The following is a 57,412-nucleotide window of genomic DNA, read 5'->3' as shown; positions in this document are numbered from 1 at the left end:
AGAACGCGAAACGCACGAAGTGGCTCGGGGCCGGGCCGCCCGCCGGGTCGTAGAAAGCAGAAACCGGGATCAGTGTGACGCCTGCTTCGACCGTCGCCCGTTTGCACCACGCGACGTCATCCTCTCCGGGACGAGTCGCGGCGCCCAAAGGGCGGATATCGGCGGTCAGGAAGTAAGTCCCGTCGGAGGGCAGCACGCCGAATCCCAGATCGGACAGGCCAGCGGCGAGGATGTCGCGTCGGAGCCGCATGCCTTGCGACAGTTCCGTGAAATATCCCGTGTCCTGATCCAGGCCGATAGCGACTGCGCGCTGAAGGTTCGGCGCCGTGGCGAAGGTCAGGTTCTGGTGCGTTTTGGCGATCACGGACGCCAGCGCCCGCGGCGCAGTGATGTAGCCGACCTTCCAGCCGGTGAAGGAGAAACTCTTGCCCGCACTGCCGATCCGCACGCAGCGTTCGCGCATGCCGGGAAGCGTCATCAGCGGCGTGTGGCGGGCGTCGAAGACGAGATGCTCGTAGACCTCGTCGCAAATGGCGTAGGTGTCGTGCTCCTGCACCAGTCCGGCGATGAACGACAGCTCTTCCTGCGTGAAGACCTTGCCCGTCGGGTTCATGGGCGAATTCAGCAGGATCGCCTTCGTCTTCGGTCCGAACGCGGCGGCGAGTTCGTCGCGCGGGAGAGACCAGTCGTGCAGGTTCAGACGAACGAGGCGCGGCGTTGCGCCGAGCAGGCGGATGACCGGCAGATACGTGTCGAACGCCGGTTCTATGACGATGACCTCGTCTCCGGGATTCAGCAGGGCGGCGAAGGACGCGGCAAGGGCTTCCGTCGCGCCGGACGTCACCACCACTTCGCTCGCCGGATCGATGTCGAGCCCGTAAAAACGTGCGTTCGAGCGCGCCACCGCTTCGCGAAGCTCGGGAAGGCCGGTCAGCGGGGCGTACTGGTTGCGCCCGTCGCGCAATGCCGCGGCTGCGGCCTCGACAAGATGCGCGGGCCCTTCGGTGTCCGGAAAACCCTGACCAAGGTTGATGGCGCCGTGCTGCTGCGCCAGCGCCGACATCACGGTGAAGATGGTTGTCGGAAGCGCGGCGGTCTGGCCGTTAAGCGGTTTCACGATCTCTCCCTCGGGTTCTGAGATAATAAACGATATCGTAGGTTGGATTTTCTGTCGCCCGATTTTTGCAAGTAGATCTTGCTTGGGCAAGCCGTTTACTGCGCGTGTCGCTTGCAACTGAGGCGCACGGCTGACGTCGCTGTGGCCGGGATTGCATGGATGCGGCGTCGAATATTATTTCGCAGTCAACCCGATTGCTCCGCCCGGCGTCCCGTGCGAACTTTACGCCTGACGGGCGCGGCGCCCGGGCGCACGGACGCGCCGTCGCCGCCAACCAATAGCGGAGCGTGCGGGCCAGTTCGCCCCTATACAGATGAAGTGTGACGACGCGGCATGAAGAAGATCGAAGCCATCATCAAGCCATTCAAGCTCGACGAGGTGAAGGACGCCCTTCACGAACTCGGTCTGCAAGGCATCACGGTGATCGAGGCGAAGGGATTCGGTCGGCAGAAAGGACACACCGAGCTGTATCGCGGCGCGGAATATATCGTCGATTTCCTTCCCAAGATGAAGATCGAGATCGTGTGCCCCGACGACCTTGCGGAGCGGGCTGTCGAGGCGATCACGGCGGCTGCTCGCACCGGCCGAATCGGCGATGGGAAGATTTTCGTGCTCCCGGTCGATGACGCCATCCGAATCCGCACCGGCGAGCGGGGTGGCGACGCGATCTGATCGGTCCGGCCCGCGCGCTTTGGCTTTCTCTGCGTGTGGCGGAGAGGCTTGCGGCTCCGGACGACATGGGACAAACAGTTTCGGTATGACACCGGAGTGGGCGCCGATCTCGGCCAGCCCCTGGCGGCGTCGACAACAGCACGCCGCCAAACGGCGTTCAACAGGCAGGTAAGGGCTATTATGGCGAAGAAAGAGTCCGGTTCGACCAGCGCGGCTGCAGCTGCGGTTGCCAAGGTCTTCGACCTCATCAAGGAACACTCGGTCGATCTGGTGGACCTGCGCTTCACCGATCCCCGCGGAACCTGGCACCACACGACGCAGCACGTGTCGACGATCGAGGAAGACACCTTCACCGAAGGTTTCATGTTCGACGGTTCGTCGATCGCTGGCTGGAAGGCGATCAACGAGAGCGACATGGTTCTGCTCCCGGACGCCACCACCGCCGTCATGGACCCGTTTTCGGCCAAGCCGCAGCTGATCCTGATCTGCGACATCATCGACCCCGCCACCGGGCAGTTCTACAACCGCGACCCGCGCTCCACCGCGAAGCTGGCTGAGAAGTATCTGCAGTCCACCGGTCTGGGCGACACGGCGTTCTTTGGCCCTGAAGCTGAATTCTTCATCTTCGATAACGTGCTGTTCGGCACAGGCCCGAACTACGGCAAGTTCCAGCTCGACAGCATCGAAGGACCGGGTGCGTCCCTGAAGGAATACCCCGAGGGCAACCTGGGCCATCGTCCGGGCGTCAAGGGCGGCTACTTCCCGGTCGCTCCGGTGGACAGCGAGTCCGACCTGCGCGCTGAAATGCTGACGACGATGGGCGAAATGGGCCTGCCGATCGAGAAGCATCACCATGAAGTCGCGCAGTCGCAGCATGAGCTCGGCACGAAGTTCGACACGCTGGTTCGCTCCGCCGACTTCATGCAGATCTACAAATACTGTGTGCACAACGTGGCCGTGTCCTACGGCAAGTCCGCGACGTTCATGCCGAAGCCGATCTACGGCGACAACGGCTCGGGCATGCATGTCCACCAGTCGATCTGGAAAGCGGGCAAGCCGACTTTCGCTGGCAACGGCTACGCAGACCTGTCCGACACGGCGCTTTATTACATCGGCGGCATCATCAAGCACGCGAAGGCTCTGAACGCCTTCACGAACCCGTCGACCAACTCCTACAAGCGCCTGATCCCCGGCTTCGAGGCCCCCGTGCTGCTGGCTTATTCGGCCCGCAACCGCTCGGCGTCATGCCGTATCCCCTACGCGACCAACCCGAAGGCGAAGCGCGTCGAGGTTCGTTTCCCGGACCCGACCGCCAACCCGTACCTGGCGTTCGCCGCCATGCTGATGGCTGGTCTGGATGGCATCAAGAACAAGATCCACCCGGGCGACGCCATGGACAAGGATCTCTACGACCTGCCGCCGGAAGAGCTGAAGCAAATTCCGACCGTCGCGGGCTCGCTCCGCGAGGCGCTTGAGTCTCTGGCCGCCGATCACGAGTTCCTGCTCGCAGGCAACGTGTTCACGAAGGATCAGATCGAGAGCTACATCGAGATCAAGTGGCAGGACGTGTACCGCTTCGAGCACACGCCGCACCCGGTCGAATTCGAGATGTACTACTCGGTCTGATCGTCTTTCGACGCCGGATTACTGGAAACGCGGCCTTTGGGCCGCGTTTTTGCGTTTTCACCCTGGCGTTATATGCGAAGCCGTCAGTCAGATTCGCAGCCGACCAGTTTCCAGTAAATAACGGTCGCTGTCAGGCCGCCATGGGGTTTCAGGGCGTAATCTGGGATAGAACCCGCTCGGAAATATCCGAGCCGCTCATAGAGTTCACCGGCGCCGCCCTGCTCGGCGGTGTCGAGAGTCAGATGTGTGCGTCCATGTTCCACCGCCACTTTTTCCGCCGCGACCATGAGTGCAGTCGCCACGCCCCGACGCGCATGGGATTTTCTGGTCATCAGCTTCATGATTTCAGCTCGGTGTGGCTGATTCTCGGGAGTTGAAATGGAAATGGAAACCGTACCTACCAGATTCGCCCCTTCCATCGCGCCGAGGATGGTGCGTCGTCCTTTATCGGACTCATCCAGGGCTGCAGACCAGAATTCGCGTGCGGTTTCCATGGAGAGGGGATGCAGGAATCCGACAGAACCGTTGTCTGCGACGATCTCGATGAGCAACTGCGCCAATGAAGTGATTTCGTGTTCACGCTGATCGGGGCTTCCTCCTAGCCTATGCAAGGCCCAATCAGGTGATTTTGAGGGCATTGTGGCGATCTCCATAAATTTTTAGTCGTTGTTTCAGATTGGCGCGTACCGCCGCCGGGAGCGGAGGCAACCGCATTGACGCTGCGATTGATTAGACGTGCCGCGGCACAACGAACAAGGAGATCCGTTCATTTATGTGCATCGTGTTTGGGGCGCCTCAACCAAATCGTGTATGACCGCTATCGTGATCGTGAACAGATCATGGCGGCGCGTGGCATAGGGATGATAGCGGCGCCGTGTTAGTTCCAAACACCTTTGCCGCGACGCTTTCGGGCGTTCGCATTGCATTTATCGAAAGGGGTCGCTTAGTCTCATGGCGAAAATCAAAGTCAAAAATCCTGTGGTCGAACTCGACGGCGACGAGATGACGCGGATTATCTGGCATTTCATCAAAGACCGGCTGATCGTCCCTTACCTCGACATCGATCTGAAATACTACGATCTCGGTATCGAGCACCGTGACGCGACCGACGACAAGGTGACGGTCGAGGCCGCCGAGGCGATCAAGAAGTATCGCGTCGGCGTCAAATGCGCGACGATCACGCCGGACGAGGCGCGCGTCGAGGAATTCGGCCTGAAGAAGATGTGGCGTTCGCCCAACGGCACGATTCGCAACATCCTGGACGGCACGATCTTCCGCGAGCCGATCATCTGCTCCAACGTGCCGCGCCTCGTGCCGCACTGGGGCAAGCCGATCGTCATCGGTCGCCATGCGTATGGCGACATCTATCGCGCCGCCGAGACCAAGATCCCCGGTCCGGGCAAGGTCACGCTGAACTTCGTGCCGGAAGGCGGAGGCGAGCCGATCACGCTCGACGTGCACGACTTCAAGGGCCCGGGCGTGGCGCTGGGCATGCACAACACCCGCGCCTCCATCGAAGGCTTCGCCCGCGCGTCGCTCAGCTATGGCCGTGATCGCAAGCTGCCGGTCTATCTTTCGACCAAGAACACGATCCTCAAGGCCTATGACGGCATGTTCAAGGATGTGTTCCAGGAGATCTACGAGAAGGAGTTCAAGGCAGACTTCGACAAGCTCGGCCTGACCTACGAACACCGTCTGATCGACGACATGGTCGCAAGCGCCCTGAAGTGGGAAGGCGGCTATGTCTGGGCCTGTAAGAACTACGACGGCGACGTCGAGAGCGATATCGTGGCGCAGGGCTTCGGCAGCCTTGGTCTGATGACGTCCGTTCTGCTCGACCCGACCGGCACGATCGTCGAGTCCGAGGCGGCGCACGGCACGGTGACGCGCCATTACCGTGAGCATCAGAAGGGCCGTCCGACCTCCACGAACCCGATCGCATCGATCTATGCGTGGACGCGGGGCCTGATCTATCGCGGTCGTTTCGACGACACCCCTGATGTGGTGAACTTCGCCGAGACGCTTGAGCGCGTCTGCGTCGAGGCCGTCGAGGCAGGCGAGATGACCAAGGATCTCGCCCTGCTGGTTGGCAAGGACGTGAAGTGGCTGGACACGCAGCCCTTCCTCGATGCCATTGACGTGCGCCTGCAGAAGGCCCTCAAAGTCTGAGGCTTTGGCGGACTGCGCGCTGGCTGGCGTCTTCGGACGGCTCGTCGTGCGTTAGCCCCGTTTGGCGACGAAAGTGTCGAGCGGGTTTTAGGACGAAGATCCGTCTGTAGACAAAGAAGTGCAGGGCTCTGGAGATTAGGTCTCCAGAGCCTTTTCTTTTGATGACTATATCGCTTGCGAAGACGGCGGTTTTGAACGAGGCGGGCGGTTCGACGCCAAGCCGAGGGCGCCGACGTATATATGCCGCTTCGATTGCCGGTCCGCCTGATTGCAGACCTTCATGTGTGCAGCTGACAGTCCTCGTCTGGAGACGTTTTAGCGCCAGGAAAGCCGCCCAAATTATCTTGTCCTCTCAATTGGGCGGTATCAGGCCAAGTTGCTGCAATGCCGTCAGCGCGCCCTCTTGTCCCAGTTCATTGACGATCTTTCCATTCCTGACCTCGAGCACAGCTAGTGCCGGTAAAACGCATGGTTTTCCCGGTATTTGCACGCGGTAAAGCGCCTACGGGCAAGTCGTCGAAAGCTGAACCGGTGTGCGTCCCGCCACCGTCCCAGCGCGCGGCGACGATATCGCCTTCGGCAACCATCTCTCCCACGCCCCCAGAAATTGAGGTCTGGAAAGGTCTCCCGGAACTCGGCCATAAACTTCTTCACTTCCGCTTTGCCCTTGCGCGGACCGTGCATAGGGTAGAAGACAGTCAAATCGTCGGCGCCCAGTTCGTCGATAACGGCCTCATCGTACGGATTGCCCCAGAACCGTTTGAACCATTCTGCGACAATCGCTTTGTTTTTGTGTTTCTTTCGACATGCGTCACTCCTGTTGTTCAGCGCGATGCGCGTTTGCATCAACACCCAACGCTAGCGGAGAACGCTTCGCAAAAACGCTCCGGTTCATGACTTGAAATTGTTTGCGCGCCATCAAGACTACGCATTGGTGAGGCGTAGGCGTCGCCGCGTATGGGCCGGGCGGCCCCTCTCATCTCGACGCGTTTGCCTTTGCGATGGACGCATCAGCGTCGTATTTCGAATTTGAAAGCAAGAAACAGAGCGTGCCCTAAAGCGTCGGCGGACAGAATGGCCACATGATGAAAACTGATAAATATCCTCAGGATACTGCAAGAGATTCTCGTTGGACGAGGATACTTGCCCGTGACAGGAACTCGGATGGGACGTTGTGGTATTCCGTCTCCACGACCGGCGTATATTGCCGTCCGTCCTGTCCTTCCCGCACGCCGAACCCCAAAAACGTCACCTTGCATGACACGCTGGAAAGCGCGAGGGCGACGGGCTGCCGCCCTTGCAAGCGATGCAATCCTGAGGGGTGTTCAACCGATGCGGCAAATGCCGCATTGGTCGAGCGGGCCTGCCGCTTGATAGAAACCGCAGAAGAGGCTCCTTCGTTAGAGACTCTGGCGACCGCTGTCGAACTGAGTCCGGGTTATTTTCACCGCATTTTCAAAGCGCAGACAGGTCTTACACCCAAGGCGTACGCCAGCGCCAGCCGCGCTCGAAAAGTGCGTGAGGGGCTGGAGCAAGGTGCGAAGGTCACAGACGCACTTTATGATGCGGGTTTCAACTCCAACGGTCGTTTCTATGCGCAGTCGTCCGCCATGCTGGGCATGACGCCAAAACATTATAAGAATGGCGGCACGCACGAAGTTCTTCATTTCGCGGTGGCTCAATGCTCCCTGGGCGCTATCCTCGTCGCATCAAGTGAAAAAGGCGTTGCGTCGATCTTGATCGGTGATGATCCGGAGGCGTTGGTGCTGGATCTGCAGGATCGGTTTCCCAAGGCGAAGCTCATTGGAGCAGACCCCGACTATGAAAAGAATATCGCCAAGGTTATCGGTTTTGTTGAAACTCCGAATCAGGGGCTTGATTTGCCGCTTGACGTGCGCGGGACGGTATTTCAGCAACGTGTATGGCAGGCGTTGCGTCAGATCCCGGCAGGCGAAACCGTCACTTATGCGGAAGTCGCCCGAAGGATTGGCCAGCCAACAGCGACACGTGCGGTTGCCGGGGCTTGTGCGTCCAACCACATCGCCGTTGCGATCCCCTGTCATCGCGTTATTCGCAATGACGGGTCTCTTTCAGGATATCGATGGGGCGTCGAGCGCAAACGCCACCTGCTTCGACGTGAGGCTGAAGCAAAGTGACCGACGATTCTTTATCGGAGCGATCTGTTTTTTGACAGGGTGAGTATTGCTATTTTGCACGTTCTTTTGTCACGAAAGCGAACGTCTCGTTGATCTCTGTATCCGCGCTTGATTTGTCGTTGCGAACTGTTTGAGGAAAAATATCTGGTTTAGAATACAGTTTTTCGATCGAATACTCTCTATTTCATACGGCATGTCATGTGGGTCGCTGCCTCCAGCACCGCTGACGCACGGTTGTGGATAGGGGAGCTGGTCTCTTTTTACCTGGTTTCCCTTCGCGAATAAATTCGTTGTATCGGACCATCGTGGCGCTATTCGGCATGCTTGTCGGCAGTGAAATTGTTCTGGCCCCGCGGAAAAAATGAAGGTGGGCATAAGATTCCGTCAGCGGGGGATTACGCCACAAACTGGTGTCCTGTGCGTAAATAACGTGGACACTCTCGTGTAAAGATGCGCCGTGAGGCCCGAAAATGCGAGTGGGTTACTGTCGGGCGCGTGGCGTCACTGTTTCTGATGCGCGATAGTATTCATATATTGCCGAAAACGAGAACAATACTCTCAAGAAAATCTTGAGATTCTTCAACCGCAGGAGGAAGCGACCCTATGGTCGATACAACAAACTTTCAGGCCGATGCTTTGCGGGCACGTATTGACGCTTATGACTGGGGAACAATTTCTCAACAGATTGATCGGGAAGGGTGGTGCATATTGCCAGATCTGTTTGAAATTCTTGAATGCGATTTGATATCACGCCTGTACGGACCGACAGACGCGTTTCGCAGCCATGTCCGCATGGCTCGTCACGGCTTTGGGCGCGGTGAATACCGTTATTTTTCCTATCCATTACCGTCCCTGATAGGAAGCGTACGAACGGCGCTGTATCCACGCCTCGTCCCGATTGCCAATGACTGGTATGAACGCATAGGCAATGCCGTACGCTTTCCCAAAAGCCATGCAGATTTTCTTGAGCGGTGCCATGCCGCCGGTCAGACGAAACCTACCCCCCTTCTTTTGGAATATCGGCAGGGAGATTACAATTGCCTGCATCAGGATCTCTATGGCGATCATGTTTTTCCGCTTCAGGTTGCGGTCCTTCTTTCTGAACCTGGTGCGGATTTCACCGGTGGCGAGTTCGTCTTGACCGAACAGAGGCCCCGTATGCAATCCCGGGCGGCGGTCGTTCCGCTTGGAAAAGGCGATGGTGTTCTGTTCGCGGTTAACGCCCGTCCTCAACAGGGCGCCAAAGGGGATTATCGCGTTACGATGCGTCATGGCGTCAGCGCCATTCGGTCCGGGTTGCGGCACACACTGGGGTTGATTTTTCATGATGCAGCCTGAGCCGTTTTTTGGTGGATTGCGTCGCATATCCGCCATCTCCTATGCGCCGCTTACGCCCTGCTACCAGATGAACCGGCTCGATTTGCCTTCTACAACTGTAACAGCGTTCTCGACAGGTTTATTGGAATTGCGTTTTCCTGCTGGCAAATGGATCGAAGTTGAGCGGTGTCCCAGAGATTTCTAACTCGCTGTTAACCGGTTTCTGATCATCATGCCCGCGTTATGCATCGTTCTTTGTTGTTGCTGCTACTGATCGTGGAAAGTTTACCGCTTGATTCGGCGGTTGCGGCGATTCCCCGTGCGCTGGACGGGCCAGAGTTGAAGTCCAGCGCGAACGAATATTTGCCACGCCAGAGCACGGGCGATGACAATGCGGGAGAGATTCCGGCAGATGATGGTTCGGCGATCGGGACTGTGAACGCACGACGAGGCGCCGCCGAAATACCGGCGATCAGCCCCGACAACCCGGAATTTGAATCCCAGGCGCCTATTTCCATAGATTACGCTGCATTGGATGCTGGGTTGTGCGCACGTGCGGCCCTTTCTGCCGAGCGCATCTACCGGATTCCCGACCAGTTCCTTGTCGCGATGGGGCGTGTGGAAAGCGGACGACGCATTTCGAGCGGCCGCGTGGTCGCGTGGCCATGGACTGTCAACGCGCAAGGACGCGGGTATATCTATCAATCGGAGCAGCAGGCGATCGAAGCCGTGCGGGCGTTTCGGGCTCAGGGCGTGACGTCGATCGACGTTGGATGCATGCAGGTCAACCTTCAGCAGCACCCGAATGCGTTTCCCTCGCTGGAGGCCGCTTTCGATCCGGCGGCAAACGCCAATTACGCCGCCCGCTTCCTGACGGACCTGTTCGGCCGCACAGGAAGCTGGCCCGGCGCCGCAGCCGCCTATCACTCTTTCACGCCGGATATCGGCAACGCGTATCAATGGAAAGTCCTCGAATCATGGGCGGCGCCCTTGGGCGGTGCGGGGCGCATTGCAACGCCCGGCTCGCCACGCGTCACCATTGCCGACAGGAGATGCGGCCTTCCCTTCGTCCCTTACGGCGTCGGCCGCCCGCTCAACGAGGCCATTCAGCCCAGCGATTCACGGTTTTACGCCGCCCCCCTCGCGGCCTTCGATGGCCTCTGGGAGTGGTCGAACGCTTGCGTTCTATCGTGCAAACGCGATCCACGTCGCCCGGCAGCCATCATTGCTTCCCGCACGTTTCTGACTGGGCGTCAGAGCACGGGCGACAGGCAAGCTGAATCGTTCGTTTTGTACGAATGATTCCATGAATATAATCTACTGGATCGCGTAATTGGCTCGGATCATTCTGCGCGCATTAGCGTTGCAGGAGTATGAGCGATATGACCGAAACAGACATACGCGATATCGTCGTCATCGGCGGGGGGGCGAGCGGAGCGTTGACGGCGTGGAATCTGGCCGTACGTCATGGCGTAACCTGCACCGTGATCGATCCGTCTGAACGTCCGGGCCTCGGGCTGGCCTATTCTACGCCGTCGCTCAAGAATCTGTTGAACGTGGCGGCAAAAGGCATGAGCGCCGACCCGGACGATCCCGATCACTTCCTGAAGTGGCTGCAAGACAACGTGCCGGGCTGCGCGGAGCCTGGGGAGTTTGTCCCGCGTGCCATCTACGGCCTCTATTTGCACAACCTTTATTCCATAGCTGGGCCGGAGCATGAGCGACAGGCGGCTGTCGCATGCCGCAGACTGGAGCATGGCTTCGAGATAACGCTTGCCGATGGGCGGAAGATTCGAGCGAGTAAGGTCGTGCTTGGTTGCGGGCACTTTGATCCTGCGCGCTTGCCGGGAATTCCGCCTGAACTCGACGCGACTGGGCGTTACCATCATAACGCCTGGGCCGAGCGGGTTTTCGCCGGGATTGCCGTGTATGATGAGGTGACGGTTATCGGGACAGGGCTAACGACGGTCGACGTGTTGCTGCGCCTTCGGGAAAACGGCCATCGTGGCCGGGTGACGGCGTTGTCACGACACGGTCTGTTTCCCGAACGCCATGCCGACTACACGCCTCTGCCTGCTCCGGTCGTTACGCCTGGCGGCGTAACGCCTACGGCGCGCGCCTATCTACGGGCGTTCCATGCGGCGCTAAAGCGCGGCACGAACTGGCGCGCGGCGGTGGACAGCATGCGCTCCGTGACAAACGTGCTTTGGCTCGCGTTGCCGGATGCGGAAAAAATTCGTTTTCAGCGGCACCTGTTACGGCGTTGGGAGGTGGTGCGGCACCGTATGGCGCCGCATATCGCGGAAATTCTCGATCAGGAGCGTCGCGCCGGATCGCTGCGGGTGCTGGACGGCCGGGTCACCGCGGTTGCGGCCGATAACGAGCACCTGAACATCACGGCCGTGGCTGACGAGACGGTGTTCAGCCTTCGCGCGGCGCATGTGATCAATTGCACCGGCCCCAGCTTGAAATACAAACGTGTCGCTGCGCCTCTCCTGCACGATTTGTTCGAAAAAGGCGAGATCGTGCCGGGTTTCGGGGGGGCGGGCCTGTCCTGCACTCCAGATGGCGCACTGATCGACCGCGCAGGAAAAATTGCCGATGATCTGTTCGTCGTGGGGCCAGCACGACAGGGCGTTCTGCTGGAATCTATCGCTATTCCTGAAATTCGTTGTCAGGCAAAAAAAGTAGCGGACATTATTGCCAAGGTGAGTGCGCCATGATTCCTCGCTATACCGATCACGCAGCCAACGAACGCACATTCCTGGCGTGGGTGCGCACTGCGCTCGCCATCCTTGCTTTTGGTGGTGTGCTGACGAAGTTCGATCTGTTTCTCAGGCTCGTGGCGGCCCAGCATGACGTGGGGGCTCCTCGACCCTATGGCGCGACCGCCGAGCTTGGGGTCACGTTTGTCGCGTTGGGAATCGGCCTGTTTGTGGCGGCCTATCGCCGGTTTCGCGTTACGCGCGACGCGATCTCGGCGGAGACTGAATTGCGGAGCGCTGGTCCCGCGATGGAGCGCGCTCTGACAATAGTGCTTACCGTGCTTGGCTGCGGCGTGCTGGCTGCGCTGGTGCGGGCGATCGTGTCATGACGCTCGAACAGCTCAGGATTTTTGTCGCCGTCGCTGAGCGAGAGCATGTTACGCGTGCGGCGGAATTCCTGAACCTGACCCAGTCTGCGGTCAGTCACGCCGTAACTCAGCTCGAGGGGGAGTTTCAGCTTTCGTTCTTCAGTCGCGTCGGTCGCCGGATCGAACTGACGGAGGCCGGGAGGCGCTTTCTCGACGAGGCGCGTACGGTGCTCAGCCGCGCCGAGGTCGCGCGTGAACGGATGCTTGACCTCAGCGGGTTGCGGGACGGCGTTCTGCGCATTCACGCCAGCCATACGATCGCGAGCTACTGGCTTCCGGCGCGGTTGAACGCGTTTCGGGCGGCGCACCCCGGCATCCGTCTGCATGTCGTCATCGCCAACACGCGCGACATCGGTCGTCTGGTGCAGTCGGGCGAAGCGTCCATCGGTCTTGTTGAAGGTGATCTGCCGGCGCTCGATCTTTGTTCCGATATCGTAGCCCATGATCGGCTTCTTCTGGTCGTGGCGCCCGATCATCCGTGGGCGACAACGCCTCCGGACGTCGGAAGTCTGCTCGATACGCCTTGGGTGCTGCGTGAGGCCGGATCAGGCACGCGTATGGAGTTTGAGCAGGGTCTGCGCGCGCTTGGCGTTGACCCTGACAAACTCGATATCGTGTTGGAGGTTGCCTCCAACGAGGCTGTGGCCAGCGTGGTTGAAACAGGGGACGCTGCGGCCGTATTGTCGGCCAGCGTGGTTGCTGGGCGCGTAGAGGCTGGACTGCTGTGCGTGGCTCCCTTGCCTTTGCCGGATCGGCAATTTCGTGTGTTGCGTCACCCGCAACAGCGATTGTCGCCTGCTGAACATGCGTTTCTGACGTTATTGGGTCTCACAATAACGCCGAACAAACCTATGTGACATTGTCGTAGCGCAACGCGTGTGAGGCCTGACATGGCATAGGTCATGATAAGCTGAAATGTTTTATGTGATTTATACCGTTCGCGGTTGCTTTGGTTTTATACGGAATTTCTCATTTAATTATTGCTTGATTCGTAAATTTTTCGACAAGACGGCAGGCTTACGCAGGCGTGCGAACTTCCAGATTGACGCCGATGTCAAAGAACACCGCTTTTATACGCTGAGTGTAGGCCAAACGATCAAGTTGGCGCTGGAAGTATGTTTTCAAAAAATTCCAATTCAAAGTCGTGCGGTTTTCATAAAAATAATCGAAATTAAGGAGTGCGGAAAGCGCAAATGTAGGAAATTAATAATGATGGTCTGAACGTCATCTATTGTTTGCGTTGAAAACATCGAAAGATTCGATAATAGAGTTCGAAGAGCAGTGACGGAAATTGAAGTCATGGTGATTTCTCCGACATGTGAATAGTGGATATAAACGGAATTTCGTGCCTTCTTTGCAGTTTCGTTTCTATCCCATTTAGAAAATTTGAAGAATGAAGCTCAAATGTAACCATCGGATTAAATGGTTTCATTCGGCCTTGCGTCCACGTGGCATCGAATAATTGCGCAATATCCTCACACGTTACGTTTACGTAACGCTTATCTAGGGATATTCTCAATTTGTTGGTGATATTTAAATCGTTTCGCAGGATAAAGTATCTTATTGTGACAAAATTTGTTGTCAAAGATTTTATCCGCCCCCTATATTCAGAAAAAAAGTCAGGCCGCGATATCTCGCTCCTAGTAGATGTATGTTCAAACTCTGTATCGAGCATCTCAGAAAAATTGTCTGTTAACTTGATGCTCTTTATATCTTTAAATTTTGATAGGAATGACATGAATTCACTTTTATTCCGCCTCTCTTCATCAGGGCCAACTGCATTCACCAGTTTAGAGCCTGCTCTCAACCGACTCCTCATATTACCCTTCCTTACTATTGCGTCGCCTCTAAAATCCGCTACAGGCGACGAGCCAGCCATCAGTCTGAACTGATGACTATCATCTATTATATATCAAAACGAAACAATATGTAACAAAACGTTCAGCGGCATATTCCACAATTTCTTAAAAACAATCGCTATTGTGTGGCATGTGGCTGATTCGAAACGGTCCCCGCTTTTGAGGTGATCCTGATGATTCCATTCCCCTGTGGTGCTTGGGTGGATCATGAGGCATTCCGGTCCCGTTGATGTTGAAAATGGACTTGCGCCGCTGGTGCGAAAGCGGGGTGATCAAACGGATTTTCCGGCATATGGAGGCCGATCGCGACAATGAATACATGATGATCGACAGCACGATCATCAGAGCACATCAGCATAGTGCACGCGCTCTTAAAAGGGGTGCGGATCAGGACATCGAACGGCCCCGGGGCGGACTGATCAAGAAGATCCACACCACTGTCGATGCTGCGAGGAAGGTCGTGGCTCTTTCCCTGACGTGAGGGCAAAGGGCCGACATCGCCGAAGCAGACACCCTTCTGGATGAAGTCGATCCGGCAGCCGTTATTGCCGACAAGGCTTATGACGCTGATCCATTCATCGGAAAGCTCGAAGACGGGCATATAGCATCGGTTATTCCGTCAAAGAAAAACCGACGCAATGCACGGGAAATCTCCCGATCGTTATATAAAAACAAAACATCATCGAGCGCGATTCGCCAGATTGAAGCAGTTCAGAGGCATTGTAACACGACACGAAAAGCTGAAACCAACATTCCACTCAGTAGCAGAACTCGTCTCTGCTGCCATCGGAATCAACTGACGATACGCCCTAGAGTGAGCGTTTGGATTTGTGCAGAGATGCAATCGAATTCGTCGAGATCGATCGACTGCAAGGAGGAGCGCCAAGACGCGATACCTGTCTTGTCTGATTTTGGCGGGCGTTACGCCCACCAAAATTATAGAGCGAGCCGTTGAATTGTATAAAATATATATTTTTTATCAATCATTCGTATACGACGCACCATGCGGCTTGTTGGCGGCGCGTAAGCTGTCATCGGCTGCCTCCAGTCTCCGGAACTCTCGTCCAATCTGACGCAGCACCATGGTCGCTGCACTAGGCAGTTGCCGACCCAGACGCGACATTACATGCATGCTGGCGTCCAGCACGTTATGCCTGAGCGGAACCGCGACGAACTTACCGCTTTGAATTTCATTCGCCGCTACGAAAGACGGCGCGAGCGTAATGCCGCCGCCATGCTCCACGAAGCTTTTGAGCATGGAGATGGAGCTTGTCGTCACTGCTGCGGGAATACGTAGTCCTGAAATATGCGTGGCGTTGTCTATGATCTGACGAATTCCGTAAGAATGCTGGAGTTGAGCGATCCGTTGGTCGAGCAGTTCTGTTATGTCCAGAGGCCGTCCAAGCGCCGCAAACGGATGGTCGGCGCGCGCAATGACACGAACCGGTTGGAGCGCCACCGAATGCGTCCTCAATCGGGGTTCCTTTGGCGGGTTGTAGATAAGCCCTATATGAACAGCATCTTCCAATAGCAGCCGCGCCACGTCATTCGTGCTTGTCACGTCAACGTTCAGCGAAATTTCCGGATATCGCTTCCAGAAGCGGGCCAGGGGGCCAGCGGCGATCGTATCGATGAATCCCTCGCCAAGCGCCAGACTGATGTGGCCGCGCCTCAGGCCCTTGATATCTTCGATGCGGCTCAGCGTGTCGTCGTGGTCGGCGCGCCGTCGGCGATAATAATCGAGGACGAGTTCCCCGGCCTCGGTCGCGCGGACGCCCTTGCTGTGGCGCTCCATCAGGCTGGCGCCAACGGCTTGTTCAAGGTGAACAATCTGTCTGCTGATAGCTGAAGGATTCACATTCAGCTTGTCGGCAGCGGCTCTTACGCTGCCGCCGACGATTGATTCATGCAGATAGAATATCCAGCGCTCGTCCAGTTCCACGAAACGACCCTCCGGCGTTGCTTTCAGGGCAACAGTTATGACGGTGTACATGCCTTTCGCCAATCGCAGAACCGTTTTCACTAGGCACGACGTGGTGCGGATTTGCGACGAAGGAGAGTGGCAGGGTGTCCAAAATCGGTGTGGTCGGGCTTGGAAACATGGGGCGTGGGATGGCTGCGTCCCTGATGCGAAAGGGTTTTGACGTTCTGGGGCATGATCCGTTCCTCGACGGGCCACTCATACTCGAAGGACGAGATGTTTCGCTTGCGACGTCGTTGTCCGACGTGACGCACGCCTGCGATGTCATCGTCCTTTCCCTTCCGACCGCCGCAGTCGTCGAGCAGGTTATTGCGGGCGAAGGCGGTGTGCTGGCTTCTGGCCGCGCAGGAGTCACGATCATTGACACGTCGACGTCGCACCCCGACGTGACACGCCGTCTGGCGAAGCTGATCGAAGAGGCTGGAATGCATCTCGTTGACGCCCCGGTCAGCGGCGGTCCTTCTGGCGCCATGGCGGGCGCGCTTGGCATGGTGCTCGGCGGAGACGCGGCCGATATCGCCCGCATTGAACCGGTTCTGGAAGCCATGAGCCGCGTGCGTACTCATGTTGGCGCAGTGGGGGATGGTCACGCGCTCAAAATCATCAACAACGTCATGTGTGGCGCAAACCTTATCCTCGCCGCCGAAGCGCTCGCGCTTGGTCGAAGCCTCGGCATGCAGGACGACAAGCTGAATGCGGGCCTCAATTCCGGTTCGGGCCGCAATGCTGCGACGGAAGTCAACATGCCGCGCTGGATTCTGAATCAGGCGTTCGATTCAGGCTTCACGATGAAGCTGATGCGCAAGGACATCCGTCTGGGTGACGATCTGGTGCAGCATTCCGGCCTGGGGCTGCCCCTGATGGAGCGGACTATCGTCGCATGGGCGGACAGCGCTCCCGCACTGGCTGATCAGGCGGATTTCAACCGTATCGTCGAAATGACGCTTCACCAGACCTCTATCTCGGAGCCCCAATAATGACCGCCCAAGCGCATCGCGTCGAAGCTCTGTTCGCGCATTTTTTTCCGGAAGAGAAGGCTGTTGGTTCCTATGTTGGCGGCGCCATAGTGGAAGGGCGCGGCGACCAGATTGAGATCATAAGCCCCGTCACGACAGAAACGCTTTGTTCGTTCTCGGACGCCGGGGCTGAAGTCGCGCATCGGGCGGCCATCGAGGCGGAGCAGGGGCTGCTTCGCTGGCGGTCCTTCACCCATGCGGCACGAGGGCGCGTGATGCAGGCGATCGCGCAGGCGGTGCGGGCTGAATCCGAAAGTTTGGCTGAACTGGAAATGCTTGTCTCGGGAAAGCCAATTCGCGATTGCCGGGGAGAGGCGATCAAGGTCGCCGAGATGTTCGAATATTACGCTGGCTGGACTGACAAGCTTTTCGGGGAAGTCATTCCGACGCCCACGTCGCACCTGAATTATACGTTGCGTGAACCGGTTGGCGTCATTCTTCAGATTACGCCCTGGAATGCGCCAATCTTTACCGCCGGATGGCAGCTGGCCCCGGCGATTGCGATGGGGAACGCCGTCGTTCTGAAGCCTTCGGAGCGGACGCCCCTGACGTCCCTTGCGCTGGCCAGGGTGGCGGAGAAAGCCGGGCTGCCAATCGGGGTCATCAATGTGTTGAACGGCTATGGACATACCGCTGCACAGGCGGCCGTCGCCGAACCTGCGGTCAAGAAGGTGGTCTTCGTCGGATCGCCAGCCGTGGGCGCGCAGATCGCCGCCGCCGCCGCGCGCTTGCTGAAACCGAGCGTGCTCGAACTGGGCGGTAAATCCGCCAACATCGTGTTCGAGGACGCGGATCTGGCGCTTGCGGCCAAGGGCGCGCAGGCTGCGATTTTCGCGGGCGCGGGCCAAAGCTGTGTCGCAGGGTCGCGCCTGCTGGTGCAGCGTTCCATCTATGATCGGTTCGTCCGTATCGTCGCCGAGGGCGCTGCACAGATCAGGGTTGGAGATCCGGCCAGCCCGGACACCGAGGTTGGGCCGATCAACAACATTCGGCAGTTCGAGCATGTGCGCACCATGATCGACAAGGGCGTTGAGGCCGGCGCCGTGGCGACGCCGCCGCTCGGCGACGTCGATCCTGCGAAGGGCTATTTCGTGCCTCCCACGATCCTGACGGGCGTCGATAACGACATGTCCGTGGCCCAGACTGAAATTTTTGGTCCGGTGGTCGTAGCGATCCCGTTTGAGGATGAGGCCGAGGCGGTGGCCCTTGCGAATGCAAGCCCGTTTGGTCTGGCGGGAGCGGTCTGGACGCGCGACGTCGGTCGGGCGCATCGCGTCGCTTCAGGCGTGCGTGCTGGCACCTTCTGGATCAATTCCTACAAGACGATCAACGTGGCTTCGCCATTTGGCGGATCAGGGCAGAGCGGGTACGGTCGATCGAGCGGCGTAGACGTGCTCAGGGAGTACACGCACATGAAAAGCGTCTGGGTCGAGACGGCAAGGGAGCCAACGGCCGCCTTCGGTTATGCTCCCGGTCTCGGCTGAGTGATGAGCGCCGGGTCTGTCTCCCCGACCGCGACGCCAACGCCAGCCGCCGGACGCTTTGTTCCGAAGCGTCCGGACATGCTGCGCATCCTGCTTGCGACTACGTTCATCGTGATCGCTGCCGAGGTCATCGGTCCGATCACCGTTCCGATTGGCCCTGGCGGCGTCACCCTTCTGCCGCTCGTTTGGGCGCTCATCGCGGGAGCGCTGTACGGCGCCTGCGGACAGGTTTTTTCCCGAACCATGACGCTGTCCGTGCAAGCGCAGGTGACGGCGGCGAAACTTCTGCAACCCGTATTGTTGCTCTTCATCACGCGATTGGGCCTGTTGGTTGGAGGCTCGATTCCGAAAGTGTTGCAGGCCGGATGGGCGCTCGTGTTTCAGGAGTTCGGGCATTTTCTGGGAACCATGGTTTTCGGCCTGCCGCTAGCCCTGCTGCTTGGGATAAAACGTGAAGCGATAGGCGCGACATTTTCCATCGGCCGTGAACCGAGCCTTGCGATCATCGGAGAGCGGTTTGGGATGAACTCTCCGGAAGGGCGCGGCGTGCTCGCCGAATATCTTACTGGCGCCATTTTCGGCGCCATTTTCATCGCGCTGTTTGCAGGTCTGCTTACTGATACTGGCTGGTTCAGCCCTTACGCCTTGGCGATGGGCTCTGGCATCGGCTCGGGCAGCATGATGGCGGCTGCTTCCGGGGCGATTGCGGCCCGCATGCCGCCGTCTGTGGCTGATGACATCGCCGTTTTCGCCGCTGCGAGCAATCTTATCACGACCACGATCGGTACCTATTTCACGGTGCTGATCTCTCTGCCTTGCACGATATGGGCGTATCGCGTCCTGGAACCACTTCTAGGGCGCAGGGTGACGTACCGAACGTCGGAAATTCGCGACGTCGACGTCGTGCATGACGACGGGCGGCAGTTATCCTTTCGCTGGGTGCTGGTCTGCTGGCTTTTCATCGGCTGCCTTGCGCTAGTCGGGAACCGGATCGGTCACGGCGCCGCCGTGACAACATCCACCATGCTGGGCATGGTGATCATTGTTGCAATCAGCGTAGCAGGACTCGGGCTTTATCGTCTGGCAGGCTGCCGCATACCGGCCGTTCTGTGGTGTTCCATCGTCGCCATGCTGGTGACGTTGCCCGGCTTTCCCGGCGCCGCCACGGTGAGGGCGATGACTGCGCCGATCAATTTTCTGTCGCTCGTCACCCCGATCCTGGCTTTGGCTGGACTATCCGTAGCCAAGGACATTCCGGCTTTCCGCCGGTTGGGGTGGAGGATCGTGGTCGTGTCGTTTTGCGCGAACGCCGGAACATTTCTGGGCGCGACGCTGATCGCCCAGTTTTTCATGCACCAACCGAACTGAAGCGGTTATCGTCTTCGCTCTTCGTATCCTCCGCAATGATAGAGAGCGCACTTCATCCGGCCATGCCGACGCCCATCGCGGGGTCGGTAATGCTCGCCCGGCCGGTTTCAACGTGACCGGCGACGCGAATTTCGCTGCCTGCTTCATCCGCTGCAGTGACGGTCAGATCGTACCAATGGTGGGTATTCGCAAGATCGAGTATCTGCGTCATTTTTTCCATCGCAGGAACGGTGAGGATACGGTCGACGGAGCCATAGGCGTTGTCGCGGAGCGTCAGCTGTTTGGGCGTACTGGCGCTGTTCGCGATTTCAAGAACGAGCGCGCCCTTCGCTGCATCGTGTCGTGCGATGAGCGAAATTGCACCCGGCCCCGCAAGTCGCAGGTATCGGGCGAAACCGTTGGGACCAAGCACGGCGAAGCGGCGTTCGGCCGATCCGTCGGGCGCCCATTCGTCCTGAAGCGATTTTCCCGCTTCAATTGTATATCGCCGTGGTGCTTCCTGAGTGAGCTCGCGATAGACGAGAAGGCAGGCCGCGCGCGCGCCGTCATTGCGCATGGTGATTGTCACTGCGCCGGAGAGGGAGGTGGCAAAGTCGGCGGCAAGCGCATAAGGTAGAGCGCGAGCAGGCCGCGCCCCCGGCTCCACGAAGCCAATGTCCTCGATTCGACTTTGCGGCGGAATGACAGGATTTGGTAGTTTGCACTGAGCGTCTGCAATTTTCTTGTAAACGTCCGTATCTGGGAGTGGTGTTTTGATATGTCGCTTACGCGAGAAGTCGAATGCGCTGGTCAGATCGCCGCAGACTGCGCGCCGCCAAGGCGTGATATTGGGCTCGCGTACGCCGAACCGCGCTTCGATGAAACGAATAACAGACGTGTGGTCGAAAACCTCGGAGCAGACGAAACCGCCTGTGCTCCACGGTGAGATGGCAAAAGCTGGCACGCGTGGACCAAGTCCGTAAGGCAGCAGATCGGCCGTATAGCGTTCCGGTTCATAGCTGCTGATCCTGTCGTGAATCTCGCCGGTCGTCGCAATCGTGCTCTTGCCCGGAAGAACCGGCGTGGGTGGTTGCGGCGGCGGAAGATGGTCGAAATAACCATCGTTCTCGTCATACATGATGAGGAAGGCCGTGCGCGCCCATACTTCCGGATTGGCTGTCAGCGCATCAAGCGCATGAGCGATGAACGTTGCGCCGTAGCCCGGCGTCCAGCGCGGATGCTCCGAATATGCGGCGGGGGGAAGGATCCACGACACCTGCGGCAGGCGGTCCGCCAGAACGTCGGCGCGCAGCTGGTTTAGGGGGCGGGCGACCATGGCGCGTTCGTAGAGCGGCGAACCCGGCTGCGCCTTCACGTAGTTCTCGAAGCACATCAGGACATTGGTGCCGAAATTGCCGTTTTCGACATCCGATACGGAGACACCCTGTTGATAAATCCGCCAATCCACGCCCGCTTCCTGCAGGCGCTCGGGGTAGGTTGTCCACGAGAAGGGCGGCGCGACGTGCGGATAAAAGGGCCGGTCCACCCAGTCCACGTTGTCGAGGACCGGACCGCCGCCCGCGCCTGTCGGATCCACCATGCCGGTCATCAGATAATAACGGTTCGGATGCGTCTGTGTCGGCGTCGAACAAAACCAGTTGTCGCAGGTCGTAAATGCGTCGGCGAGCGCGTAATGAAACGGAATGTCGTCGCGCGTGTAATAGCCCATCGTCATGTCTTTCTTGTGACGGGGCCACTGATCGTTCCATCCCTTGTTGATCGCGGCGTGCGTGGGCGCCCAGTTATGATCGAGGTCGATCACGCATTGGGCGCTTGTCGTCTGGGTCGGAAGGTGAAAGGGCGTGATCCAGCCGTCTTCCGCCTTGTGTCGCTGTTGCCACCAGATCGGCAGGCCTTGCGGCCCGCGCACGACATGCCGGTCGCCATAGCCGCGCACGCCGTTGAGGTGACCGAGGTAATGGTCGAAAGCACGATTTTCCTGCATCAGCACGACAATGTGCTGAACGTCTTCAATCGTTCCGCTATCCCGTCCGGCCGGAATCGCCTGTGCGCGACGAATGGAAGGCAACAGGGAAGTCAGGGAGAAACCCGCCCCCAGTCCGAGAAGCGCACGGCGCTCGAGTTGTGACGCCACTGCAAGCGCTCCATATGTTTATTTGGTTATGTTATAACGTCGTCGTCGAGCGATGGAAGGAGGCAGGTGTCTGGTTCTTGTGTCAATTCCGTGAATCTCTATGCCTGGAAAAGGCGTGGCCGCCTCCATTCCTCACTTTATTGAAATATATATTGGATATCCGTCCAAATAGATTCCCAAGCTGGCCTGCTCACCGAGAGTAAATGGTCGATTGGCGTCGCTGTTTTGTCTGTCGATGGGGGGTTATTTGCATGCACAAAGACATTCGTAGAATTTTTTTGAATTTAGTTTCTGTGTGCCGTGTCGGAAAAACAGGTATTACCTGATGGCGTAATATACGAACATAGAGTCTGTTCGGATGGTCTGTTCAGAAAATCCGTAAACTTCTTGGTTCTGGACGGATCGTTTCGCGCAGGCTTGTAACAAGCCTGCGGCGTCGGGGGGAGGCGTCCGCGTGCGAGGAGTATCCATCGGGTAACAGATGATCGTTCTTCAAATTGGCAGGGGTAGTGTCTGTTTTTTCTACGAAAGCCTCGATCGTTGGTTTAGGCAGCCCGTTTCCGGCAAAATGACGTAAAGCCAATCGATAGATGCGTCTTGGTGCACGAAAAACGACCTACGGTAGCGGGGCGGAAAGCTGCGTCAGAGTGCGCAAGGCATGTCATCACCGCTGCCATATTCGAATTCCCTTTGAAATATCAGGCGATCGCAACAGGTCGGGAACAACCGAGGCGGACTTCGATCCACCACACCGCCGCTCGTCAGGCGGCGGTCAGCACCGTCAGGCCTTTTTCAAGATCCGCGATAAGATCTTCCGCCGCCTCCAGGCCAATGTTGAGTCGGAACGACGGCCCTTCATCGCTTTGCTCCGAAGCGGACACAGACCGCACGATCCCTCCAGTCGTCGGCAGCACGAGACTCTCGAACCCCCCCCATGACGCCCCGATGCCGAACAGACTCAGAGAGTCGACCATCGCTTCCATGGCCACGCGCGTGAAGGCGGGCGTCAGAGAAACGCCGAACACCGTGCCTGCCCCTGAGAAATCGCGTTTCCACAACGCATGACCGGGACAATCGGGAAGAGCCGGGTGCAGGACGCGGGAAACTTCCGGTCGCGCGTCCAGCCACCGCGCGACTTGCAGAGCTGTTCGCGACTGATGCGCAAGCCGCACGCCCATGGTGCGCAACCCGCGCAGAGTCAGCCAGCATTCGTCCGGCCCGGCGAGCTGCCCGAGCTGGATCGCAGCGTCACGCAAAGCCCGCCACAAACCGTCATCCGCGACAGTGATCGCGCCCAGCACCGCATCCGAATGTCCGGCTGCGTATTTCGTCAGAGCCTGTACCGACACATCAACGCCATGTTCGAACGGCGAGAAAACGCCGAAGCCCCAGGTGTTGTCGAGCAGCAGCCGAGCGCCGCCTTCGTGTGCCACACGGGCGAGCATCTTCACGTCCTGTATTTCGAAGGTATGGCTGCCTGGGCTCTCCGCGAACACAACCTGCGTGTTGGATCGCATCAGCGCGCGCAACGCATCTTCGCCAGCGCACGGATCGTAATACTCAGTCTCGACGCCGAAGCGTCGCAACATGGTGTCGGCGAAGCGCCGCGTCGGCCCGTAGCAGGAGTCGGGGATCAGGCAGTGACCGCCCGCGCTGGTCCAGACCAGCAGCGCCGTGGTGCAGGCCGCAAGCCCGGACGACACGACCTGCGTGTTGGCGCCGCCTTCCACGGCTGCGACAGCACGCTCGAGCTGATGCTGGACCGTCGATCCCATCGCCCCGTAGATTGCGACGTGTTCGTAGCGCTCGCGCCCCACGCTCTGCATCGTGGCGATGTCGGGGAATAGAACCGTCGACCCTCGCGTCACGCTAGGGTTGACCAGCCGCCCGCCTTGCGGCGCCTCGTCAGCTTCAGGGCGGCCGACGCGAACGAGCAGGGAGTTCAGACGATCCCACCCGGCGGAGACTGCGTTTTCGTCGCTCATCCCGCGCTCGTGGCGGCTGGACCGCCAGTCCCTGTTTCGATTGGCGCTCCGGGCGTCGACGCCCATTCGGCCCAAGACCCGTCATAGATCGCCGCAGGCGGAAGTCCTGCAGCCTCAATGGCGACGGCGATAACAGAGGCGGTCATGCCAGAGCCGCAGGTCGCGATGACGGGCGCCGCGCCGGTTGCGCCGGCGTGGACAAGGCGTTCGTTCAGTTCGCCTGGCGACAGGAACCGTTTGTCGGCGCCCAGCAATTCGCCAAAGGGGAGGCTGACTGCGCCGGGTATGTGGCCGGAAGACAGCCCCGGTCTTGGCTCGGGTGCGATGCCTTCAAAACGTCCCCGCGCACGGGCGTCCAAAATGATCACTTCGCCCGGGTGTGACGCATGGGCGAGCATGTCTCCCAGACCGGAGAGGCGCTGAACGGTCAGCCGCGCCTCGTAAACGGCACTCACTGCCGGAGTTGGTGGACCGTTTTCCACAGCGCCACCAGCGGCGATCCAGGCGGGAAGCCCGCCGTCAAGCACATAGACGCGTTCATGGCCGAAAAGGCGGGCCAGCCACCAGGCGCGGCAAGAGGAAGCGATATTGCCCTGATCGTAGAAAACGATCGTGCTTTCGCGCGTCAGCCCAAGCTCCCCGGCGAGGCGGGCGAAGCGGGAGGCCGTCGGCGCCATATGGGGAAGGGAGGCTTCGGGGTCGGAAAAAACATCAATGTCGAATCGTCTGGCGCCCGGAATGCGGCGCGCGAGGAATTCCGAATCGGGGTCCCGCGTCTCGCCGGGAAGCAGAGCCGTGGCGTCGAGGGCGACAACCCCCGATCCAGATATGCTGGAAAGAAGGGTTTCGGCCGATATCAGCGGCGTCTGGCGCGGCGACGACGCGGGATGAGCGGACATGCTATCAATTGCTCCTCTTCACGCCTTCAGGCGCTGAGAGGGCCATAGGATCATCGGATCGCATACTCGGCAAGCAGCAGGCGGAGACGATCCGCAGCCTCCTTGCCCTTCAGCGAATCCTTCCACAGCGCCTCAATGACGCGCTGGTGGGCGTTCACCGCTTCAGGCGCGCTGGTAATCAGCGAAACGCCCGTGGACGCTGCGGGAGACGTGTCGGCGCGGAACGGGTTGATCGCCAACACCATACGTTCACGCCCGCGCATGAGCATGCAGTTGGCGGTGTTGTCGACTTCGGAGACGACGCTGAACTGCAGGCCGATCGGTTCGGCCTCTATCATATCCACGATGCGTGAGATCTCGGTTGCAGCGACCCGACGGGCGGCATCCCGCAATTCCGGCGACAGGGACGCGGCCTCGCAAACGCCCCGCAGGAGGAAGCGCTCCACCGCCTGCTCGGGCAGCATGGTGATCATCGTGGGACGACGCGCCTCGTAAGCGGATTTTCGCGCCGCCATGATCGACGGGTATTGCTCCCCGGACGCCCCATCCTGCGTTTCGGCGATCGCCTGTGAGAGAACCCTGTCGTAGTCAGAGGAGGTCACAAGATAAGCCACCGGATCAGCGATCTGCAGAATCTGATCGGTCTCTTCCTCGATCTGGCGGATACGTTCGAAAAAACCGATCGGGCGGCTGTAGTATTCGACGCCGATTCCGAGCAACGTAAGTGGCGACACCTTGAGAAGCTCGGCGAGGCGCTGGACTGTGTCCAGCTTGATGACCTCGCCCTTTTCATAACGGTACAGCGCGGCGCGGGAGACGCCCAGTCGAGCCGCGATTTCGTCCGCTCGCATGCCGGATTCGAGGCGGAATGCGCGGAGCTGCTGACCGATCTCGCTAAGACGCATAGTGACAGCAGCCATCGTTTAGATTTCCTTGCGACTTTTTAGGGATGGACGTTCGTCAATATTGCGTTAATCCATTTTTTTGTAAAGTGTTTCGGTACCGCGACTCTGAAGTTGCTGGCTGCAAAGTTCCGACCGAGGTTGTTAGGCGTCGTGTCGGGGCTGTTCAGCGAACGTTGCATAGTTCAAAATATTGAACAGCGAAATACCACCCGGAATATCGGGGGGTTGCGTCGGCACGGAGGCTATGGCGACCGAACGGATCATTGCAGGATTGTTGCTTGCGGGCGTGGCTTATGGCTGCGTCGAGGTGATGGCCCCGTTCTCTTCCGCGTTGCTTTGGGCCGCCATTCTCGCATTTGTGACCTGGCCGGTGTACGCACGTCTGCGCAGGCGAATCCGTCCAACCCTCGCCGCGCTCGCCATGGCGGGCCTGTGCGCCATATGTCTCCTGCTTCCGATTGCGTTGCTCGCTTCAAAAGGGGTCGCCGACGGGCCGGGCGCAGTTACGGCGTTGACTGATTTTCTGGTTCCAAGGCTGAAAGTGCCCCAACCTCCGGCCTGGGTTGCGGCGACGCCTCTCATCGGAGCGGAAGCTGCTCACGCATGGACGGAGGCGGCCAAAGACATTGGCAACCTTGGCCAAAGTCTCCGCCCATACGCTGGCGACATCGCCCAGTCCGCTATTTCCCTGCTCGTGCAGATCGCTAGCGGCGGCCTGCATATCGCGATGGCGCTGTTCATCGCTTTCTTTTTCTGGCTCAGCGGCGACTCGCTCGGACGGACCCTTCGCGCCCTGCTGGAACGGGTGGCCGGGCGACAGGCTGATCGTCTTTTGCGGATCATCGGCGGCACAGTGCGCGGTACGGTGTACGGCGTGCTGGGCACCGCAATCCTGCAGGGCGTACTGACAGGCGTCGGTTTCTGGATCGCCCGACTACCCGAGCCGGTTCTGTTCGGCACGGTGGCGGCCTTGCTCTCGGTATTGCCGATCGGCGCGCCTCTGGTCTGGATTCCCGCCTCGATCTGGCTGGTCGCATCCCACCATTTGTGGCGAGGGCTGGGGCTGGCGGTTTACGGAGTCGTAGCGATTTCAGGCGCGGATCATTTCATTCGGCCTATCTTCATATCGCGGGGCGCGGAACTGCCTTACCTGCTGACTTTGATTGGCGTCATCGGCGGCGTTCTGGAGTTTGGCGGCCTGGGCATCTTCCTCGGCCCGGTCCTGCTTGCGATCGGATATGCCCTGACTGTTGAATTTGCCGCCGGGCACGTCCCGACAAAACTCTCCAAAAGCGGAGGATCTGAATCGTGACGGTCAAATCCGTCCTGACCCCCAGAGTTGTGTCGGGACTAGCCCCCGTGGGCGGCCTGCGTTTCAACCGAAACAGATCGCGATCATTCGCCTCAGGCGCCCAGGGCGGCGCGGCGGTTACGATCATCAGCTGGAACTTGCTTCACAGCGTCGGCGCCACCTTGGGCGACGTCGTCGCATTGATCGAGCGTGAGCGCCCCGATCTTTTACTTATGCAGGAAGCGACTGCTGACATCGATCTCCTGCCGGAGCGGATCGGCGGATATTATGCGCGCGCGCCGCTGCCGGGCCGCATCCACGGTCCGGCATGCTGGAGTCGGCGGCCATTCGCGCGCGCACCACGCGCCTGCGCCATCCCGTCAGGAGCGCTGGTTCGACGCGTAGCGCAGGTGATCGCCCTTGGGGACTTCACAGTCGCCAACGTTCACCTGTCGCACGGACAGATCATGAACCGTCGCCAGTTGCGGCGCCTCGCCGCCATTCTGCCTGCGCCGGCGGCCATCCTTGGGGATTTCAACCTCGTCGGCCCTGCTCTTGTGCCGGGATTTCAGGACGTCGGCCCGCGTGAGCCAACCCATCGCATGGCGGATCTCCTGCCGATCCGCATCGATCGCTGCCTCGTGCGTGGCATGAACTGTGAAGGGGCGACGGTGCTGCCCGTTTATGCTTCCGATCACCAGCCAATTATGGTGCGCGTCAGCCCGGCCATTGTTCGGGCGGCAGGGTAGCACTGGCGACCGCGTTCGCGGTCTTGTTTTGTATTGACCTTTCGTAGGACACGCCTTCGCTCGTCGTCGGCAGACGAGCTGGAGTGGCGCCACTGATGTCTGTAAGGTCTCGAAGGGGCCGAGAAAATGGATACGCGTCTTGCGAATGCTGCAATTATGACGGCAAGCGACAATCTCTGACGTCTGAATAAGGCCGGCGCGATAATCGCTATGGTATACTTCCGCCATACTGCTTGGTGCGTAAGAAGTCGGGCGCTGCACTGTTAAATCCCGGAACTAAACAACTGTAGCGTTGTTCGCACACTGACCAACAAATATGCACGATGCACATTGTGGCGGTGGAGAGGGGAGATGGTATGGCGAATCAAAAAATAGCGAAGCGTCTATGCTCCGTGAGAAAATATTTCATAAATATCCATGAATTATTTTGTATTTCCCTCTTCATGTGCGTAGCGCACGGACTTCACGCTCGAACTGTCTACGTAACCAGCGGGTCGTGTGATGGCTTCCCGCGTGTCAACCTTCAGACGCCCAAGGGCGCATGTCTGGGCCTCGTTGCATCGGGAATGCGGTTTACCCGGGGTATGGCGGTCAAAGGCGCCACGATTTACGTTGTCGATATGGGAGGCTGGCAGCCTCATCGTGGCCGTCTGCTAGCCATTGAACAGAATGGCCACGGACCGGAAAAAGTCCTTCTCACCGGCCTGGATCGTCCCAGCGGCCTCACGTTTGCATCTGATGGACAACTTTACATCGGATTGCCAGACCGCGTTCTGCGGGTAAACGTGCGCGGCGATGGAACGGCGGATACGCAGGATGCATTGACGGGATTGCCTTCAACGGGTCGTCATCCCCTCAAGGGACTGGCCGCTGACCACGATGCCGGCCTATATGTCAGCGAAGGGTCCGCCACGAATAATTGCGAAACAGCATCTGGTGGTCTTCCTGTTGCGTCACAGATCTGTCCCGAATTGCGGGGAGCTGTCCCGCGAGCATCGATTCTTTATTTTAGACCTAAAAGTGCTCCCCAAATCGCCTCGACTGAAAATGTTGTAGCGACGGGCATGAGAAATCCTGCTGCGCTGGCGGTCACCCCGGAGGGCGTATTGCTGGCTGCGGTCAATGGCCGTGACAACATCAACGTGGTTGACCCAAAATTGTCAGATGACGCGCTGCCGCATGAACCGTTCCTTGTTGTGCGGAAAGGCCATGATTATGGGTGGCCTTATTGCTTCGATGACGGGAAGCCTGCTCCGGAGTATCCGCAGCACGATTGTTCCACGCTCACTGCGCCGAATCTGCTGTTGCCAGCTCATTCAGCGCCTTTGGGGATGCTTGTTTATACCGGCGCAGCTTTTCCTGCACTACAAGGGCGGGTCATCATGACTTATCACGGCTACCGCAATGCGGGGCATCGCGTGGTGAGTCTGGCCATTGATTCAGACGGCAACCCCCGGGGTTCACCGCAGCCTCTTGTCCAGGGTTGGCGTAATCTCTCACAATCAGGAAGCGATCCGACGGGTTCTCCAATCGGGCTCGCCGTGATGGCTGATGGAGCCTTGCTGATTTCGGAAGATCATAACGGTACGATTTTACGTCTCGCTCCGGAGAAAACCGGTGATTGATTCTGAACCTTGCCGCATGGCGTTAAAGTGAGCGTCGGCGCCGGTTCGCATTAATCTCCGAGGTTAAAATCGCGGATAGCTTTGGTAAAACAAACTGGGTGTAAATGATGTATCGGTGGCCGCCGCGATAGATGCGGCTGCTGCGTCGCCACCCGCCAGCTTATGCCCATATCGGCGGATTGCCGATGATTTCCTTGATAGCCGCGGTCACGGCCCGCAGGCGTGCGGATGGCTGGGCCAGAGCCCGCAATAGCCACACGCCGGTCGGCGTCGCATTCCACGGTTCTTCCTCAAGAGGTATGCGTATCAAAGACCTGTCGTTGACGTCGGAACCGACTACCCAGTCTGGCAGCAGGGCGACGCCCATCCCGCCAACGGCTGAGAGGCGCATCGCTTCGAAATCATCGCACCGAAAAACAGAGTGAGTGCCTGAACCCTCGCCAATCCGACGTCCGAGAATGTCCGCCCAACCCAGAAGATCAGCTCCGTGCAGCTTTTCGATGAGACGATGCCGGGCGAGCGCTTCGACGCTATCCGGCATGCCCATATCCGTTAAATAATCCTGGCTCGCGACCAGTAATCGCCGCTGATCTGCAAGGCGGGTGGCAAAGAGGCCGCTATCGGCGAGCTGTCCGATGCGGATCACGGCATCGAGCCGATCCAGCACGGGGTCGGCCAGCCGTTCGGTCAGGTCGAGTTCAATCTGCAAATGTGGGTGCGCTTGCATCATCTTCGTCAGCGCCGGGATCACGTAGCGCTTGCCGAAGGTCGGAAAACAGGCAAGGCGCAGAGTCCCCGCCACCGCTCCGTCGAAGGCCGCTACCTCTGCATGGGCGTCCGCCAGTTGATCCAGCAATGGTTGAGCGCGCTCCATCAGGCGCTCGCCAGCATCGGTCAATCCAAGCGCACGTGTGGAGCGAACCAGCAGGGGGACGCCCAGAGACTGCTCCAGCGTGTCGATCTGCCGCACAACCGCAGAGGGGGTTTGTCCCCGTCTGCGAGCTGCCGCAGAGAAGCTGCCATGGCGCACGACATCGACGAAGACCGCCAGATGTTCGGCAAAACGTGGATCTTTCATCATAAACCGCCTGACCTTTGCGGAAACGGCAAAAGCGTTTCGGCACAATTCCGGCTTATCCCGCGCCTCCGCGCGGCGCAAACCTTCGTTCATCGAACAGGGCGCGTCCCCTGTCGAATTGAAGGAGCAAAACAAATGAAAATCCTCGAACAGATACTCTCTCAGTCCGCTTACTCTCACGAAATCGACGTGCCTTTCGCCGAAGTCGATATCGCCGAGTGGCTCTTTACGTTGCCTGAAGCTGAATATCTCCGTTGCTGCGCACCCGACCACATTGCGGCAGGCATTACGACGACGGACGACGGACGCCGCATGTCCATCAATGTCGAAATGATAGGCGCGGGTCTGGTGGTGCAGCATTACGTCGCCGAGGAAGCGACGCCGAGTTATTGCCGGATGAATTCAATTTCCGATGTTTTCACCCCTAATGGCCGGACGCAGGTGAATGTCGTCTGGGAGCTGATCGCCGAGGATCTGGGCGGCGGGCGTACTCTCTACACCAACCGCGTGACCGCCCATCCGACGGACGCCTTCATGACGTTTCTTGGCGAGCATGGCGTCGCGTTTGAGCAGGCCGCCGCAGCCCGGCAGGAGGCGGGCGGCGATCATAACCGCCGGGAGACGCCGTTCTTCGCGGAAAGCATCGCCCGGCGCGCCCTGGCTCGCCGAGTCTCTGGGAACGCATGATCCAAAGAAGCTTCTACGGTAAATCAGAGACAGTTGCCGACGCTACCTGTCGTGGCGTCCCGCGGCTGCCGAACTGAGGAAGTTTCTGGAGTTATCGACCGACGGCGTGGAAGCGCGCGTCAGCGATCGCAATACTTGCGTCTCTCAGCGTCGCAAACGGTGCGGCTTTCGGGAAAACCGGCACACCGTCTCGATTTCCGGCGACCAGAGAAACTGATCGACGACGGTGACAGCATCCAGAGAGTAACCAGCTGCGAAGAGGCTTTTCGCGTCCTTCAGAAGAACCTGTGGGTTGCAGCTTACGTAGATCAGCGCTTCGGGCGTGGCTCGAAGGATGGCCTCCATCTGCGCGCCCGCGCCCGTGTAAGGGGGGTCAAGCACGACGGCCAGAGCGCCGCCGAGATCCTTCGCGTCGACTGGTTGTCGGTTCAGATCCCGTACAGCAGCGTCGACGCGACGCCCGGCCGCAGCCTTGCGTAACGTCTGCAGGGCTGCAGGATGGCCCTCGTACGCCTCGACCCGCGCGCGTTCGGCAAGGGGGAAGGTCAACGTGCCGCAGCCTGCGTAAAGTTCTATGATCTTCGCTTTGCGTCCGGGCGCTGCAGGCGTCGCGTCCAGCACGGCGTCGCGTATTGCGGCCTCGCCCGTTGCGGTTGCTTGGAGGAACGCACCCAGCGGCGGCTCGACGGCCACATCTCCGAAGATCTGCCGCACCGGACCAAGCTGTGAGACTGTTTCGGGCTCGTCCCGCAAGCCCGGTCGCCAGCCTATGCGCGGGATCGCATGTTCGCGTGCAAAAGCGGCGAGCTTTCCCCGGTCGGCGGACGAGGGCGGCGCGTCCGTTGTGAAAAGTAGATCCGGTCCCGAATCCAGAAGATTGACCAGAAGGTCGCCGGAGCCGCGCAGCAGGTCGAGACGCGGCAGCAACGCGCGTAACGGCGGCAAAAGCGCCATGATGCCCGGATGCAGCACATGGCACTCGGTCAGGTCGAGAACATCTCCACCGCGGCGGTGCAGGCCGATGACGACGACGCCCGCATTTCGCTTCAACGCAAATTCGGCGCGCCGCCGTGTGGAAGGAGGAGACTGCACGGCGCGTGGCTCCGGAACCTCCGCAAAGCCTGCGTGGCGTAAGCCGGTCACGATCTGCTCGACTTTCCACGAAAGCGTCCAGTCCATCGGCAGGTGCTGCAAAGCACATCCGCCGCACTGTCCGAACAGCGCGCAAGGCGGCGTCACCCGAACAGGGGAGGGGGAGACAATCCTTTCGCAGGACGCGCGACCACGGCCCACAGGCTGGGCCATGACCGTATCGCCCGGCGCGGTGAACGGGATGAACGCCGTCTGGGCCTGCGCGTCGCCGTTCTGCTCCTCTCGTGCGACGCCATCGCCCCCGGCGCCGAGGCGTTCGACAACGTAGAGGCCGGCGGGACCGAAGGATTCAGGCGGCGGAGGCGCCCGTCGCCTGCGCGGATCAGCTTTCCGCGCCATCCTGACTCAGATCGACGGGCGCGGGGCGGCGCAGGCGCCGAGGAGCCGACATGAAGGCCGGTGCGTCCGCGCCAAAGCCTGGCACGCCGTCCGCCGTTGTGTCGGCGGGGATTTCGTCGCGTCTGCGGTGGTCCTTGTGACGCTGGTTCCGTTCGCCGTCGCGGGACTCACGTCCCCGATCGCGATTACGGTCGCGACGATCATCATCGCGACGGAAGCCGTCGCGCGCTGCGGCGTCGGCGCGGCCCTGCTCGTTCCGGGACGGCTCATGACGGGACGATTCGCCGCGCGTGTGATGAGGCTTCGCCGTCTCGCCCTGCCCGCCGTCCTGCCGCTTCGCGTCGTTGCGGTGCGGTTCGGCCTGACGCGCACGGTTATCGGGCTCGCCGCCGTGTTTCTTGCCGCGATCGTCGCGGCGCTTCTTGCCACGATCATGACGCGGCCGAGCTTCCTCAGACCATTCGAGCTGGGCGACGCCGTCCAGTTCAAGGCGCGGGATCGATTTGCCCGTCAGCTTTTCAATGGCTTCGGCAAATGTACGATCGTACGGAGTCGCAATGCTGTAGGCGCGGCCTTCGCGACCAGCGCGGCCCGTGCGGCCAATGCGATGGACGTAATCCTCGGCGTGAAACGGCAGGTCGAAGTTGAACACATGCGACAGGCCGCCAATGTCGATGCCGCGCGCCGCTACGTCCGAGCAGACGAGAATTTTCAGCTCGCCCGCCTTGAACTTCTCAAGGGTGGAAAAACGTACCGATTGAGGAAGATCGCCATGCAGCGCGCCGACGGAGAATCCATGCTTCTGCAACGACTTCAGGAGCATATCCACGTCGCGCTTGCGGTTGCAGAACACGATGGCGTTCTGAAGATCCGCAGACCGCAGCAGTTTGCGGAGAACCTTGCGCTTGTCGTCCTCGTCCACGACGACCAGTCCGGTCTCGATCGTCGTCGCCACCGACGAGGGGCGGCTGACGGTGATTTCGACCGGATTTTGCAGGAACGCGTCGGCAAGGCGTCTGATCTCCGGCGCCATCGTGGCGGAGAAGAACAGCGTCTGGCGCATACGCGGCAACAGGCCGACGATTCGCTCGATATCCGGAATGAATCCCATGTCGAGCATGCGGTCGGCTTCGTCGATCACCAGCGTGCGCGTCTGGTTCATCAGGAGGCCGCCGCGCTCGAAAAGATCGATCAGACGCCCTGGCGTCGCGATCAGCACGTCGACGCCTCGATTGAGCGCCTCTTTCTGATCGGCCATGCTTTCGCCGCCGATCAAAAGAGCATGGGTCAGCTTGAGATGCTTGCCGTAGTTTACGAAGTTTTCTGCAACCTGGAGCGCAAGTTCACGCGTCGGCTCGAGGATCAGCGAACGCGGCATGCGAGCGCGAGCGCGGGAGCCGGACAAGGTCTCCAGCATGGGCAGCGTAAAAGAGGCCGTCTTGCCGGTGCCCGTCTGAGCGACGCCAAGAACGTCGCGCCCGTTCAGCACCGCAGGGATCGCCTGAGCCTGAATGGGCGTCGGGTGGACGTAGCCCATTTCCGCCACGGCGCGGAGGATTGGTTCCGAGAGCCCGAGCCCTGTGAAAGTCGGCCTATCTTCCGCTGGCGGTTCAGTCGCTGGCGGCTCCGTGGCGGCGGCTGGCGTGACATCCGGCTCAACCGTCGCGCTCACATCAAGCCCGCCGCCGACATGCAGCGGCAGGGAGACCTCATCGACGTTCGTGATCTGGATGTCGGCGTCGGTTGAGACCGGCGTTTCGTCAGCGGCAGGTTTCGTCGCGTTCCGACGCCCGGCGCCGCGCGTCGTTCTGGGCGCGGGCTTTTCAGCGGCTTCGACTGCAGCGGAGGCCCAGCGCGACGCAGCGCTCTTCCGCGCTGTGACTTTTTCGGCCTTCGGCTTTTCGGTGGATTTCGGGGAAGACGCCGTTGCGGGCTTCGTTTTTGCCGCTGTAGCCGGCTTGCGCGCCGTTTTGGTCGACTTCACGCTCGGCGTCTCGACGGTTTCGTCGGACACGGTCACAGCGGATTTTCTGGTTGCTTTTTTCGTAGCAGAAGCGATTTTTGGCGTTTTCGTTGCGACTTCGGACGATCTGGCGGTCGCGCGTTTCGCCGGGGTTTTCGTTGTCTCTGCAGACTTTGCTTTCGCAGGCGTCGACGCCGCACTTGCGGCAGCCTTACGGCCTCTGGCGCGCGGCGCGGCGATCTCCGCAGCGCCGCTCTCGGGGGCTTCGCCGGAAAGAACCGCGGTTTCAGCCGCCTTGGCGCTCTTTCGAACGCGTGGCGTCGCGACTGTTTTGCGGGTCTTTTTTACTGACGTATCAGTGGTTTTGGCGTTCAAATCGCTCTCGAAGCTGTCAGCCGCACTTGGCGCGCGGCGGTCGGGCCACGCTGCACGGGCGCCTGACCGGGTAATGAAGGCGTGGGGAACTTAAGGGAAAGTCCGCGGCTGTCGGTAGAGTGTCCGGCGTGAAAAATCAAGCGTTCATCGGCGAATGAGCGCGATCAGACCGCAGATTTGGGCGTTGCGGTCTGATTTTCGTCTCGTGACGCTACGCCTGCGATGCGAAACATGATGCACGGCGCTCGTAGCGATCGGATATGCGCGTTGAGTCAGAAACCGTGTCCCATCGACGCACAGAGGATGGTGAGCAAGCCCAGCGCTGCGACGCCGAGTACGAGAGTGCGGATCGAGTCGAATGTTTTCTGCTGCGGACGAAGGGCCCTGCGGGCTGTCTGGTAGGGACCGAAGACAATCCGCAAAAACAGTGCGGCCATGAGCAGGCCGAGAAGCTGCATTGCGTTGGTCGTCCACGGGACGACGGCGAACCCGCCTTCGTGCAGGATCATCAGCCAGCCGGTGACCAGAACGATCGGCATGACATGCCATACGACGCGCAGGAATTTCTTGAGCGTCAGCAGATGAACGGCGTTACGCTGCGCGCCGTCCAACAGCGTCAGGCTGGGCCGCAGGATCAGGGCCGCGTAAGTCGCGCCGCCCACCCACACGGTCATTCCAGCGATATGGAGGGTCAGGATGAGGCTCCAGAGAATATGGGGCATGCGAACTCCGTTTCTCGCTCCGGCAAAGCAATCAAGCGGCTTGATCGCGAATTCGGCGCGCGAACGCAAGCGTCTCGACCAGGCTGGCTGCGTCGGCAGCGTCGCTGAAACGCCCGACGCAGCGGGCGGACGCCTTGAGGAGATTTTTTTGTGACGCTTTCGATATCATCCCTTGCTCTCCCGTCTCCCCGCGAGATGGGGGAAATCGATCGCATCGCCTCCGACACGACGCCAATTGCGACGCTGATGGAGAATGCAGGACGCGCGGTCGCGAGGGCGGTCCGAGGGTGGGCCCGGCCGTGTCGTGTGCTCGTCCTTTGCGGACCGGGCAATAATGGCGGCGATGGCTATGTGGCCGCGCGCCGTCTCGCAGAATGCGGCTGGCCGGTCGCTGTCGCCGCGACCGCCGAGCCGTCCCCGGGCGGCGATGCGGCTCGCGCCAGCGCGCTTTATCGCGGTCCGCGCGTTCCCTTTTCCGTCTCCGAAGTCGCGCGCGCCGATATCGTGGTGGACGCAGTTTTCGGGGCGGGGCTGAGTCGTCCCCTCGCTGACCCGGTCTCGGCCGTCCTTTCCGCATCGCGACGGGTGATCGCGGTTGACATGCCCAGCGGCGTCGACGGCGCGACGGGCGCGCCGCTGGGCTACGCGCCAAAAGCCGAACTTACAGTCACGTTCTTTCGCGCAAAGCCGGGACATCTGTTGCACCCCGGGCGAGAGTTCGTTGGAGCGCTGCAGGTTCACGACATCGGCATAAATGCGTCGCTCCTCGATCACGTGGGCGTCAATACGTGGCGTAATGAGCCGGGCCTGTGGCGGCTGCCGGTGCTGGAGTCTACGAGCCACAAATATACGCGGGGCGTCGTTAGCCTCTGTGCGGGCGAGACCATGCCGGGGGCGGCGCGCCTCGCTGCGGCCGGCGCTCGTGCGACGGGGGCCGGCGTCGTCCGTATCGCGGCGGGCGTGATGGCGGACGCGCTCCGTCTGGGGCCGCCAGGTTTGATCGTCGATTCCGACCCTCTTCCCGAATTGTTGAAGGACACGCGGCGGCGCGTGTGGATTTGCGGTCCGGGACTCACGCCCGAAGAGGCGGGGCTAATTCTGCCTCAGCTTATCGCCGCCTCGCGCTGTGTGCTTGCGGACGCTGGGGCGCTGACATGGGCGGCCTCAATGCCCGAGCGCCTGCGGGGCGTCGCCGTGATCACTCCGCACGAAGGAGAGTTCACGCGCCTGTTCGGGCCTCCGGGCGCCGATCCGCTGGGCGCGGCGCGGCAGGCGGCGCGACGGATCAACGCTGTCGTGGTCTTGAAGGGGGCGACCACCATCGTGGCGTCGCCGGACGGCCGTGCGGCGCTCAACATTCACGCCACGCCGGCGCTTGGCACGGCCGGGTCCGGCGACACGTTGACCGGCGTGATCGGCGCGTTGCTTGCGGCGGGGATGGCGCCGTGGGGCGCGGCGTGCGCTGGAGTCTGGCTGCATGGGGAAGCGGGACTGTGTGCCGGGCCGTGGCCGCTGGCGGAGGATCTGGATCGGCATCTGGGCGCGGCGCGGGAGCGGGCTGTCGGCCTTCAGGAATAATCGCGAGCAGGAAAAACGGCGCAGATTGGGGCGGCGCCTTGCCGAGCGTGGAGGTCTGGGGTAAGTCGGCGCCCTCGGCGACGTGGGTGCGCTGAAACGCCGTGCGGGCGTGGTGGAATTGGTAGACACGCCAGATTTAGGTTCTGGTGGCGCAAGTCGTGGGGGTTCAAGTCCCTCCGCCCGTACCAGGTTCCGTCCCTAAGGGGGGCGGCGACGCTCCCTTCATTGCCCAACCGTTGCTACGCGGTCTCCGACATTCCGGGGACCGCTTTCGTCTGTTTGACCGAGTTCGTACGAGAGGATGGCCTGGCATATGCAGGTTACTGAGACGCTTTCCGAGGGCCTGAAGCGTGCCTTCACCGTGGTCGTTCCGTCGACCGAGCTTGAGAGCAAGCAGGCGGCCCGCCTGAAAGAGGTCGGCTCGACCCTTCGCCTGCCCGGTTTCCGCCCCGGCAAGGTGCCGCTCGCGATCGTGCGTCAGCGTTACGGCGCCGCCGTGAAGGGCGAAGTGCTTGAGCAGGCTGTCTCCGACGGCGTGCGCGATTTGCTCGAAGAGCGCGGCCTGCGTCCGGCCCTGCAGCCGAAAGTCGATCTGGTCGGCGGCGCTGACGCCTCCGCGACCGCCGACCTCGAGTTCAAGGTCGAGATGGAAGTCCTGCCGGAGATCGCCGAGCCCGATCTGTCCAACCTGTCCCTGACGCGCCTGAAGGCGACTCCTGACGCAGCGACGGTCGACAAGGCCCTGAATGACATCGCCAAGCGCCAGCGCCAGTTCGAGACGATCGAGGAAGAGCGTCCGGCGACGACGGGCGACGTTCTGACGGTCGATTTCGTGGGCAAGCGCGATGGCGTGGCTTTCGACGGCGGCACGGCTCAGGACGTGAACGTCGAGCTGGGCGCCGAAGGGTTCATCCCCGGCTTCGCCGAGCAGATGGAAGGCATGAAAGCTGGCGAAGAGCGCCAGATCACCGTGACTTTCCCGGAAGATTACAGCGCGACGGAGCTCGCCGGTAAGGAAGCGACGTTTGACATCACGGCGAAGGCCCTGAAGCGTCCCGTCGACGCCGCCGTTGATGACGAGCTGGCGAAGAAGATCGGCTTCGAAGGCCTTGATCAGGTTCGTGAGCTGATCACGAAGCAGGTCGCCGAGGAATACGACCAGCTTTCGCGTCTGCGCATCAAGCGCGACCTGCTGGACGAACTCGCGAAGAAGACCGATTTCCCGGCTCCCGAGAGCATGGTTGAAGCCGAGTTCGCCCAGATATGGGCTCGCGTCGAGGCCGACCGCACGGCGGGCGAGCTGGACGACGAGGACAAGGACAAGGACGAGGACACGCTGAAGGCGGATTACCGCAAGATCGCGGAGCGCCGCGTGAAGCTGGGTCTGCTGCTTGCGGAAATCGGCCGCAGCAAGAACATCGTCGTGACGCAGGATGAGCTGGCCCGCGCGATTCGCGCCGAAGCGTTGCGTTATCGCGGTCAGGAACAGGCCGTGTTCGACTTCTTCACGAAGAACCCGCAGGCGGCGGAGTCGTTGCGTGGGCCGATCTTCGAGAACAAGGTCGTCGACTATCTGATCGAACTGGCGAAGGTCGAAGACAAGGAAGTCACGCCGGAAGAACTGTCGGACATGCCTCCCGCCGACATCTGAGACTTGATCGACTGAAGCGGCGGCGCGCCTTTCGCGACCAGAGGTTCGAAGGGCACGGTCCGCACGATGCGCTGTGGTCCCGCTCGGCAAGAGCGTGAATGGCGAGTCGCCCGCCGCCGTGAACCGCTCTGACTGCCGTCAGGGCGGTAAATTTGTCCTGTGGACTGGCGTAGCCGCCTTTTCTCTCTATTTTAGGAAGACCGGCGTATGTGTCGGGATGGTTTTGGGTGTCGATTCCCGGTTTCGCGACTGGTGAATTTGTCGTCGCGGGCCGTCCGGATCGGGCCACCTGGATCGGGAATGATGTGATGAGGGATTCAAACCCTGTCGAAGTTTACAACAACGCGCTCGTCCCGATGGTGGTCGAGCAGACGTCGCGCGGCGAGCGGGCGTTCGACATCTTCTCTCGCCTGCTTCAGGAACGCATCATTTTCCTGACGGGGCCTGTCTACGATCAGGTGGGTTCGCTGATCTCGGCGCAGCTTCTGTATCTCGAGAGCGTGAATCCGACGAAGGAAATTTCCTTCTATATCAACAGCCCTGGCGGCGTCGTATCGGCTGGTCTCGCGATCTACGACACGATGCAATACATCCGCAGCCCGGTCAGCACGGTGTGCATCGGGCAGGCGGCTTCAATGGGGTCGCTACTGCTCGCAGGCGGTGCGCCGGGCCGCAGGTTCGCCCTGCCGAATGCGCGGGTCATGGTGCATCAGCCGTCCGGCGGTGCGCAGGGTCAGGCCAGCGATATCGAAATCCAGGCGCGCGAAATCCTGACGATTCGTCAGCGTCTGAATGAGATTTACCGCGAACATACCGGTCAGACGCTCGAAGATATCGAGCAGAAGCTGGAACGCGATTCTTACATGTCGGCGGACGAAGCCAAGAACTTCGGCATCGTCGATGAAGTGATCAAAAGCCACGCGCCGCAGGCTGTTGCTGAAAAGTCCTGACGACGCAGTTCTGTCGCCGGGGCTGTGTCGGTGCCCCGCTTGATGGGGGGCGTGGGCGCGGCTAGGCTTTTCGTCTTGCCCGGAAGTGTGGCGGGTGCTCCGTAGGGAGCGAGGTTAGGAGGACCGATGAACGCGAAGTCCGGCGATTCCAAGAATACGCTTTACTGCTCATTCTGTGGGAAGTCGCAGCATGAGGTCCGCAAGCTGATTGCCGGGCCGACGGTCTTCATTTGCGACGAGTGCGTCGAACTCTGCATGGATATCATCCGTGAGGAGCACAAGACGACTTTCGTGAAGTCTCGCGACGGCGTGCCGACGCCCAAGGAGATCTGCAAGGTCCTCGACGACTACGTGATCGGGCAGTTCGACGCCAAGAAGGTGCTGTCGGTCGCCGTTCACAACCATTACAAGCGTCTCGCGTACTCCCAGAAGAGCAACGACATCGAGATCGCGAAGTCGAACATCATGCTGCTCGGCCCGACCGGGTCCGGCAAGACGCTGCTCGCGCAGACGCTGGCCCGAATTATCGACGTGCCGTTCACTATGGCTGACGCCACGACCCTGACCGAAGCCGGTTACGTGGGCGAGGATGTCGAAAATATTATCCTGAAGCTGCTTCAGGCCGCCGACTACAACGTTGAGCGGGCACAGCGCGGTATCGTCTATATCGACGAAATCGACAAAATTTCGCGCAAGTCCGACAACCCGTCGATCACCCGCGACGTCAGCGGCGAAGGCGTGCAGCAGGCCCTGCTGAAGCTGATGGAAGGCACTGTCGCCTCCGTGCCGCCGCAGGGCGGGCGCAAGCATCCGCAGCAGGAATTCCTGCAGGTCGACACAACCAATATGCTGTTCATCTGCGGCGGCGCGTTCGCGGGACTTGAGAAGATCATTTCCGCGCGCGGCAAGGGATCGGGCATTGGCTTCGGCGCAGACGTTCAATCGCCTGAAGACCGCCGCACCGGCGCGGTTCTGCGCGAGGTAGAGCCCGAGGATCTGCAGAAATTCGGTCTGATTCCCGAATTTATCGGGCGTCTGCCGGTTGTGGCGACGCTGGAAGATTTGGATGAAGCGGCGCTGGTGCAGATTCTGGCGGAACCGAAGAACGCGTTGGTCAAGCAATACGCACGTCTGTTCCAGATGGAGGGCGTCAAGCTGACCTTCACGGATGACGCGCTGAAGGCCATCGCACACCGCGCTATCCAGCGTAAAACCGGCGCTCGTGGCCTGCGCTCGATCATGGAGAACATTCTGTTGTCCACGATGTTCGATCTGCCGGGGCTGGAGAATATCGAGGAAGTCGTCGTCAACCGCGACGTCGCCGAGGGCAAGGCCCAGCCGGTTTATGTTTACGGCAAAGGTGCGGACAAGCAGCCGGCGGAGCAATCCGCCTGAGCGCGGTTTGCGTTAAGCTAGGATACGGCGGGGCGACGCAATCCGTCGGCTCCGCCGCGCTGACAAAGGCCGACCTAGCCTGATGCGAGCCCGAGCCTTGTTAGAAGCCCATCGGGCGCCGATATATCTTTATAGCCGGGTGATGGGGGCGGATGTTTTTTCGCGCCTCCCGGCAAGCATTCGCCGCAAGGCAGATTGGGGAACGCGCGCCGCAGACGGGCGCGATCCACAGGATCGTCCAGTAAGGAGATCGACTCCATTATGACTGAAAAACCTAAAGCTCCCACACCCCGCCGCCGTCGTGTGAAGGACGAGGCGTCCGCGCCCAAATCCGCTGCGAAGTCGGCTGCTGCGCCCGCGCCTGCCACGGAACGCGTCGCAGTTCTGCCGCTACGCGACATCGTCGTCTTCCCGCACATGATCGTGCCGCTCTTCGTCGGGCGGGAGAAATCTGTTCGTGCACTGGAGTCGGTGACCAAAGACGACAAGCAGATTCTGCTGGTCGCCCAGAAGGACGCGGCGCAGGACGATCCGGGAACGGACGACGTTTACCGCTTTGGCACGATGTCGACGATCCTGCAGTTGCTCAAACTGCCGGACGGCACGGTTAAGGTTCTCGTTGAAGGCAGTCGTCGCGCTCGCGTAGTGGCGTTGCACGATGTCGATGGTCACTTCGAAGCCGATATTGAACCGGTGATCGAGGAGCCCGCCGTGGGCGGGGAGGCCGAGGCTCTTGGCCGCACGGTGGTTTCCCAGTTTGAGCAATATGTGAAGCTTAACAAGAAGATCGCGGCTGAAGTTATCGTCTCGCTGAACCAGATTTCGGATCTGTCGAAGCTGGCGGATACGGTGGCGAGCCACCTCAATCTCAAGATCGCCGAAAAGCAGGAAATTCTCGAACTGCCATCTACGACGAAGCAGCTCGAGCGGATTTTCGCCCATATGGAGGCGGAAATCGGTGTGCTGCAGGTGGAGAAGCGCATCCGTAACCGCGTCAAGCGGCAGATGGAGAAGACGCAGCGCGAGTACTATCTGAACGAACAGCTCAAGGCGATCCAGAAGGAGCTCGGCGAGGGCGAGGACGGCAAGGACGAAACCGCCGAGATCGAAGAAAAGATCGCCAAGACGCGTCTGAGCAAGGAGGCGCGGGAAAAGGCCATCGGCGAGCTGAAAAAGCTGCGCACGATGAGCCCGATGTCAGCCGAGTCGACCGTGGTCCGCAACTATCTCGACTGGCTGTTGGGCGTGCCGTGGAAGAAACGCTCCAAGGTCAAGAACGACTTGGCCGAGGCCGAGCGGATTCTGGACGAGGATCACTATGCGCTGGAGAAGGTCAAGGAGCGTATCCTTGAATATCTGGCGGTGCAGAGCCGTTCGCAAAAGCTGAAGGGGCCGATCCTCTGCCTCGTCGGACCTCCGGGCGTCGGCAAGACGACTCTGGCGCGCTCCATCGCGAAGGCGACCGGTCGTCAATACGTCCGCATGTCGCTGGGTGGCGTGCGCGACGAGTCGGAGATCCGTGGCCACCGGCGCACCTATATCGGCTCGATGCCCGGCAAGATCGTGCAGGGCATGAAGAAGGCGAAAGTTTCGAATCCGCTCTTCCTGCTGGACGAAGTGGAGAAGATGGGCTCCGACTGGCGCGGCGATCCGTCGTCCGCGCTGCTTGAGGTGCTGGACCCGGAGCAGAACGCGACCTTCGCGGACCACTATCTGGAGGTCGATTACGACCTGTCGGACGTGATGTTCGTAATGACCGCGAACAGCCTCAACATGCCGCAGCCTCTGCTTGACCGCATGGAGATCATCCGTCTGTCGGGCTACACCGAGGACGAGAAGGTCGCGATCGCCCGGCGTCATCTGATCGCCAAACAGGGCGAGGCGCACAACCTCAAGTCCGAGGAATGGTCGATCTCCGACGACGCGCTGCTGGAGCTGATCCGCTCCTACACGCGCGAAGCCGGCGTCCGTAATCTTGAGCGGGAGATCGCCAACGTCGCGCGCAAGGTGGTCAAGGAGATCGTGACGGGCAAGGCGAAGAAGATCGCAGTGACCGTCAAGAATCTGGGCAAATATGCGGGCGTGAAGCGCTTTTCGCATGGCGAGACCGAAACCGAAGACATGGTCGGTGTCGTGACTGGCCTGGCCTGGACCGAGGTGGGGGGAGAAATCCTGACCATCGAAAGCGTGGTCGTCCCCGGCAAGGGCGCGATCAAGCAGACGGGTAAGCTGGGCGACGTGATGCAGGAAAGCGTCGCTGCGGCGCTATCCTACGTGCGCAGCCGTTCCACGAATTTCGGCGTGAAGCCGACTCTGTTCGAGCGGCGCGATATTCACGTCCATGTGCCCGAAGGAGCCACCCCTAAGGATGGTCCGTCGGCGGGCATCGCCATGGCCACGTCGCTGGTCAGCATCCTGACAGGCATTCCGGTTCGTCGGGATGTGGCGATGACGGGCGAGATCACGCTGCGCGGCCGTGTTCTGCCGATTGGCGGTCTGAAGGAGAAGCTGCTCGCGGCGGTGCGGGCGGGTATAAAGACGGTCTTCATTCCGAAGGACAATGAGAAGGATCTCGCGGAGATTCCTGATACGGTGCGGAAGAGTCTCGAAATCATCCCTGTCTCGCATGTCGACGAGGTTATCGGTCGAGCGCTTGTGCGCGCTCCGCAGCCCATCGAATGGGAAGAGCCCCCTGAAGCTCTGGCGGCTCTTCCCTCGCCAGCGGCGGCGACGCCTCTTCCTCACTGAGCAGGGGCGACCTCAGGGCTGCACGGATGAAAACGGCGGGGGGCGCAACCCCCGCCGTTGTTTTTTTTGGCGTGTTTCGGCGCTTCGTTAGTGTTGACGTAAGAAAAAACGGCTTCATAGTGCCCGCCGGAACGCTCGCTTGCCGCCTGGTGCGGAAGTCGGGCCGGAACAAAGAAAGGCGTATTAATGGACAAGCCGCTCAACAAGCAGGAACTCGTGGCCCTCGTTGCTGACGATGTCGACCTGCCCAAGGCGAAAGCTGGCGAAGTGGTCGACGCGGTCTTCACCGCTATCGAGAACGCCCTGAAGAAGAATCAGGAAGTCCGTCTCGTCGGGTTCGGTTCGTTTGTCACGGCGCACCGCAAGGCCACCAAGGGCCGTAACCCCCGCACCGGCGAAGAGATCGACATTCCGGAGTCCACCTCCGTTCGCTTCAAGCCCGGCAAGACGCTTAAGGACGCCGTTAGCTAAGGCTGACTGACGCCTGAAGCGTTGTGCGCGCTCCGCAAGGGCGCGCACACGGCCCGGTTGACCGGGCCGCAAACGCCGAGGTCCTGAAGGCCGAGGCGTACTGCGATTGATCGATTGCAGTATTTTGTTTATGCACTGGCCTCCCTGAGGGCGATTAGCTCAGCGGTAGAGCGTCTCGTTTACACCGAGAGGGTCGGCGGTTCGATCCCGTCATCGCCCACCATGGCGCCGTGATGATTCATGCCGGTCTCACCGGAAAAAGAATCGGACACGGCGCATACTCCCTGAAAATCTGATTTTGCATGTCTGGCGCGCGTCGGCGCGATATCGCGCTTGATGTATGTCATTTTGTGTCTTTTCCGCAGTGGCGAACAGTAGAACCGGGTGGCGGAGAACGGCATTGTTGTGCGTCGTCGTCGCGCCTTCACGGGAAAGTGCCTCGTGCTTGGCTTGGGCAGGTCTGGCCACGCCGGGACTGCGGGCATAGGTTGGGCCTGACGGACCGGTGTGTCGCGCAAGCGGCGCGTCGTCGGCTGGGTGGATGGTAGCGGAGGGTGGTTTTGCATTCGGTGATAAACGATTACCTGCCCGTTCTCATTTTCGGCGTTCTGGCGGTCGTCATCTCTGCCGGCATGCTGGGCGGGTCGCTGCTTGCAGGGCATCAGAAGCCGTACGCCGAGAAGCTGTCGGCCTACGAGTGCGGTTTTGCAGCCTTTGACAACGTCCGCCGTCGCTTCGACGTGCGATTTTATCTGGTCTCGATCCTCTTCATCATTTTCGACCTTGAGGTCGCGTTCCTGTTCCCGTGGGCGATCAGTCTGTCTCGGATCGGGGCGTTCGGGTTCTTCTCGATGCTCGCGTTCCTCAGCGTTCTCGGGATCGGTTTTCTTTACGAATGGCGCAAGGGCGCGCTCGACTGGGATTGACGGGCTGCTGTCGATTATTTTGATGTCGAGACAAGGCGGAGGCGCGAGATGAGCATGAACGACGGTAAGGCGGTCGGCGGATCGGAGACGATCGTCTGGAATCGCGACATGGTTCCCCCCGGTCCGGAGCAGGACGCTATCGTGCGTGGCGTCACCGGGGAGATCAGCGAGAAGGGGTTCGTCGTCGCGAATCTCGACAAGTTGGTCAACTGGGGCCGCACCGGCAGCCTTTGGCCAATGTCGTTCGGTCTTGCCTGCTGCGCGGTCGAGATGATTCACGCCTATATGCCGCGCTACGATCTCGATCGTATGGGGGTGATTCCCCGGGGTTCGCCGCGTCAATCCGACGTGATGATCGTCGCAGGCACGCTGACGAACAAGATGGCTCCGGCGCTGCGCCGCGTGTACGACCAGATGGCTGAACCGCGCTGGGTGATCTCTATGGGTTCCTGCGCCAATGGCGGGGGGTATTACCATTACTCCTATTCCGTCGTGCGTGGCTGTGACCGCGTTGTGCCGGTGGACGTCTATGTCCCGGGCTGTCCGCCGACTGCGGAGGCGCTGATTTACGGCATCATGCTTCTCCAGAAAAAAATTCGTCGCACGGGGACCATTCTGCGTGGCTGAGGAAACTGCACGTCTCGCCGGAGCCGCGTCGGCAGACAGGCTCGGAGCGCTGGCCTTCACCCTGTCCTCGTCCTTTCCGGGCGTTTCGTCCGCCGCTGTCGAACGTGGCGAATTGGTCGTGCGCGCCGACAAGGACGTCCTGATCCCGCTGATGACCCTGTTGCGCGACGATCCGCAGTTCCGGTTCGAGCAGATGATGGACCTCTGCGGCGTCGATTTTCCGGCGCGAAAGAACCGGTTCGACGTCGTGTATAATCTGCTGTCGGTCAGCCTGAACCAGCGCGTGCGCGTGATTGTGACGACTGACGAACTGACGCCCGTTCCCTCCGTGCACGGCCTGTGGCCTTGCGCGACGTGGTGGGAGCGCGAGTGCTACGACCTGTTCGGCGTGCTGTTTTCCGGTCAGCCGGATCTGCGCCGCATCCTCACCGATATCGGGTTCGAGGGGCATCCGCTGCGCAAGGATTTCCCGCTGACGGGCTATACCGAGGTTCGGTACGACCCCGAGCGTCGGCAGGTGGTGCGCGAGCCCGTGTCGCTGACCCAGGATTTCCGCGACTTCGATTTCGTGTCGCCGTGGGAGGGCGTCCTGACGCTCCCCGGCGACGAAAAGGCGCATGAACTGCGCCAGATCATGAAAAAGCTGAGCTGACGGGGCCGTCATGACGAATGCGATCGAGCAGGCAGCGTTGGACCACGCCCTTGGCGAAGCGGCCGTGCCGGTGTCTCTTCTGCCCGAACAGGCAGTCGAGCAGGCTGAGCGACGCACGGTCGAGATTGACAGCCACGCGCTGAATTTCGGGCCTCAGCATCCGTCTGCGCACGGCGTGCTGCGTCTTGTGCTGGAGATGGAAGGCGAGGTCGTCGCCCGTGCGGTGCCGCATATCGGCCTGCTGCACCGCGGCACGGAAAAGCTGATCGAATACAAGACGTATCAGAAGGCGCTGCCGTATTTCGATCGCCTCGATTACGTCTCACCGATGTGTGAGGAGCACGCGTTCGCGCTGGCCACCGAAAAGCTGTTGGGGATCGAGGCGCCGGATCGCGCCAAGTGGATTCGTGTGATCTTCGCGGAAATTACGCGAATCCTGAATCACATCCTCAACCTGACTGCGATGGGTCTGGATTGCGGCGCGGTGACGCCCGCCCTGTGGGGGTATGAGGAGCGGGAGAAACTTCTGGAATTCCATGAAGCCGCCTCTGGCGCACGGTTTCACGCCAATTACTTCCGTCCCGGCGGCGTCGCGCGCGATCTGCCCGCTGGTCTCGAAGAACGCATCGCCAGCTGGGCGAAGGAATTCCCCTCCTGGATCGACGACCTTGAGAGCCTGCTGACGGAAAACCGCATCTGGAAGCAGCGTACCGTCGGCATCGGCGTATTTACGACAGAGCAGGCGCTGGCCTGGGGCTTCAGCGGCCCGTGTCTGCGCGGTTCCGGCGTGCCATGGGATCTGCGCCGCTCGCAACCTTACGACAATTACGACAAGGTCTCGTTCGAAATTCCCGTGGCGCGTCACGGCGACTGCTACGACCGGTATCTGGTCCGCGTGGCCGAGATGCGTGAGAGCGTGAAAATCATCGAGCAGGGGCTGGCGCAGATCAAACCCGGCCCGATCAAGGTGCAGGACCCGAAATTCTCCCCGCCGAAGCGCGCCGAGATGAAACAGTCGATGGAAGCGTTGATCCATCACTTCAAGCTCTTCACGGAGGGATATCACGTTCCCCCCGGCGCGACCTACACGGCGGTCGAAACGCCTAAGGGCGAGTTCGGCGTGTATCTGGTGGCGGACGGCAGCAACCGTCCCTACCGCTGCAAGATCCGTCCGACCGGGTTCTCGCATCTGCAGGCGATAGATGAATTGTCACGACGTTCCATGCTGGCCGACACGGTGGCCATCATCGGTTCGCTCGATCTCGTGTTCGGTGAGGTGGATCGATGAGCGCTCAGACGCCGGAACAACCGGTCCATTTCGCGTTCGACGAGGCCAGCGAAGCGGAAATCGCGACGATTCTGGCGAAGTATCCGCCGGAGCGTAAGGCCAGTGGCGTGATTCCGCTGCTCTACGTCGCCCAGCGGCAGATGGGTCGCCTGACAGACAGCGCCTGGGTGCCGGTCGCAGCCATGGACGCCATCGCCGCCCGTCTGGAGGTCGCGCCGATCCGCGTCTACGAGGTCGCGACCTTCTATCTGATGTTCAACACGAAGCCGATCGGGCGCTACCATCTGCAGGCGTGCACGACGACCTCCTGCTGGCTGCGCGGGTCGGACGATGTGGTCGCGGCCTGCAAGAAGGCCACAGGCATCCAGCATTTTGGAGAAACCAGCGAGGACGGGATGTTCACGCTGACGGAAGTCGAATGCCTCGGCGCCTGCGCGAACGCGCCGATACTTCAGGTCGACAGCGATTATTACGAGGATCTCGACGGCCCCCGTACGGAGCAGTTGATCGAAGCGCTCCGCAAGGGCGAGCGCCCGGCCTATGGGCCTACGATCGATCGCTTTAACTCCGCGCCTGAAGGCGGCCGCAAGGTGCTGCTCGACGCTGGCGAACCGGGTCAGGGATAGGGAGAAGACGCGATGCTCAGCGACAAGGATCGGATCTTCACCAACCTTTACGGCCAGAACGACTGGCGTCTGGCTGGCGCGCGCGCGCGCGGAGACTGGAATGGCACGGCCGAACTGATCGCGCGCGGCCGCGACGCCATCGTCAACGAGATGAAGGCGTCGAACCTGCGCGGCCGTGGCGGTGCGGGGTTCCCGACTGGTCTGAAATGGTCGTTCATGCCGAAGGGCGACGGGCCTGTGCCGCGTTACCTCGTCATCAACGGGGACGAGTCCGAACCCGGCACCTGCAAGGACCGCGAAATCCTGCGGCACGAGCCGCACAAGCTGATCGAAAGCGCCCTGCTCGCGTCTTTCGCGATGGGCGCGCACGCGGCGTATATCTATATCCGCGGCGAGTTCTTCAACGAAGCGCGGCACCTCCAGATCGCGATCGACGAGGCGTATGACGCCGGACTGCTCGGCCCAAACGCCGCAGGCTCTGGCTGGGATTTCGATTTCTACATCCATCGCGGCGCGGGCGCGTATATCTGCGGCGAAGAGACGGCGCTGCTGGAGAGCCTTGAAGGCAAGAAGGGTCAGCCGCGCATGAAGCCGCCGTTCCCGGCGGGCGCCGGTCTGTATGGTTGCCCGACCACGGTGAACAACGTCGAGAGCATCTCGGTGGCGTCCACCATCCTGCGGCGCGGGGCTGCATGGTTTGCAGGGCTGGGACGTCCGAACAATTGCGGCTCCAAGCTGATGGCGATTTCCGGCCACGTGAACACGCCTTGCGTGTTCGAGGAGGAGTTGGGCGTTCCGCTGCGTGAGATCATCGAGAAGCACGGCGGCGGTGTGCGCGGCGGGTGGGACAATCTGCTGGCCGTCATTCCGGGCGGATGCTCGGTGCCGTTGCTGCCGAAATCGGTCTGCGAAACGGTGCTGATGGACTTTGACAGCCTGCGCGCCGAACGCTCTGGCCTCGGCACCGCGTGCATGATCGTGATGGACAAGTCCACGGACATCATCAAGGCGATCGCGCGCTTTTCGCAGTTCTTCAAGCATGAGAGCTGCGGGCAGTGCACGCCCTGCCGCGAAGGCACAGGCTGGATGATGCGCGTGATGAACCGCATGGTCGAAGGCCGCGCCGAGATCGAAGAAATCGACATGCTCGAGCAGGTTACGCGTCAGGTTGAAGGACACACGATCTGCGCGCTGGGCGATGCGGCCGCGTGGCCGATTCAGGGGCTGATCCGGCATTTCCGACCGCTGATGGAAGAGCGGATTCACAACTACAAGCGGCTGCATGGCGGCGCGGGACGGATTGATGCGCCGTCGCCCGCGACCCTCGCGACCCTCGCGGCGGAGTAAGGCGAATGGTGAGGGTTATCGTCGACGGAACGCCGGTCGATGTGCCGGCGGGCTCATCCGCGCTGCAGGCCTGCGAGGCCGCCGGGAAGGAAATTCCGCGCTTCTGCTATCACGAGCGTCTGTCGGTCGCGGGCAACTGCCGCATGTGCCTTGTCGAGGTCGTGCGCGCGCCAAAGCCGGTGGCGTCGTGCGGCTTTCCCGTTGCGGAAGGCATGGAGATCAAGACGGATACGGAGGTCGTCCGCAAGGCGCGTCGTTCTGTCATGGAATTCCTGCTGATCAACCATCCGCTGGACTGTCCGATCTGCGATCAGGGCGGCGAATGCGATCTGCAGGATCAGGCTTACGGTTACGGTAGCGGCGTGTCGCGGTACGACGAGCCGAAACGGGCAGTTACGGACAAGAATCTCGGACCGCTGGTCAAGACGGTCATGACGCGCTGCATCCAGTGCACGCGCTGCGTCCGGTTCTGCGCCGAAGTGGCTGGAACGCCGGAACTGGGCGCCGTGTCGCGTGGCGAGAACATGGAGATCACGACCTATGTCGAGAAGGCTCTGACGTCCGAGCTTTCCGGCAACCTGATCGACATCTGCCCTGTCGGCGCCCTGACCTCCAAGCCCGGCGCGTTTCAGCAACGCCCGTGGGAGTTGAAGAAGACCGACGCCATCGACGTGATGGACGCGCTCGGGACCAATATCCAGATTCAGGCGCGTGGCGGCGAGGTGAAGCGCATCGTTCCGCGCGTCAACGACGAGGTGAACGAGGAATGGCTGTCCGATAAAGGCCGCTTCGCCATAGACGGCCTGCTGCGCCGCCGTCTGGATCGCCCCTGGGTGAAGGTCCACGGCAAGCTTCAGGCCGTGTCGTGGCAGGACGCGTTCGTCGCCATAGCCCGCCGTCTCGAAGGCGTTCCCGGCTCGCGTATCGGCGCAATCGTCGGCGACCTGTGTGACGCCGAGAGCATGATGGCGCTGCGCGACCTCATGATCTCTATGGGGTCGCCCAATCTCGATTGCCGTCAGGACGGCGCGCATTACGACGTGTCCGACCGCGCGAACTATACGTTCTCGTCCGGCATCGCGGGAATCGACGAGGCCGACGCGCTGCTGGTGATCGGAGCGAACCCCCGTCACGATGCGCCGGTGCTAAACGCGCGCATCCGTAAAAGATATCTCGAAGCAGGCCGAGGCGGTCTTCCGATCGGTGTGATCGGCGATATGGGCTCCGACCCGACATGGGCATACGAATCCCTGGGCGCGGGCGCTTCGGCGCTGGCCGATCTGATGGCGGACGGAAACCCGTTCCTCGAAAAGCTGAAGGCGGCGAAGCGCCCGATGATCATCGTTGGGCAGGGCGCGCTGACGCGCGACGACAGCCCGGTTGTGCTCAAGGCCTGCGCGCTGCTGGCGGAAACTGTGGGCGCGGTGACGGATGAGTGGTCCGGCCTGAACGTCCTGCACACGGCTGCTTCGCGGGTGGCGGCCCTGGACCTCGACTTCCTTCCGGCCGAAGGCGGGCGCAGCGTGCGCGGCATGCTCAGCGGCGGCGTCGATGTGTTGTGGCTGCTCGGCGCGGACGAGTTTCCGGTGCACGGGATCGGGCCGGACACGTTCGTGATCTATCAGGGGCATCATGGCGACGCGGGTGCCGCCCGAGCGGACGTGATCCTTCCGGGGGCTGCGTACACCGAAAAGCAGGGCACCTGGGTGAACACCGAAGGCCGCGTGCAGCGCGGGTTCCAGGCAGTGTTCCCGCCGGGTGAGGCGCGCGAGGACTGGCGCATCCTGCGCGCGGTGTCCGACGTGCTGGGGCATACGCTGCCCTACGACACGATCGAGGCGCTGCGCGAGCAGCTGCAGGTCGGGGCGCGTCATGTGACCGCGCGGCGTTCGACGACGGAAGGGCTGTCCGACAGCGTGCTTTCGAAGCCGTTCGCGTCTTCGGGCGCCAGCTATTACCTGACGAACCCGATTTGCCGGGCGAGCGCGACGATGCAGGAATGCGCCAGCGTTCATGCCCCGCACGCGGCTGTGGCGGCGGAGTAGCGACGTGGAACAGTTCTTCTTCCATACGACGACCGGCAACGTCATCCTGCTGGTGCTCGAAGCGCTGGCGATTCTGGTGCCGCTTCTGATCGCGGTCGCCTACCTGACGCTCATGGAGCGTAAGGTCATGGCCGCGATGCAGATGCGGCGCGGCCCGAATGTGAACGGTCTTTTCGGCGTGCTGCAGGCCTTTGCGGACGCCATCAAGATGATGACCAAGGAGACGATCATCCCCAGCGGGGCCAACCGTTTCCTCTTTCTTCTGGCTCCGTTCCTGACGTTCTCCCTCGCCATGCTGGCATGGGCGGTAATCCCGACGGGAGATGGTCTGGCGGTCGCCAACATCAATGTTGGCATCCTGTATCTGCTCGCGATTTCCTCGCTGGGCGTCTACGGCATCCTGATCGCGGGCTGGGCGTCGAATTCGAAATACGCGTTCCTTGGCGGACTTCGCTCTGCGGCGCAGATGGTCTCGTATGAGGTGTCGATCGGTCTGGTGATCGTGTCGGTGCTTCTGGCCGTGGGCAGTCTGAACCTGAACGACATCATCCTGGCGCAACGGCACATATGGTTCTGCGTGCCGATGTTCCCGATGTTCATCATCTTCTTCATCTCGGCTCTCGCCGAGACGAACCGTGCGCCGTTCGATCTCCCCGAGGGCGAGTCCGAACTGGTGGCCGGGTTCTTCGTCGAATACTCGTCGCTGTCCTTCGGTCTGTTCTTTCTCGGCGAATACGCGAACATGATCCTGATGTCGGGGATGGTGAGCATTCTCTTTCTCGGCGGCTGGCTGCCGCCGCTGGGAATTGCGCCGCTGACCTGGATTCCTGGTCCGATCTGGCTGATCGCCAAGATCCTGTTCTGCCTGTTCGTGTTCATCTGGGTGCGCGCTACGTTCCCCCGCTACCGTTACGATCAGCTCATGCGGCTGGGCTGGAAAGTGTTCCTGCCGTTCTCGCTGCTGTGGATGATCGCGACCGCAGGGTTCCTGCTCGCAACGGGCAATCTGCCTCAGGGAGTAAGCTGATGGCCGGCCTCGACCGCAGCCTCAAGGCGTTTCTGCTGACCGAGATCGTCGCCGGCATGACCGCGACGTTCAAGACGATGTTCAAGCCGAAAGTCACGCTCAATTATCCCTATGAGAAGGGGCCGCTTTCGCCGCGTTTCCGGGGCGAGCACGCGTTGCGGCGCTATCCAAATGGCGAGGAACGCTGCATCGCGTGCAAGCTGTGCGAGGCCGCGTGCCCTGCGGAAGCGATCACGATCGAGTCCGAGGCGCGCGACGACGGTTCGCGCCGGACAACGCGCTACGACATCGACATGACGAAGTGCATCTATTGCGGCCTGTGCGAGGAAGCCTGCCCGGTGGATGCAATCGTCGAAGGGCCGAACTACGAGTTCGCGACCGAGACCCGTGAAGAACTGATGTACGACAAGAACAAGCTGCTCGCCAACGGCGACAGATGGGAGAGCGTGCTGGCGCGGAGGCTCGAACTCGATGCGCCGTATCGCTGAGCCCCGGCTGGTGGAGAGTCCGACATGATGATCCAGCTTGTCTTCTACGTCTTCGCGGCGGTGCTGATCGCGTCTTCCGCCATGGTGATCTTCGCGAAGAACCCGGTCCATTCCGTGCTGTTCCTCATCCTCGGCTTCTTCAACGCGGCGGGGCTGTTCCTGCTGGCGGGGGCCGAGTTCCTGGCGATGATTCTGGTCATCGTCTATGTCGGCGCGGTCGCGGTTCTGTTCCTGTTCGTCGTCATGATGCTCGACATCGACTTTGCGAGAATGCGCGAGGGGCTGCAGCGTTACGCGCCGTTGGGCGCAGCCGTTGGAGGCGTCCTGTTCGCCGAGCTGGCGATGGCGGCGGCGCACTGGGCCAGTTCGCCGGTCATGCCGGAGCCGATTACGGGCGGCCTTGGCCAGCCGGGTGGTCCGATGACCAACACGGCGGCGCTCGGGACGTTGCTCTACACCCATTACATTCTGCTGTTTCAGGCCTGCGGCCTCGTTCTGCTGGTCGCGATGATCGGCGCGATCACGTTGACGCTGCGTGAAAAGCCGACGGGGCGTCGTCAGGTGATCGGCAAGCAGCATGAGCGCATGCGCGCGGACACGCTGGAGATGCTGACCCTGCCGCTGGGCTTCGGGACCGACGCCAATGGCGGGTTCCTGCGTCCGGCGAAGGGGTATTACGACACGGCGGTTCCGGGTTCTTACGGCGTGCCCGCCGCGCCGGAGCCTCCGCGCGAAGAGGTCCGCAAGGTTGACGGAGACGCGCCATGAACGACGCTTTCGCCCAGATCGGTCTGGGGCCTTTTCTTACGGTCGGAGCGGCGCTGCTGGTGCTCGGCGTGTTCGGGATTTTCCTGAACCGCAAGAACATCATCATCATCATGATGTCGATGGAGCTGATCCTGCTGGCCGCCAACATCAACCTCGTCGCGTTCTCTGCGGCGCTGGGCGATCTGTCGGGGCAGGTCCTGACGGTCTTCGTGCTGACCATCGCTGCGGCGGAGGCGGCCATCGGCCTTGCCATCCTCACCGTCTATTTCCGCAACCGCGGCTCGATCCAGGTCGAGGACGTGGCGTTGATGAAGGGCTGACCGGCGATGCAGGCGGCATTGATCCTTTTCGCGATTGCTGTGCTTGCCCCGCTGGGCGGCGCCGCGATCTCCGGGCTCTTCGGACGGCGTCTTGGCGACGGCGTGGCGCAGTTCGTCTCGATCCTGTTCATGGTCGTGGCGGCGCTGTGCAGCTATGGCGCGCTGATCGGCGGCATGACGTCCGGCGCGATGCCGGGCGTCGCGCTGCTGGCGCACTGGGTTGACGCCGGGTCGTTCCACGCGGCGTGGGCGCTGCGTTTCGATACGCTGTCGGCGACGATGACGGCGATGGTGCTGACGGTCTCCCTGCTCGTCCATATCTACAGCGTCGGGTACATGTCCCATGACTCGATGCCGCGCTATCGCTTCTTTGCGTACCTGTCACTGTTCACCTTCGCCATGCTCATGCTGGTGTCGTCCAATGACCTGATCCAGCTTTTCTTCGGCTGGGAAGGCGTAGGCCTCGCGAGTTATCTGCTGATCGGGTACTGGTTCCAGAAGCCGAGCGCGAACGCGGCGGCGATCAAAGCCTTCGTGGTGAACCGTATCGCCGACCTTTTCTTTATCGTCGGCATCGGTCTGCTGTTCGTCACCTTCGGGACGGTTCAGTACGACAATATCTTCTCGCTGGTCCCCGATCAGGCGCGCAATGCCTACATGCTGTTCGGCAGTCCGCATTCGCTGCTGGAAGTGATTGCGACGCTGCTGTTCGTCGGCGCGATGGGCAAGTCGGCGCAGTTGTTCCTGCACACATGGCTGCCGGATGCGATGGAAGGTCCGACGCCGGTTTCCGCGCTCATTCACGCGGCCACCATGGTCACGGCGGGCGTGTTCCTGATGGCGCGCATGTCGCCGCTGATCGAGTTCACTCCGTACACGCGGGAGTTCATTGTCCTGATCGGCGGGACGACGTGTTTCTTCGCCGCGACGGTCGGCATGGTGCAGCCGGACATCAAGCGGACCATCGCCTATTCGACGTGTTCGCAGCTTGGCTACATGTTCGTCGCCATTGGCGTCGGCGCGTATCAGGCGGGTGTGTTTCATCTGACGACGCACGCTTTCTTCAAGGCGCTGCTGTTCCTTGGCGCTGGTTCGGTCATTCACGCCGTTCACGACGAGCAGGACATGTTCCGTATGGGCGGCCTGTGGCGGAAAATTCCTGTCACCTATGTGGTGATGTGGATCGGTAGCCTCGCACTCGCCGGCGTGTTTCCCTTCGCGGGCTACTGGTCCAAGGACGCGATCCTGAACGCGGCCTGGGCGTCGGGCAGCAGCGTCGGCATGTATGGCTGGGTTCTGGGTACGGTCACGGCCTTCATCACGGCGTTCTACAGCTGGCGGCTGCTTTTCCTGGTGTTCCACGGGAAACCACGCGACCAGCATCTGCATGACGGCGCGCATGAAAGCCCGCCGGTCATGGTCGCGCCGCTCGTGCTGCTGTCCATCGGCGCGCTCGCGGCTGGCGCGGTGCTGGCTCCGCTCTATGTCGGTTCGAAGCAGGCGATGTTCTGGGCCGGGGCGATCGTCAACGCGCCAGGCAATACAATCATGAGCATGATCGAGGAGGTTCCCACGCCGATCGCGCTGCTGCCGAGCGTCGCTGGGCTTCTGGGTATCGCTGTGGCCTATGTCTTTTACATAGCGAAGCCCGAACTGCCTGCCGCAGTGGCCTCGTCGTTCCGACCGCTGTACCTGTTCCTGTTGAACAAGTGGTATTTCGACGAGCTGTATGACCGCATCTTCGTGGGGCCGTATCGTGTGATCGCCCGCCTTCTGCGTCGCAACGACGAGGGCGTTATCGAGAAAGCGCCGGTTGAACTGGCCCGCTTGACGCTGGGCGGCGCGGTGCTGGCCACGCGCTCGCAGACCGGCTCCATTGCGATCTACGCGCTGTCGATGCTGATCGGTCTGGTTGCGCTCGTCACGACGGTGGTGTTCTTCCAGTGACGGGCGCGATGCCTGCGGCCGTGTCGTTCCGTAAGCCGGGCGGCGAGAGCGGCGGTCGTCCCGTCGGGTGTTTTTTGCGTGCTTTTCCTGCGCGTGAGGGGATGGGGCGCGTGCCTCTGCCGCACGTCCGTTCGATGGAGTTGAGACGATGAACTGGACACTCGCCCTGCCGGAGATCGTGCTGGCGGTCAGTGGTCTCGTGATCCTCGCTGCGGGCGTCCTGATGCGCAAGGAGGAGGCGTTCCTTCCCAGCGCCACGTTGAGCGTCGCAGCGATGATCGTCTCCGGGTTTCTGGTGACGACGTCTTCCAGCGGCTTCGGCTACGGCGACGTTTTCGTCGTGGACGCCTTCGCGCGCTTCATCAAGCTGCTGGTGATCGCGGGCGGCGTCGCATCGATCACGTTGTCGATCGGGTATTCTGACGGCAAGAGCGCCCTGCCGTTCGAAACGCCGATCCTGATGCTGTTTTCCACGCTTGGCGCGATGATCATGGCGTCGTCGGCGAACCTGATGACGCTGTTCGTCGGGCTCGAACTGTCGTCGCTGTCGATCTACATTCTCTGCGCCATTGAGCGGGATCGGGTGGAGGCGGCGGAGGCCGGGCTGAAATACTTCATCCTCGGATCCCTGGCGTCCGGGTTGCTGCTCTATGGCGCGTCGCTCGCCTACGGTTTCGCGGGCACGATGGAGTTCGCGCCGATCGCCGTCGAAATCAACGGCGCTGGCGCCTTGCCGGTGGGACTGGTCATCGGTGT

50 protein-coding genes and 2 tRNA genes (2 of these 52 cut by a window edge) are annotated in these 57,412 nt (G+C 60.9%); 39 read left to right on the top strand and 13 right to left on the bottom strand.

What is annotated here, in order from left to right; translation table 11 throughout:
* Nucleotides 1-1,120, bottom strand: the 5' portion of a protein-coding gene (locus J2D73_RS02415; RefSeq protein WP_207879236.1) for an aminotransferase. It extends 65 nt beyond the left edge of the window; only the first 1,120 of its 1,185 coding nucleotides appear in the window; its start codon is at nt 1,118-1,120; the stop codon falls past the left edge of the window.
* Between the two features lie 330 nt (nt 1,121-1,450).
* On the opposite strand from J2D73_RS02415, the gene J2D73_RS02410 reads away from it, so the two are divergent.
* Both J2D73_RS02410 and glnA read left to right on the top strand, forming a co-directional pair.
* A complete protein-coding gene (locus J2D73_RS02410) occupies nt 1,451-1,789 on the top strand; it encodes a P-II family nitrogen regulator (protein ID WP_026397510.1) in 339 nt (112 codons plus the stop codon).
* A 180-nt stretch (nt 1,790-1,969) separates the two neighbouring features.
* Nucleotides 1,970-3,415 (top strand): type I glutamate--ammonia ligase, encoded by a 1,446-nt coding sequence (gene glnA, locus J2D73_RS02405; RefSeq protein ID WP_207879234.1) that lies wholly within the window; start codon nt 1,970-1,972, stop codon nt 3,413-3,415.
* An 83-nt stretch (nt 3,416-3,498) separates the two neighbouring features.
* Here the strand turns inward: glnA and J2D73_RS02400 are convergent, their stop codons facing one another.
* Entirely contained in the window at nt 3,499-4,068 is a 570-nt protein-coding gene (locus tag J2D73_RS02400; RefSeq protein WP_207879026.1) for a GNAT family N-acetyltransferase, read from the bottom strand.
* A 298-nt stretch (nt 4,069-4,366) separates the two neighbouring features.
* Here J2D73_RS02400 and J2D73_RS02395 point away from each other — a divergent pair, with 298 nt between their 5' ends.
* Complete coding sequence (locus J2D73_RS02395) at nt 4,367-5,584, top strand: NADP-dependent isocitrate dehydrogenase (protein ID WP_207879024.1); 1,218 nt, start codon at nt 4,367-4,369, stop codon at nt 5,582-5,584.
* Nucleotides 5,585-5,997: 413 nt separating this feature from the next.
* Here the strand turns inward: J2D73_RS02395 and J2D73_RS21250 are convergent, their stop codons facing one another.
* The gene (locus J2D73_RS21250; RefSeq protein ID WP_369334002.1) at nt 5,998-6,171 is read right to left on the bottom strand and encodes a nuclear transport factor 2 family protein; all 174 of its coding nucleotides are present in this window, start codon (nt 6,169-6,171) and stop codon (nt 5,998-6,000) included.
* A 495-nt stretch (nt 6,172-6,666) separates the two neighbouring features.
* On the opposite strand from J2D73_RS21250, the gene ada reads away from it, so the two are divergent.
* The 6 genes from ada (at nt 6,667) to J2D73_RS02360 (ending at nt 13,047) form a co-directional block, all read left to right on the top strand.
* Nucleotides 6,667-7,740 (top strand): bifunctional DNA-binding transcriptional regulator/O6-methylguanine-DNA methyltransferase Ada, encoded by a 1,074-nt coding sequence (gene ada / locus J2D73_RS02385; protein WP_207879020.1) that lies wholly within the window; start codon nt 6,667-6,669, stop codon nt 7,738-7,740.
* Nucleotides 7,741-8,343: 603 nt separating this feature from the next.
* Nucleotides 8,344-9,078: a 2OG-Fe(II) oxygenase gene (locus tag J2D73_RS02380; protein ID WP_207879018.1), complete on the top strand. Its 735-nt coding sequence runs from the start codon at nt 8,344-8,346 to the stop codon at nt 9,076-9,078.
* A gap of 222 nt (nt 9,079-9,300) precedes the next feature.
* Complete coding sequence (locus J2D73_RS02375; protein WP_243429567.1) at nt 9,301-10,359, top strand: transglycosylase SLT domain-containing protein; 1,059 nt, start codon at nt 9,301-9,303, stop codon at nt 10,357-10,359.
* Between the two features lie 80 nt (nt 10,360-10,439).
* A complete protein-coding gene (locus J2D73_RS02370) occupies nt 10,440-11,780 on the top strand; it encodes an FAD/NAD(P)-binding protein (protein WP_207879016.1) in 1,341 nt (446 codons plus the stop codon).
* Complete coding sequence (locus J2D73_RS02365) at nt 11,777-12,151, top strand: YidH family protein (protein ID WP_207879014.1); 375 nt, start codon at nt 11,777-11,779, stop codon at nt 12,149-12,151. The genes J2D73_RS02370 and J2D73_RS02365 overlap by 4 nt, the downstream gene beginning before the upstream one ends.
* A complete protein-coding gene (locus J2D73_RS02360) occupies nt 12,148-13,047 on the top strand; it encodes a LysR family transcriptional regulator (protein ID WP_207879012.1) in 900 nt (299 codons plus the stop codon). The genes J2D73_RS02365 and J2D73_RS02360 overlap by 4 nt, the downstream gene beginning before the upstream one ends.
* Nucleotides 13,048-14,254: 1,207 nt before the next feature.
* Here J2D73_RS02360 and J2D73_RS02355 read toward each other — a convergent pair.
* On the bottom strand, nt 14,255-14,650 hold the full coding sequence (locus tag J2D73_RS02355) for a hypothetical protein (protein ID WP_207879010.1): 396 nt from the start codon (nt 14,648-14,650) through the stop codon (nt 14,255-14,257).
* Here J2D73_RS02355 and J2D73_RS21245 point away from each other — a divergent pair.
* Nucleotides 14,546-15,004, top strand: a complete 459-nt coding sequence (locus J2D73_RS21245; protein ID WP_207879229.1) for a hypothetical protein — start codon at nt 14,546-14,548, stop codon at nt 15,002-15,004. The genes J2D73_RS02355 and J2D73_RS21245 overlap by 105 nt on opposite strands.
* 24 nt (nt 15,005-15,028) lie before the next feature.
* Here J2D73_RS21245 and J2D73_RS02345 read toward each other — a convergent pair whose 3' ends face one another.
* Complete coding sequence (locus J2D73_RS02345) at nt 15,029-16,042, bottom strand: LysR family transcriptional regulator (protein WP_207879008.1); 1,014 nt, start codon at nt 16,040-16,042, stop codon at nt 15,029-15,031.
* A gap of 74 nt (nt 16,043-16,116) precedes the next feature.
* Here J2D73_RS02345 and J2D73_RS21135 point away from each other — a divergent pair, with 74 nt between their 5' ends.
* The 3 genes from J2D73_RS21135 to J2D73_RS02330 are packed head-to-tail and all read left to right on the top strand — an operon-like array spanning nt 16,117 to nt 19,898.
* Nucleotides 16,117-17,007, top strand: a complete 891-nt coding sequence (locus tag J2D73_RS21135) for an NAD(P)-dependent oxidoreductase (protein ID WP_341535004.1) — start codon at nt 16,117-16,119, stop codon at nt 17,005-17,007.
* Nucleotides 17,007-18,530 (top strand): aldehyde dehydrogenase family protein, encoded by a 1,524-nt coding sequence (locus J2D73_RS02335; RefSeq protein ID WP_207879006.1) that lies wholly within the window; start codon nt 17,007-17,009, stop codon nt 18,528-18,530. Before J2D73_RS21135 ends, J2D73_RS02335 begins: the two co-directional genes overlap by 1 nt.
* A 3-nt stretch (nt 18,531-18,533) precedes the next feature.
* Nucleotides 18,534-19,898 carry a DUF3100 domain-containing protein gene (locus J2D73_RS02330; protein WP_207879003.1) on the top strand — a complete coding sequence of 455 codons (1,365 nt, stop codon included), beginning with the start codon at nt 18,534-18,536 and terminating at the stop codon, nt 19,896-19,898.
* 52 nt (nt 19,899-19,950) lie between these two features.
* Here the strand turns inward: J2D73_RS02330 and J2D73_RS02325 are convergent, their stop codons facing one another.
* The 4 genes from J2D73_RS02325 to J2D73_RS02310 all read right to left on the bottom strand — a co-directional run bounded on the left by J2D73_RS02325 (nt 19,951) and on the right by J2D73_RS02310 (nt 25,836).
* Complete coding sequence (locus J2D73_RS02325; RefSeq protein ID WP_207879002.1) at nt 19,951-22,032, bottom strand: phosphocholine-specific phospholipase C; 2,082 nt, start codon at nt 22,030-22,032, stop codon at nt 19,951-19,953.
* Nucleotides 22,033-22,793: 761 nt separating this feature from the next.
* A complete protein-coding gene (gene metC, locus J2D73_RS02320) occupies nt 22,794-24,017 on the bottom strand; it encodes a cystathionine beta-lyase (protein ID WP_207879000.1) in 1,224 nt (407 codons plus the stop codon).
* Nucleotides 24,014-24,916 (bottom strand): sulfurtransferase, encoded by a 903-nt coding sequence (locus J2D73_RS02315; protein WP_207878999.1) that lies wholly within the window; start codon nt 24,914-24,916, stop codon nt 24,014-24,016. The genes metC and J2D73_RS02315 overlap by 4 nt, the downstream gene beginning before the upstream one ends.
* A 50-nt stretch (nt 24,917-24,966) precedes the next feature.
* Entirely contained in the window at nt 24,967-25,836 is an 870-nt protein-coding gene (locus J2D73_RS02310) for a helix-turn-helix domain-containing protein (protein WP_207878997.1), read from the bottom strand.
* A 229-nt stretch (nt 25,837-26,065) separates the two neighbouring features.
* Here J2D73_RS02310 and J2D73_RS02305 point away from each other — a divergent pair, with 229 nt between their 5' ends.
* The 3 genes from J2D73_RS02305 to J2D73_RS02295 all read left to right on the top strand — a co-directional run bounded on the left by J2D73_RS02305 (nt 26,066) and on the right by J2D73_RS02295 (nt 29,486).
* On the top strand, nt 26,066-27,133 hold the full coding sequence (locus J2D73_RS02305; protein WP_207878995.1) for an AI-2E family transporter: 1,068 nt from the start codon (nt 26,066-26,068) through the stop codon (nt 27,131-27,133).
* A gap of 56 nt (nt 27,134-27,189) precedes the next feature.
* Complete coding sequence (locus tag J2D73_RS02300; RefSeq protein WP_243429589.1) at nt 27,190-27,861, top strand: endonuclease/exonuclease/phosphatase family protein; 672 nt, start codon at nt 27,190-27,192, stop codon at nt 27,859-27,861.
* 356 nt (nt 27,862-28,217) lie between these two features.
* Nucleotides 28,218-29,486 carry a PQQ-dependent sugar dehydrogenase gene (locus tag J2D73_RS02295; protein ID WP_207878994.1) on the top strand — a complete coding sequence of 423 codons (1,269 nt, stop codon included), beginning with the start codon at nt 28,218-28,220 and terminating at the stop codon, nt 29,484-29,486.
* 160 nt (nt 29,487-29,646) lie between these two features.
* Here the strand turns inward: J2D73_RS02295 and J2D73_RS02290 are convergent, their stop codons facing one another.
* Nucleotides 29,647-30,567, bottom strand: a complete 921-nt coding sequence (locus J2D73_RS02290) for a LysR family transcriptional regulator (RefSeq protein ID WP_207878993.1) — start codon at nt 30,565-30,567, stop codon at nt 29,647-29,649.
* 132 nt (nt 30,568-30,699) lie between these two features.
* Between J2D73_RS02290 and J2D73_RS02285 the strand changes: the two genes are divergently transcribed.
* The gene (locus tag J2D73_RS02285; protein WP_207878992.1) at nt 30,700-31,251 is read left to right on the top strand and encodes a hypothetical protein; all 552 of its coding nucleotides are present in this window, start codon (nt 30,700-30,702) and stop codon (nt 31,249-31,251) included.
* Between the two features lie 144 nt (nt 31,252-31,395).
* Here J2D73_RS02285 and J2D73_RS02280 read toward each other — a convergent pair whose 3' ends face one another.
* The 3 genes from J2D73_RS02280 to J2D73_RS02270 form a co-directional block, all read right to left on the bottom strand.
* Entirely contained in the window at nt 31,396-32,742 is a 1,347-nt protein-coding gene (locus J2D73_RS02280; protein WP_207878991.1) for a class I SAM-dependent RNA methyltransferase, read from the bottom strand.
* Nucleotides 32,726-34,801: a DEAD/DEAH box helicase gene (locus tag J2D73_RS02275; RefSeq protein ID WP_341535008.1), complete on the bottom strand. Its 2,076-nt coding sequence runs from the start codon at nt 34,799-34,801 to the stop codon at nt 32,726-32,728. Before J2D73_RS02275 ends, J2D73_RS02280 begins: the two co-directional genes overlap by 17 nt.
* A 551-nt stretch (nt 34,802-35,352) precedes the next feature.
* Nucleotides 35,353-35,802 (bottom strand): membrane protein, encoded by a 450-nt coding sequence (locus tag J2D73_RS02270; RefSeq protein ID WP_026397481.1) that lies wholly within the window; start codon nt 35,800-35,802, stop codon nt 35,353-35,355.
* Between J2D73_RS02270 and J2D73_RS02265 the strand changes: the two genes are divergently transcribed.
* The 22 genes from J2D73_RS02265 to nuoN form a co-directional block, all read left to right on the top strand.
* On the top strand, nt 35,801-35,956 hold the full coding sequence (locus J2D73_RS02265; RefSeq protein ID WP_207878990.1) for a hypothetical protein: 156 nt from the start codon (nt 35,801-35,803) through the stop codon (nt 35,954-35,956). The genes J2D73_RS02270 and J2D73_RS02265 overlap by 2 nt on opposite strands.
* Nucleotides 35,957-35,997: 41 nt before the next feature.
* Nucleotides 35,998-37,380, top strand: a complete 1,383-nt coding sequence (locus J2D73_RS02260) for an NAD(P)H-hydrate dehydratase (protein ID WP_207879225.1) — start codon at nt 35,998-36,000, stop codon at nt 37,378-37,380.
* A gap of 103 nt (nt 37,381-37,483) precedes the next feature.
* A tRNA-Leu gene (locus tag J2D73_RS02255) sits at nt 37,484-37,568 on the top strand.
* 125 nt (nt 37,569-37,693) lie between these two features.
* Nucleotides 37,694-39,031, top strand: a complete 1,338-nt coding sequence (gene tig / locus J2D73_RS02250; protein ID WP_207878989.1) for a trigger factor — start codon at nt 37,694-37,696, stop codon at nt 39,029-39,031.
* Between the two features lie 308 nt (nt 39,032-39,339).
* Nucleotides 39,340-39,981 carry an ATP-dependent Clp protease proteolytic subunit gene (locus tag J2D73_RS02245; RefSeq protein WP_207879224.1) on the top strand — a complete coding sequence of 214 codons (642 nt, stop codon included), beginning with the start codon at nt 39,340-39,342 and terminating at the stop codon, nt 39,979-39,981.
* A 126-nt stretch (nt 39,982-40,107) separates the two neighbouring features.
* Nucleotides 40,108-41,376 (top strand): ATP-dependent Clp protease ATP-binding subunit ClpX, encoded by a 1,269-nt coding sequence (clpX, locus tag J2D73_RS02240; protein ID WP_026397477.1) that lies wholly within the window; start codon nt 40,108-40,110, stop codon nt 41,374-41,376.
* A 261-nt stretch (nt 41,377-41,637) separates the two neighbouring features.
* Nucleotides 41,638-44,124, top strand: coding sequence for an endopeptidase La (lon, locus tag J2D73_RS02235; RefSeq protein ID WP_207878987.1), 2,487 nt, complete (start codon nt 41,638-41,640; stop codon nt 44,122-44,124).
* A gap of 186 nt (nt 44,125-44,310) precedes the next feature.
* Complete coding sequence (locus J2D73_RS02230) at nt 44,311-44,595, top strand: HU family DNA-binding protein (protein WP_026397475.1); 285 nt, start codon at nt 44,311-44,313, stop codon at nt 44,593-44,595.
* Nucleotides 44,596-44,743: 148 nt separating this feature from the next.
* A tRNA-Val gene (locus J2D73_RS02225) sits at nt 44,744-44,818 on the top strand.
* Between the two features lie 337 nt (nt 44,819-45,155).
* Nucleotides 45,156-45,521 carry an NADH-quinone oxidoreductase subunit A gene (gene ndhC, locus J2D73_RS02220; protein ID WP_207878985.1) on the top strand — a complete coding sequence of 122 codons (366 nt, stop codon included), beginning with the start codon at nt 45,156-45,158 and terminating at the stop codon, nt 45,519-45,521.
* A 54-nt stretch (nt 45,522-45,575) separates the two neighbouring features.
* On the top strand, nt 45,576-46,148 hold the full coding sequence (locus tag J2D73_RS02215) for a NuoB/complex I 20 kDa subunit family protein (protein ID WP_026397473.1): 573 nt from the start codon (nt 45,576-45,578) through the stop codon (nt 46,146-46,148).
* A complete protein-coding gene (locus J2D73_RS02210) occupies nt 46,141-46,800 on the top strand; it encodes an NADH-quinone oxidoreductase subunit C (protein ID WP_207878981.1) in 660 nt (219 codons plus the stop codon). The genes J2D73_RS02215 and J2D73_RS02210 overlap by 8 nt, the downstream gene beginning before the upstream one ends.
* Nucleotides 46,801-46,810: 10 nt before the next feature.
* Entirely contained in the window at nt 46,811-48,088 is a 1,278-nt protein-coding gene (locus J2D73_RS02205; RefSeq protein WP_207878979.1) for an NADH-quinone oxidoreductase subunit D, read from the top strand.
* Nucleotides 48,085-48,714, top strand: coding sequence for a complex I 24 kDa subunit family protein (locus tag J2D73_RS02200; protein ID WP_207878977.1), 630 nt, complete (start codon nt 48,085-48,087; stop codon nt 48,712-48,714). The genes J2D73_RS02205 and J2D73_RS02200 overlap by 4 nt, the downstream gene beginning before the upstream one ends.
* Before the next feature lie 12 nt (nt 48,715-48,726).
* Nucleotides 48,727-50,061: an NADH-quinone oxidoreductase subunit NuoF gene (gene nuoF / locus J2D73_RS02195; RefSeq protein WP_207878975.1), complete on the top strand. Its 1,335-nt coding sequence runs from the start codon at nt 48,727-48,729 to the stop codon at nt 50,059-50,061.
* A gap of 5 nt (nt 50,062-50,066) precedes the next feature.
* Nucleotides 50,067-52,106 carry an NADH-quinone oxidoreductase subunit NuoG gene (gene nuoG, locus J2D73_RS02190; protein ID WP_207878973.1) on the top strand — a complete coding sequence of 680 codons (2,040 nt, stop codon included), beginning with the start codon at nt 50,067-50,069 and terminating at the stop codon, nt 52,104-52,106.
* Entirely contained in the window at nt 52,075-53,133 is a 1,059-nt protein-coding gene (gene nuoH, locus J2D73_RS02185) for an NADH-quinone oxidoreductase subunit NuoH (protein WP_243429565.1), read from the top strand. The genes nuoG and nuoH overlap by 32 nt, the downstream gene beginning before the upstream one ends.
* Nucleotides 53,133-53,621, top strand: a complete 489-nt coding sequence (nuoI, locus tag J2D73_RS02180; protein WP_086644642.1) for an NADH-quinone oxidoreductase subunit NuoI — start codon at nt 53,133-53,135, stop codon at nt 53,619-53,621. Before nuoH ends, nuoI begins: the two co-directional genes overlap by 1 nt.
* Nucleotides 53,622-53,645: 24 nt before the next feature.
* Complete coding sequence (locus tag J2D73_RS02175; RefSeq protein ID WP_207878971.1) at nt 53,646-54,389, top strand: NADH-quinone oxidoreductase subunit J; 744 nt, start codon at nt 53,646-53,648, stop codon at nt 54,387-54,389.
* Nucleotides 54,386-54,709 carry an NADH-quinone oxidoreductase subunit NuoK gene (nuoK, locus tag J2D73_RS02170; protein ID WP_026397464.1) on the top strand — a complete coding sequence of 108 codons (324 nt, stop codon included), beginning with the start codon at nt 54,386-54,388 and terminating at the stop codon, nt 54,707-54,709. Before J2D73_RS02175 ends, nuoK begins: the two co-directional genes overlap by 4 nt.
* 6 nt (nt 54,710-54,715) lie before the next feature.
* Entirely contained in the window at nt 54,716-56,656 is a 1,941-nt protein-coding gene (gene nuoL, locus J2D73_RS02165; RefSeq protein WP_207878970.1) for an NADH-quinone oxidoreductase subunit L, read from the top strand.
* A 148-nt stretch (nt 56,657-56,804) separates the two neighbouring features.
* Nucleotides 56,805-57,412, top strand: the start of a protein-coding gene (gene nuoN, locus J2D73_RS02160) for an NADH-quinone oxidoreductase subunit NuoN (RefSeq protein ID WP_207878969.1). Its footprint extends 817 nt past the window's final position; only the first 608 of its 1,425 coding nucleotides appear in the window; it begins with the start codon at nt 56,805-56,807; the stop codon falls past the right edge of the window.

Origin of the sequence: Acetobacter sacchari (genome assembly GCF_017377715.1) — a bacterium.
GTDB lineage: Bacteria > Pseudomonadota > Alphaproteobacteria > Acetobacterales > Acetobacteraceae > Acetobacter > Acetobacter sacchari.
The sequence above is the reverse complement of the archived record's forward strand: the minus strand, read 5'-3'. Positions and strand labels throughout refer to the sequence as shown.

What these genes read in the sequence shown, in the direction of transcription:
- J2D73_RS02410 (WP_026397510.1), top strand. Translation starts at nt 1,451, where the DNA reads ATGAAGAAGATCGAAGCCATCATCAAGCCATTCAAGCTCGACGAGGTG.
- glnA (WP_207879234.1), top strand. Translation starts at nt 1,970, where the DNA reads ATGGCGAAGAAAGAGTCCGGTTCGACCAGCGCGGCTGCAGCTGCGGTT.
- J2D73_RS02400 (WP_207879026.1), bottom strand. Translation starts at nt 4,068, where the DNA reads ATGGAGATCGCCACAATGCCCTCAAAATCACCTGATTGGGCCTTGCAT.
- J2D73_RS02395 (WP_207879024.1), top strand. Translation starts at nt 4,367, where the DNA reads ATGGCGAAAATCAAAGTCAAAAATCCTGTGGTCGAACTCGACGGCGAC.
- J2D73_RS21250 (WP_369334002.1), bottom strand. Translation starts at nt 6,171, where the DNA reads ATGGTTGCCGAAGGCGATATCGTCGCCGCGCGCTGGGACGGTGGCGGG.
- ada (WP_207879020.1), top strand. Translation starts at nt 6,667, where the DNA reads ATGATGAAAACTGATAAATATCCTCAGGATACTGCAAGAGATTCTCGT.
- J2D73_RS02380 (WP_207879018.1), top strand. Translation starts at nt 8,344, where the DNA reads ATGGTCGATACAACAAACTTTCAGGCCGATGCTTTGCGGGCACGTATT.
- J2D73_RS02375 (WP_243429567.1), top strand. Translation starts at nt 9,301, where the DNA reads ATGCATCGTTCTTTGTTGTTGCTGCTACTGATCGTGGAAAGTTTACCG.
- J2D73_RS02370 (WP_207879016.1), top strand. Translation starts at nt 10,440, where the DNA reads ATGACCGAAACAGACATACGCGATATCGTCGTCATCGGCGGGGGGGCG.
- J2D73_RS02365 (WP_207879014.1), top strand. Translation starts at nt 11,777, where the DNA reads ATGATTCCTCGCTATACCGATCACGCAGCCAACGAACGCACATTCCTG.
- J2D73_RS02360 (WP_207879012.1), top strand. Translation starts at nt 12,148, where the DNA reads ATGACGCTCGAACAGCTCAGGATTTTTGTCGCCGTCGCTGAGCGAGAG.
- J2D73_RS02355 (WP_207879010.1), bottom strand. Translation starts at nt 14,650, where the DNA reads ATGCCCGTCTTCGAGCTTTCCGATGAATGGATCAGCGTCATAAGCCTT.
- J2D73_RS02345 (WP_207879008.1), bottom strand. Translation starts at nt 16,042, where the DNA reads ATGTACACCGTCATAACTGTTGCCCTGAAAGCAACGCCGGAGGGTCGT.
- J2D73_RS02335 (WP_207879006.1), top strand. Translation starts at nt 17,007, where the DNA reads ATGACCGCCCAAGCGCATCGCGTCGAAGCTCTGTTCGCGCATTTTTTT.
- J2D73_RS02330 (WP_207879003.1), top strand. Translation starts at nt 18,534, where the DNA reads ATGAGCGCCGGGTCTGTCTCCCCGACCGCGACGCCAACGCCAGCCGCC.
- metC (WP_207879000.1), bottom strand. Translation starts at nt 24,017, where the DNA reads ATGAGCGACGAAAACGCAGTCTCCGCCGGGTGGGATCGTCTGAACTCC.
- J2D73_RS02315 (WP_207878999.1), bottom strand. Translation starts at nt 24,916, where the DNA reads ATGTCCGCTCATCCCGCGTCGTCGCCGCGCCAGACGCCGCTGATATCG.
- J2D73_RS02310 (WP_207878997.1), bottom strand. Translation starts at nt 25,836, where the DNA reads ATGGCTGCTGTCACTATGCGTCTTAGCGAGATCGGTCAGCAGCTCCGC.
- J2D73_RS02305 (WP_207878995.1), top strand. Translation starts at nt 26,066, where the DNA reads ATGGCGACCGAACGGATCATTGCAGGATTGTTGCTTGCGGGCGTGGCT.
- J2D73_RS02295 (WP_207878994.1), top strand. Translation starts at nt 28,218, where the DNA reads ATGGCGAATCAAAAAATAGCGAAGCGTCTATGCTCCGTGAGAAAATAT.
- J2D73_RS02290 (WP_207878993.1), bottom strand. Translation starts at nt 30,567, where the DNA reads ATGATGAAAGATCCACGTTTTGCCGAACATCTGGCGGTCTTCGTCGAT.
- J2D73_RS02285 (WP_207878992.1), top strand. Translation starts at nt 30,700, where the DNA reads ATGAAAATCCTCGAACAGATACTCTCTCAGTCCGCTTACTCTCACGAA.
- J2D73_RS02280 (WP_207878991.1), bottom strand. Translation starts at nt 32,742, where the DNA reads ATGGCGCGGAAAGCTGATCCGCGCAGGCGACGGGCGCCTCCGCCGCCT.
- J2D73_RS02265 (WP_207878990.1), top strand. Translation starts at nt 35,801, where the DNA reads ATGCGAACTCCGTTTCTCGCTCCGGCAAAGCAATCAAGCGGCTTGATC.
- J2D73_RS02270 (WP_026397481.1), bottom strand. Translation starts at nt 35,802, where the DNA reads ATGCCCCATATTCTCTGGAGCCTCATCCTGACCCTCCATATCGCTGGA.
- J2D73_RS02260 (WP_207879225.1), top strand. Translation starts at nt 35,998, where the DNA reads ATGGGGGAAATCGATCGCATCGCCTCCGACACGACGCCAATTGCGACG.
- tig (WP_207878989.1), top strand. Translation starts at nt 37,694, where the DNA reads ATGCAGGTTACTGAGACGCTTTCCGAGGGCCTGAAGCGTGCCTTCACC.
- J2D73_RS02245 (WP_207879224.1), top strand. Translation starts at nt 39,340, where the DNA reads ATGAGGGATTCAAACCCTGTCGAAGTTTACAACAACGCGCTCGTCCCG.
- clpX (WP_026397477.1), top strand. Translation starts at nt 40,108, where the DNA reads ATGAACGCGAAGTCCGGCGATTCCAAGAATACGCTTTACTGCTCATTC.
- lon (WP_207878987.1), top strand. Translation starts at nt 41,638, where the DNA reads ATGACTGAAAAACCTAAAGCTCCCACACCCCGCCGCCGTCGTGTGAAG.
- J2D73_RS02230 (WP_026397475.1), top strand. Translation starts at nt 44,311, where the DNA reads ATGGACAAGCCGCTCAACAAGCAGGAACTCGTGGCCCTCGTTGCTGAC.
- J2D73_RS02215 (WP_026397473.1), top strand. Translation starts at nt 45,576, where the DNA reads ATGAACGACGGTAAGGCGGTCGGCGGATCGGAGACGATCGTCTGGAAT.
- J2D73_RS02205 (WP_207878979.1), top strand. Translation starts at nt 46,811, where the DNA reads ATGACGAATGCGATCGAGCAGGCAGCGTTGGACCACGCCCTTGGCGAA.
- J2D73_RS02200 (WP_207878977.1), top strand. Translation starts at nt 48,085, where the DNA reads ATGAGCGCTCAGACGCCGGAACAACCGGTCCATTTCGCGTTCGACGAG.
- nuoF (WP_207878975.1), top strand. Translation starts at nt 48,727, where the DNA reads ATGCTCAGCGACAAGGATCGGATCTTCACCAACCTTTACGGCCAGAAC.
- nuoG (WP_207878973.1), top strand. Translation starts at nt 50,067, where the DNA reads ATGGTGAGGGTTATCGTCGACGGAACGCCGGTCGATGTGCCGGCGGGC.
- nuoH (WP_243429565.1), top strand. Translation starts at nt 52,075, where the DNA reads ATGCCCCGCACGCGGCTGTGGCGGCGGAGTAGCGACGTGGAACAGTTC.
- nuoI (WP_086644642.1), top strand. Translation starts at nt 53,133, where the DNA reads ATGGCCGGCCTCGACCGCAGCCTCAAGGCGTTTCTGCTGACCGAGATC.
- J2D73_RS02175 (WP_207878971.1), top strand. Translation starts at nt 53,646, where the DNA reads ATGATGATCCAGCTTGTCTTCTACGTCTTCGCGGCGGTGCTGATCGCG.
- nuoK (WP_026397464.1), top strand. Translation starts at nt 54,386, where the DNA reads ATGAACGACGCTTTCGCCCAGATCGGTCTGGGGCCTTTTCTTACGGTC.
- nuoL (WP_207878970.1), top strand. Translation starts at nt 54,716, where the DNA reads ATGCAGGCGGCATTGATCCTTTTCGCGATTGCTGTGCTTGCCCCGCTG.